The following is a 57,671-nucleotide window of genomic DNA, read 5'->3' as shown; positions in this document are numbered from 1 at the left end:
ACAGGAGGAATTTAGTTATGAGTAAAGTAATAGGTATTGACTTAGGTACAACAAATTCATGTGTAGCAATTTTAGAAGGTGACGAACCAAAAGTTGTTCAAAATCCAGAAGGTGCTAGAACAACACCATCTGTTGTTGCATTTAAAAATGGTGAAACTCAAGTAGGTGAAGTTGCTAAGCGTCAAGCAATTACTAACCCTAATACGATTCAATCTATCAAACGTCATATGGGTACTGAACATAAAGTAGATGTAGAAGGTAAATCATATACACCACAAGAAATATCTGCGATGGTATTACAAAACCTTAAAAGTACAGCAGAAGATTATTTAGGTGAAAAAGTAGAAAAAGCAGTTATCACTGTTCCTGCATACTTTAATGACAGTGAACGTCAAGCTACAAAAGATGCTGGTAAAATAGCTGGCTTAGAAGTTGAACGTATCATTAACGAACCAACAGCAGCAGCATTAGCTTATGGTTTAGATAAAACTGAACAAGACCAAAAAGTCCTAGTATTTGACTTAGGTGGCGGTACATTCGACGTATCTATTCTTGAATTAGGTGACGGTGTATTTGAAGTACTTTCTACTGCAGGTGATAATAAACTAGGTGGAGATGACTTTGACCAAGTTATTATCGATTATTTAGTAGCAGAATTTAAAAAAGAAAATGGCGTAGATTTATCACAAGACAAAATGGCATTACAACGTCTAAAAGATGCAGCTGAAAAAGCTAAAAAAGATTTATCAGGTGTTTCTCAAACACAAATCTCATTACCATTTATTTCTGCAGGTGAAAATGGTCCATTGCACTTAGAATTAAGTTTAACACGTTCAAAATTTGAAGAATTAGCTGATTCATTAATCAGAAGAACAATGGAACCAACGCGTCAAGCTATGAAAGATGCTGGTATTAGTAGTTCTGATATCGATGAAGTTATTTTAGTTGGTGGTTCAACAAGAATCCCTGCTGTTCAAGAAGCTGTGAAAAAAGAAGTGGGTAAAGATCCTCACAAAGGTGTTAACCCAGACGAAGTAGTAGCAATGGGTGCTGCTATCCAAGGTGGCGTTATCACTGGTGACGTTAAGGATGTAGTATTATTAGACGTAACACCTCTATCATTAGGTATTGAGATTATGGGTGGACGTATGAATACATTGATTGAAAGAAATACTACTATTCCGACATCTAAATCACAAGTGTATTCAACAGCAGCAGATAATCAACCAGCAGTTGATATTCACGTATTACAAGGTGAACGCCCAATGGCTTCTGACAACAAAACACTTGGCAGATTCCAATTGACTGATATTCCACCAGCTCCACGTGGCGTACCACAAATCGAAGTAACTTTTGATATCGATAAAAATGGTATCGTTAATGTTACTGCAAAAGATTTAGGTACTAATAAAGAGCAAAATATCACTATTCAATCAAGCTCTTCACTTTCTGACGAAGAAATCGATCGTATGGTTAAAGATGCTGAGGAAAATGCTGAAGCAGATAAACAACGTCGTGAAGAAAGTGATTTAAGAAACGAAGCAGATAGCTTAGTATTCCAAGTTGAAAAAACAATTACTGATTTAGGTGAAAACATCAGTGAAGATGATAAAAATAATGCAGAAGAGAAAAAAGAAGCTTTAAAATCTGCGCTTGAAGGCGAAGATATTGATGATATTAAAGCTAAAAAAGAAGAATTAGAAAAAGTAGTTCAAGACTTATCTGCTAAAGTTTACGAACAAGCTGCTCAAGCACAACAACAAGCACAAGGTGAACAAGCAAATGGTTCAGATGATAGCAATGTTGAAGATGCTGATTTCACAGAAGTGAACGAAGACGATAACAAAGACGATAAAAAATAAGTTTAGTTATTAATTGCTATTAAAAGCAAAATATGACACAATTGCTTAGCCAAATTAAGTCAAAGTCAATTGAACATTGGCTTTGACTTTTTCCTTTTTAATAAGTAATTTAATCCATCGTAAAAGGAGAGATAAAAGTGGCCAAAAGAGATTATTATGATATCTTAGGTGTCAGTAAAGACGCTTCTAAAGATGAAATAAAAAAGGCTTACCGTAAATTATCAAAAAAATATCATCCTGACATCAATAAAGAAGAAGGCGCAGACGAAAAATTTAAAGAAATCTCAGAAGCATATGAAACATTGAGTGATGAAAACAAACGTGCAAATTATGATCAATTTGGTCATGATGGACCACAAGGTGGTTTTGGCGGCCAAGGATTTGGTGGTCAAGACTTTAGCGGTTTCGGTGGTGGCTTCGAAGATATATTCAGTTCATTCTTTGGTGGTGGACGTCAAAGAGACCCAAATGCACCTAGAAAAGGTGATGACCTACAATATACAATGACTGTTAACTTTGAAGAAGCCGTATTCGGTACAAACAAAGAAATTTCAATTCGCAAAGATGTAACTTGTCATACCTGTGATGGCGAAGGTGCTAAACCGGGTACTAAGAAAAAAACGTGTCATTACTGTAATGGTTCAGGACATGTTGCAGTAGAACAAAATACGATTTTAGGTAGAGTTAGAACTGAAAAAGTTTGTCCAGTATGTAGTGGTTCTGGTCAAGAATTTGAAGAACCTTGTCCAACATGTCATGGTAAAGGTACTGAAAATAAAACAGTTAAAATTGATGTGACAGTACCTGAAGGTGTAGATAATGAACAACAAATAAGATTAGCAGGTGAAGGTGCACCAGGAGAAAACGGTGGACCACAAGGTGATTTATACGTTGTATTTAGAGTTAAACCATCTGAAACTTTTGAAAGAGACGGCGACGATATTTACTTTTCACAAGATATTAGTATTGCGCAAGCAACGCTTGGTGATGAAGTCAAGGTTCCAACCTTAAAAGGTCATGTAATGTTAACAATTCCTGGCGGAACACAATCAGGTAAACAATTCCGTCTTAAAGAAAAAGGCGTCAAAAATGTTCATGGATATGGTTATGGTGACTTGTTTATCAATGTAAAAGTTGTTACACCTACTAAGATAAATGAACGTCAAAAAGAATTGTTAAGAGAATTTGCTGATATTGATGGTGAATCATTAACTGAACAACCATCAAATTTTAAGGACAAAGCAAAAAGATTCTTTAAAGGAGAATAAAAAAATGAACTGGACTGAAATATCAATCACTGCAAATCATGATACGATACCTATTATTTCTAATATTTTAGAAGAATTCGGGTCAAACGGGGTTGTTATCGAAGATTCATTAGATCTTCAAAATGGTTTTGCTGATAAGTTTGGTGAAATTTATGAGTTAAACCCTGATGATTACCCAGTTAACGGCGTAAGGGTTAAAGCTTATTTTAATGAAATGAAATATACTCAAGACTTTAAAAAAGATCTGATTCATGAAATTAAAAGCATTGAATCTTTGGATGCAAACATATTTGAATATCAACAACAAACGATTCAAGAACATGACTGGGAAAATGAATGGAAAAATTATTTTCATCCTTTTAGAGCTTCTGAAAAATTTACGATTGTTCCAAGTTGGGAAACCTATCAAAAAGAAGACGAAGCAGAAATGTGTATTGAATTGGATCCGGGAATGGCTTTTGGTACAGGAGACCACCCAACCACTAGCATGTGTTTGAAAGCGATTGAACACTTTGTAAAGCCAGATGATTCAGTGATTGATGTTGGTACAGGTTCAGGTATACTTAGCATTGCATCATATTTATTAGGAGTAGAACGCATAAAAGCGATTGATGTAGATGAAATGGCTATTAAAGTTGCGAAGGAAAACTTCGAAAAAAATAATTGTGTTAAAGCAATTGAAGCTGTGCCAGGTAATTTACTAACAGAAGAAACTGAAAAATTTGATGTCGTTATTGCGAATATTTTAGCTCATATTATTGAAGAAATGATTGAAGATGCTTATAATACTTTAAATAAAGATGGTTATTTTATAACTTCTGGTATTATAACAGAAAAGCATGAAACAATTTTAGCACAGATGAAGCGTGTTGGGTTTAAAATCATTTCTATTAATCATGAAAACGGTTGGGTATGTATCGTTGGACAGAAAGTGAGCGATTAAGCAATGCAGAGATATTTTATTGACCAAAACGCTGATGTAAATCAGCGTTTTTTTATTACTGATCAAAGTGATATACATCACATTACAAATGTAATGCGATATCAAAATGACGATCAAATTATTATTACTTTTTCAGATCAAAAAGTCTATAAATGTAAAATTGAAAATATAACTATGGATCAAATCGAAATTGTATTAATAGAAAAAATGGATATCAATACAGAGTTACCACAACATGTAACAATTTGCAGTGGTTTAATTAAAGCAGATAAGTATGAATGGATGATACAAAAATCAACAGAGTTAGGCGCAAGCCAATTTATTGCTGTTGGTATGCAAAGGTCAGTTGTAAAACTTAATGAAAATAAAGTAACTAAAAAATTAGAACGTTGGCAAAAGATTATAAAAGAAGCTGCTGAACAAAGTTATAGGCTAATTATTCCAGAGATAGAGTATAAGTCGAATTTAAAGGAAATCTATGATATTATTGATGAATATGATTATGTATTGATTGCTTATGAAGAATCTGCTAAGTGTGGGGAAAAAAGTACTTTTAAAGCAGTTGTTCAAAAATTTGAACCTGGTGATCGTGTGTTAATCATTTTTGGACCAGAAGGTGGTTTGTCTGAATCAGAAATTAAGTTATTTGGAAGTTCAGCATATCAAGTCGGTCTAGGTCCTAGGATATTAAGAGCTGAAACTGCACCTTTATACACATTAAGTGCTGTAAGCTTTCAAAAAGATTTATTGGGGTGATATTTATGTCAACGGTTGCATTTCATACATTAGGATGTAAAGTGAATCATTATGAAACCGAAGCAATTTGGCAATTATTTAAAGAAGCAGAATACGAGCGTGTTGACTTTGAAACAAATGCTGATGTATTTGTTATCAATACATGTACGGTTACGAATACAGGTGATAAAAAAAGTAGACAAGTTATCAGACGTGCTATAAGACAAAATCCAGACGCAGTTGTATGTGTTACAGGTTGTTATGCACAAACATCTCCTGCTGAAATTATGGAAATACCTGGTGTAGATATAGTGGTCGGCACACAAGATCGAACGAAGTTAATCGGTTATATCAATGAATTTAAAAAAGAAAGACAACCAATCAATGGTGTAGGAAACATCATGAAAAATCGTACATATGAAGAATTAGAGGTTCCATACTTTACAGACAGAACAAGAGCTTCATTGAAGATACAAGAAGGATGTAATAATTTTTGTACTTTCTGTATTATTCCTTGGGCACGTGGATTAATGCGTTCCAGAGATCCTGAAAAAGTGATAGAACAAGCAACAACACTTGTAAATTCAGGATATAAAGAAATTGTTTTAACTGGTATCCATACAGGTGGATATGGCCAGGATTTAAAGAATTATAATTTAGCACAATTACTACGTGATTTAGAAACGATAGATGGATTAGAACGTATCAGAATTTCATCAATTGAAGCCAGTCAATTAACGGATGAAGTCATTAGTGTAATTGAACAGTCAAACAAAGTTGTGCGTCATCTGCATATTCCTTTACAATCTGGATCTGATTCAGTATTGAAGAGAATGAGAAGAAAATATACTATGGCTCATTTTTCAGAGCGATTGACGCGTTTACATGAAGCGCTACCTGGATTGGCAGTTACAAGTGATGTCATTGTTGGCTTCCCAGGTGAAACAGAAGAAGAATTCCAAGAAACATATGATTTTATTGTTGAACATCAATTTTCAGAACTACATGTATTTCCGTATTCTTCTAGAATTGGTACACCAGCTGCAAGAATGGATGACCAAGTGGACGAAAATATTAAAAATGAACGTGTACATCGTTTAATTCATTTAAGTGATCAACTGGCTAAATCATATGCATCTAAATTTGACCAAGAGGTACTTGAAGTCATTCCAGAAGAAGTTGGCAGTGAGCAAGGGACTTTAATAGGTTTTGCGGATAATTATATGAAAGTTCAATTTGAAGGTGATGAATCACTGATTGGCGAGCTTGTAAAAATTAAAATTACTCAACCTGATTACCCAATCAATCATGGGGAGTTACTAAGAGTAGTGGATCATGCTACCAATACAACAGAACATTCAATTACTGTTTAAATTTTAATGAACAATGATTTAACTGCAAACATCTTTTGATGGTGTAAAATGAATCATGAAATTAAAATTTTACTAATTGACCACATTAATCAGATATATTATACTAATTAATACATGGTAATTACCGTGTAATGATTATAAAGTTTCGTTGATATTTGGAGGGAGGGAAATACACATGTCTAAAACAGTAGTCAAAAAGAACGAATCACTTGAAGATGCGTTACGTCGTTTCAAACGTACAGTTTCTAAAAGCGGTACAATTCAAGAAGTACGTAAACGTGAATTTTACGAAAAACCTAGCGTTAAACGTAAAAAGAAATCAGAAGCTGCACGTAAACGTAAATTCAAATAATTAATTGTTTCGTTGACTCCCTCAACACCAACATTAATTATAAACCATAATAGCCTTAGTTGTTTATTCAGCTAAGGCTATTATTTTTATATGTTAAGAAAGTGACTATCTATAATCCTTCTCCCTATACAATGATGTCATAAACATTGAAATAACATGATACATATTTAAGAAAACAACCACATTTACATTATGAACAAATATTAATGTTTACTTCTTTTACAGTAGATTGAAAAAGACTATATTTGTATTTCTAGCATTTAATTAAAAATGAATAACATTATGAATTTTATTGTGTAAACGGTATAATCATATATTTATTTCATGTATAATTAAATTGAGAGTGAGGTGATATAGTGATTCCTTCGATAAGCAATATACATACAATCTTTTCAACTAGACTTGTTGAAAACGGAAACTGGATAGACAACGTTTCTAACTTTATTGTTAGTCCAATAGGTGCTTTGATATTAACTTGTATTATCTTCTTAGGCTTTTTGTATCAGTTATATTCAAATAGGATAAATATTATCGGAATTATATCAACATTAGCGTTATTCATCTTCTTTTTAGGATTTTTTATAAAAGGCGATGTTAACTTTTATTCAGTTGTCTTATTTGCTATTGGTGTGATATTCGTCATTATTGAATTATTTGTAGTAGGTGCAATCATAGGCATTATAGGTATGGCATTAATCGTTTTTAGTATTGTTACTTTAGGTGACAATTTAGTGTACATGATTGCTAATGTTGTCGTTGCCTTAATATTATCAATCATAGAGTGGGTGATACTTGTGAAATTTTTCAAACGTAAAATACCGTTTTTAGATAAAGTTGTATTGAAGGATTCTACAAATGCAGAAGCAGGTTATACATCACATGAAGATCGCTCTCATTTAGTTGGAGAAGTTGCAGTTACATCTACAGATTTAAGACCAGCAGGAATTATTATTTATAACGATGAACGTATCGATGCAGTTTCAGACGGTTCTTTTATATTACGCAATAAAAAAGTAACTATTCTTGAAGTTGAAGGTACCCGAGTTGTTGTGAGAGAAATAGAAACATAAAGGAGAATGAGTATGATTGGAATTTTAATTATAGCAGTTATAGTCGTAATTGCATTATTGTTATTATTTTCATTTGTACCTGTTGGATTGTGGATTTCAGCAATCGCAGCGGGTGTAAAAGTAGGCATTGGTACCCTAGTAGGAATGAGATTACGTAGAGTTTCTCCACGTAAAGTAATATCACCTTTAATTAAAGCGCATAAAGCAGGATTAAACTTGACAACAAATCAACTTGAATCACATTATTTAGCAGGTGGTAATGTTGATCGTGTTGTTGATGCAAATATCGCTGCACAAAGAGCAGATATTAATTTACCTTTTGAGCGTGGTGCAGCTATAGACTTAGCTGGCCGTGATGTGCTAGAAGCTGTTCAAATGTCTGTAAACCCTAAAGTAATTGAGACACCATTTATCGCTGGTGTAGCTATGAATGGTATCGAAGTTAAAGCAAAAGCAAGAATTACAGTACGCGCAAATATTGCAAGATTGGTCGGTGGTGCTGGAGAAGAAACAATTATTGCACGTGTTGGTGAAGGTATTGTATCTACAATTGGTTCTAGTGAACATCACACACAAGTGCTTGAAAACCCTGATAATATTTCTAAAACAGTTTTAAGTAAAGGTTTAGATTCAGGCACAGCTTTCGAAATCCTATCGATTGATATTGCAGACGTAGACATTAGCAAAAACATCGGTGCAGATTTACAAACTGAGCAAGCGCTTGCTGATAAAAATATCGCACAAGCAAAAGCCGAAGAACGTCGTGCAATGGCAGTAGCACAAGAACAAGAAATGAAAGCAAAAGTACAAGAAATGCGCTCTAAAGTTGTTGAAGCGGAAGCAGAAGTTCCACTAGCTATGGCCGAAGCATTGCGTTCAGGAAATCTTGGTGTGAAAGATTATTATAATCTGAAAAATGTTGAAGCAGATACTGGTATGAGAAATTCTATTAACCAACGTACAAAAAAAGAAGATGATGAATCACCGGAATAATAAATAGGGGTGATTAAATGAATATAGGTATTATTATCTTTGTAGTATCTGTCATTTTTACAATAATTGGAGCTATTAACGATGATAGTCATAAAAAACGAAAAAAACAACAACCGCCATCTAACAAACAGCCAAATCAATCTGAAGCACCACCACAAAAACGTGGTTTCCTTGAAGAAATCGGTAAAACATTTTCTGAGTTAGAAAAACAATTTAATGATGGTCCTTTTTCTCAAGAAGAACATACACCAAAGCAGAATAAACCTGCTGAGACACGAGCTGAAAAGATGGAAACTGAGACACCTCAACAAGAATCATCATCAGCTCCTAAACATAATGAAACAGAAGCTGAAAAAGTAAAACGTGAGCAAAAGCAACAAGATGATAAACTTCAAAAAGAGCTTGAAGCTGATTTAATGGGTCAAATAGAAGACGTGCGTAATGAGATTGATCGTGAAACTGAGAAAAAAATACAAAGAACTGAGAAAAAAGCACGAGATATTATTTCTGATAAATATTTATCAGAGAGAACTAAGCGTTATCGTTTAAAACAGTTAATGAATGCGCATTCTGTTCAAAGCTCTGGCACAAATGCTCAATATAGATTTGCAGATGATGAAGTTGTTAATGGCATTATTTGGTCTGAAGTTTTAGAACGACCAAAACAATTATAAATTTATTTAAACTCAACTTATAAAGTTAGAATCTTGACTTTGTGAGTTGAGTTATTTTTAATTTCAAAGTACTTATTGCTTGATAAATTTCACGCAGTCTATCACAATGCTTTGCTTTACATAAAAATAACAATTAATGTCAATTTTTAATTCACTTTGAAATAATATGAGATTATTTCATGATATAATAATATTGAAGTTGCAGTATGATTTATTCAAATTATTATTTTTATAATAATGCTTATTTCATATCATGCATCATAATTATTTTTTGTAACTTAAAATCTAATAGGATAAAATAATAGAAACGAATATATTTGTAAAGGAGCAACTATATGCCTGGAATTATTCAAATAGATGACATCAATGAAGCACAAGCACTCATTGGTAACAATGATGAAAATCTAAAATCAATAGAAGAGGGATTTGATGTCATAATACATGCTCGAGGACAAGAAATAGCCGTTAAAGGTGAAAAAGTTGAGCATGTAGAACAAGCAGAATCAGTACTAATTAATTTATTGAAAGTCATACAGCAAGGCGTTACAATATCGCTCAAAGATGTAGAAGCTGCTGTTAAAATGGCAAAAAATGGTACGATTCATTACTTATTAGATTTATATGAGGACGAAATTACTAAAGATGCGTTTGGTAAAACAATAAGGGCTAAAACTATGGGGCAAAGACTTTACGTCAATGCTATGTATCATAATGACTTGGTATTTGGTGTTGGACCAGCAGGTACTGGGAAAACATTTTTAGCTGTTGTTTATGCTGCCAAGCAATTACGAAAGGGTAATGTTAAACGCATCGTCTTGACTAGACCTGCAGTAGAAGCTGGGGAATCATTAGGATTCTTACCTGGTGATTTGAAGGAGAAAGTTGATCCTTATTTACGTCCATTATATGATGGTTTAAATACCGTTTTAGGAAGAGAACAAACTGCTAGATTTATCGAGCGTGGTGTTATAGAAATAGCACCGTTAGCATATATGCGAGGGAGAACGCTTGATGATGCATTTGTTATTTTAGATGAAGCACAAAACACTACACATGCTCAAATGAAAATGTTCTTAACAAGGTTAGGTTTTGGATCGAAAATGGTTGTTACCGGTGATAAGACACAGATTGATTTACCTAAAGGTGTTAAAAGTGGTCTTAAAGAAGCAATAGCAAAGTTACACAATGTAAAAGGTCTAAGTATCCATCATTTAGACCAAAACGATGTTGTGCGTCATCCACTTGTAAGTAAAATAATTGATCGCTATGAGGGAGAAGAATAAATGTTCACAATAGATTTTAATGATCATACTGAATTAGTCGATAAAAAATGGTTTAAGCAAATAGACGACCTTCTTTCTTTTGCAAAAGAACAAGAAGGCATAGAAAATGATGCCGAATTATCTGTGACATTTGTAGATAAAGTGGAAATTCAACAAATTAATAAAATGTATCGAGATAAAGATAAGGCGACAGATGTAATATCCTTTGCATTAGAGGAAGATGAACCTGAAATCAGTGGGTTAGATATACCAAGAGTACTCGGAGATATTATCATATGCACTGAAGTTGCTCAATCACAAGCAGATGCATATGGGCACTCTTTTGAAAGAGAACTTGGTTTTCTCGCGCTTCATGGCTTTTTACATTTATTGGGTTATGATCATATAAATGAAGCTGATGAAAAGGTAATGTTTGGTCGACAAGATGAAATTTTAAATGCTTATGGATTGCCAAGAGATTAGAGATAGTTATGAAACGTTTTAAGTACGCTTTTCAAGGTTTACTGGTCCTCTTTAACAAAGATAAAAAGTTTTTAATCCACATTATTTTTGCATGTTTTGCAATTTTACTGAGTTTTTATTTAAAAATAAATATAGTTGAATGGTTTTTAATCATCATCGCTATAGGATTTGTGTTAACTTTTGAAGCCATGAATACAGCACTAGAATATGTAGTGGATTTGATTACAGATGAATATCATGAACTTGCAAAGAAAGCTAAAGACACTGCAGCTGCTAGTGTTATGCTTGCTTCGATAATTGCGTTGGTAATAGGACTTATTGTTTTTTTACCATATTTTATAAAATAGAAAATACGATTTTTAATCTATCTATATATTAAGCAACATTTAGTTTGGAAAAATACTATAATAATTAAAAATTGAATAGGAGTGTTAAATTATGGCTTACCAACCCGATTATTTCAAGGAAGTAAGAACAGCACAAAGCAAAGCTTATGCGCCATACAGTAATTTTAAAGTAGGTGCGTACTTAATTACGAAAGATGGTAAAACTTATCACGGCGCAAATGTAGAAAATGCCGCTTATCCATTAGGTATATGTGCAGAAAGATCAAGTCTGGTTGCAGCTATTGCTGATGGATATCGACCTGGCGATTTTGAATCAATCACTGTAACCGTTGATGCAGAAACACCTTCTTCGCCATGTGGTTCTTGTAGACAGGTTTTAAAAGAACTTTGTGATGACGAAATGCCTGTATATATGACTAATCACAAAGGTGACATGATTCAATCTACAGTTAGTGATTTATTACCTCTAGGATTTTCTGGAAAGGATTTAAAATAATGACAGCACATAAATCAGGATTTGTAACAATAATTGGTAGACCTAATGTAGGTAAATCTACCTTTGTTAATCGCGTCATCGGACATAAAATTGCTATTATGTCTGATAAAGCACAAACGACAAGAAATAAAATTCAAGGTGTCATGACTCAAGAAGATGCACAAATTATTTTTTTAGATACACCGGGTATACACAAACCTAAACATAAATTAGGCGACTATATGATGCGTGTTGCAACAAACACACTATCTGAAATTGATGCCATTATGTTTATGGTTAATGTTAATGAAGATATTGGTCGAGGCGATGAATACATAATGGAAATGTTGAAATCAGTCAAGACACCAGTGTTTTTAGTGTTAAATAAGATTGACCTCGTCCATCCGGATGAGCTCATGCCAAGAATAGAAAAATATAAAAAATATATGAATTTCACCGAAATAGTCCCTATATCTGCTTTAGAAGGATTAAATGTTGAGCATTTTATCAATGTTATTAAATCATATTTACCTGAAGGGCCAAAATACTATCCGGATAATCAAATTTCTGATCACCCAGAACAGTTTGTAGTGAGCGAACTCATTCGTGAAAAAATATTACACCTAACGAATGAAGAAATTCCACATGCGATAGGCGTCAATGTTGATCGTATGATTAAAGAAGATGAAGAACGTGTGAGGATTGAAGCAACGATTTTTGTAGAACGTGATTCACAAAAAGGAATAGTGATTGGTAAAGGTGGTAAAAAACTTAAAGAAGTAGGGAAAAGAGCACGTCAAGATATTGAAGGCTTGTTGGGGTCTAAAGTGTACTTAGAACTATGGGTAAAAGTTCAAAAAGATTGGCGAAATAAAGTAAACTTTATTCGTCAAATGGGCTATTTAGAAGATCAAGATTAAGTTGAGAGTCGGTGAGCTAAAATGTTAATCAAACAAAAAGGTATCATTATTAAAACGGTTGATTATGGCGAATCCGATAAAATTATTACAATTTTAAATGAATACGGTGCAAAAATTCCACTTATGGTTCGCCGTGCCAAAAAGATCAAGAGTGGTTTGCAAGCTAATACGCAATTATTTGTTTATGGCTTGTTTATTTATTCTAAATGGAAAGGCATGGGAACTTTAAGTTCAGTAGATGTCATCGATCAAAATTATCATCTTCGATTAGATATTTATGAGAGTAGTTATGCTAGTTTATGTACTGAAACGATAGATCGATCTATTGATAATGATGAACTGTCACAGTTTAGCTACGAATTATTACATTTTGTATTAGATAAAATTAAAAGTGGTGTATCCGCACAGTTGATGTCGGTAATTGTACTAATTAAATCAATGTCAAAGTTTGGGTTTAGCGCAATTTTCAATCATTGTGTAGTCACTGGTGATGATGACCAAGCTAAACTCATTGGCTATAGTTTTAAATTTGATGGTGCAATTTCAAATCATGCAAAATCTCAAGATCCAAATGCTTTACTACTATCCAATAAAACACTTTACTTATTAGATGTGCTACAAAATTTACCTATAAGTAAAATGAACGCCTTGAGTATACATCAAGATATTATTAATGAAATGTCGCAATTAATGATAATGTTATATAGTGAATATGCAGGTATGTATTTCAAAAGTCAAAAGCTTATTAATCAATTACAAAGATTAGATCATTCAAATTAATATAGTCAAAGTTAATGAGAAATAAAATTTTATAAGTAAAAAACGTCAATTTCTATAAATTATATAGAAATTGACGTTTTCATTTTGTACTATTATTTTCAAAGTATAACTTGAAAAAGTAAAATTAAAATTTCACTTTTTCAGTTAAGAAACTTTCTAATTCAGCAATCGGCATACGTACTTGTTCCATCGTATCTCTGTCACGTACAGTTACTTGTTGATCTTCTAGTGAATCAAAGTCAAATGTTATACAGTATGGTGTACCGATTTCATCTTGACGGCGGTATCGTTTACCAATTGATTGTGATTCATCAAAATCAATTGCAAAGTTAGCACTTAATTGTTCAAATATTTTAATTGCATCACCAGATAATTTTTTACTTAATGGTAAAACAGCAGCTTTATAAGGTGCTAATGCAGGGTGGAAGTGTAATACAGTTCTTGAATCCTTACTACCTTCAACACCTTCTTCAGCATAAGCATCACAAAGGAATGCTAATGTAACACGGTCTGCACCAAGTGATGGTTCAATACAATATGGAAGGTATTTTTCACCAGTTTCTTGATCATGATATTGGAAATCTTCACCAGAATGTTCACTGTGTTGTTTTAAATCATAATCTGTTCTACTTGCAATACCCCATAATTCTCCCCAACCGAATGGGAAACGATATTCTATATCAGTTGTTGCATTTGAGTAGTGGGATAATTCATCTGCATCATGGTCACGTAAACGTGTTGCCGATTCACTTAAATTTAAGTCTTTTAACCATTGGCTAGCAAAAGTTTTCCAATAATTTTGCCATTCTATTTCTTCACCAGGTTTACAGAAGAATTCTAATTCCATCTGTTCAAATTCACGTGTTCTAAAGATGAAGTTACCAGGTGTAATTTCATTACGGAATGATTTACCGATTTGACCAATCCCGAATGGCAATTTTTTACGCATTGTACGTTGAACATTTTTGTAATTGACAAAAATACCTTGCGCAGTTTCAGGACGTAGGAAAATTTCATTTGTAGAATCTTCCGTCACACCTTGGAAAGTTTTGAACATTAAGTTAAATTGACGAATATCTGTCCAATTAGCAGTTCCACTTACAGGACAAACAATACCTTCTTCATCAATAATACGTTTCATTTCATCGAAACTTAAACCATCGGCTACGAAATTTTCGTCTCCTTTTTCATTCGCCATGTAGTCTTCTATTATTTTATCTGCACGATAACGAATTTTACTATCTTTATTGTCTATCATTGGATCGTTAAAGTTTCCTAAATGACCAGATGCTTCCCAAGTTTTTGGATTCATTAAAATTGCTGCATCAATCCCTACATTATATGGAGATTGCGTGATAAATTTTTGCCACCATGCTTTTTTAATATTATTTTTTAATTCTACACCTAATGGGCCATAGTCCCACGTATTTGATAAACCACCATAAATATCACTGCCAGGGAATACAAATCCTCTGTGTTTTGCTAACTGAACAATTGTTTCCATATCTTTTGCCAAAAAAAACACTCCTTTTAACATAAAAACGCCCCAAGACAAAGAAAAAGAAAAAAACTTAATCATTGCCTTGGGACGAGTTAATTATTTTTAATCACATATAATTATGTGTTTTTAATAAAATATTATTAACCCGCGGTTCCACCCAATTTAGTGAGTACACTCGCCTTTGAAACTTCTTTTTAAATTTTTAGCCAATTGTTATGTTAAGCTTTCACCACCCTTAACTCGCTTTAAATATAATTTTAATGTATTGGTTGATTATTAGCAAGTAAATATATGTATTTGTAGCAATTTATAATTCAATGTATAATTAAATGTAATGAGTAAAGGGGTGAAGTCTTATAGAACTGAATAAAAGACAACAACAAATTGTTGATATTGTCAAAAATAATGGACCTATTACTGGTGAACATATAGCAGAACATCTTAGTCTTACAAGAGCGACCTTGAGACCAGATTTAGCAATACTTACAATGTCTGGTATTTTAGAAGCACGCCCACGCGTAGGCTACTACTATTCTGGAAAACCCAAAAATAAATTAATTGCTGATCAATTAAAACAATATATTGTTAAAGATTATGCGTCACACCCTGTAGTAGTGAAAAGTGAAATGTCAGTTTACGATGCGATTTGTACTATATTTCTAGAGGATGTTAGTACGTTATTTGTTATAAATAATGAAGGAGATTTTATAGGCGTTTGTTCTCGGAAGGATTTATTACGTGCTTCGATGATAGGTAAGGATATACATACTATGCCTGTTAATATTATAATGACTCGTATGCCTAATTTAAGCTTTGTATTGGAAGACGAACGTGTCATATTTGCTGCAAACCTAATGATTGAAAAGGAAATTGATTCTTTACCAATTGTGAATAAAAAAGAAAATGGAAAATATGAAGTGAAGGGCCGTATTTCTAAAACAACAATTACTAAAATTTTTGTCTCTTTACTAAATGAATAGGTGGTATGTATTAAATGGAAAATATTAAAATTATTGTTGCTTCTGACTCAGTAGGTGAAACTGCTGAACTTGTAGCAAGAGCATGTATTTCACAATTTAACCCAAATCAATGTGAAAGTGAAATTAGTAGGTATCCGTATATAGAAGCTTTAGAAAACGTAGATGAGGTAATCTCAGTTGCTAAAGATACTGAAGCGATAGTTGTTTATACATTAGTTAAACCAGAAATAAGAAAGTATATGGAAGCAAAAATTAAAGAATTTCAAATTAAATCTGTAGATATTATGGGCCCATTGATGAATATATTATTAGATAAAATAGATGAGCAACCATATTTTGAACCCGGACTCGTGCACCAATTAGATGAAGCATATTTTAAAAAAATTGACGCTATAGAATTTGCAGTAAAATACGATGACGGTAAAGACCCAAAAGGTTTAGATAAAGCTGATATCGTTCTATTGGGCATATCTAGAACTTCAAAAACGCCTCTTTCACAGTATCTTGCACATAAAAGTTATAAGGTGATGAATATTCCTATTGTGCCAGAAGTCACACCCCCAGATAATTTATTTAATGTTGATACTTCAAAATGCATTGCCTTAAAGATAAGTGAGGATAAATTAAATCGCATCAGAAAAGAAAGATTAAAGCAATTAGGCTTAGGTGATAGTGCAAGATATGCTACCGAGCAACGTATTGAAGAAGAATTAAATTATTTCAATGAATTAGTTGAAAAAATTGGATGTCCTGTTATAGACGTAACTGATAAAGCGATTGAAGAAACTGCAAATGACATCATTAGTATTATTGAGCAAAACAGTTTCTTAAAATAAGAATTTCTATTATAATATTATAACTACTGTCTAATAGGTGATAATTTTGCGAATTGAACAAGCAACCATTAATGAAATAAAAGAGAAAACAGATATTCTCGATTTAGTAAGTGAATACGTTAAATTAGAAAAAAGAGGGCGCAATTACATTGGGTTGTGTCCTTTTCATGATGAAAAAACACCGTCATTTACTGTTTCTGAAGATAAACAAATTTGCCATTGCTTTGGTTGTAAAAAAGGAGGAAACGTCTTTCAATTCACTCAAGAAATTAAAGACGTTTCTTTTACTGAAGCTGTAAAGTTATTAGGTGAACGTGTAAATATTGAAGTGGAAACACCTCAAGCAACGTCAGAACAGCATACTAATCATCAAATTGCTTCTGAAGATTTGCAAATGATTGAGATGCATGAATTAATGCAAGATTACTATCATTATGCATTAAAAAAAACCGTTGAAGGAGAAGCAGCGTTAAACTATTTAAAAGAACGTGGGTTTACAGATGAACTCATAGATCGTCGGAAAATAGGTTATTCACCTAAAAATGCACATTTTTGCCATGACTTTTTACAGAAAAAAGGTTATGATATTCAATTAGCATATGAAGCGGGTTTATTGTCTAGGAATGAAGAGAATTTCAGCTATTATGATCGTTTCAGGGATCGAATTATGTTTCCATTATCAAATGCACAAGGTCGAACAGTTGGTTATTCAGGAAGAACATATACAAATCAAGAGCCTAAATATCTCAATAGTCCTGAAACACCGATATTTCAAAAAAGAAGATTGTTATACAACGTTGATCAAGCTAGAAAAGCAATTCGTAAAAATGATGAAATTATACTACTTGAAGGTTTTATGGATGTGATAAAAGCTGATTACGCAGGTTTGCATCAAGTTGTGGCAAGTATGGGAACTCAGATTTCACAAGAACATATCGCATTTATGAAAAAACTCACTTCAAATGTGACATTAATGTTTGATGGTGATTTTGCGGGTAGTGAGGCCACTTTAAAATCTGGGCAAATATTATTGCAACAAGGATTTAATGTTTTTGTAGTTCAACTACCAAAAAACATGGACCCGGATGAGTATATTGGAAAACACGGTGCAGATGCGTTTAATTATTTTGTGGAACATGAAAAAAAAGCATTTATTCTTTATAAAGTCCATATGCATCAAGAAGAAATAGAAAATAATGATTTAGCATATGAAAGGTATTTAAAAGAAATCACAAATGATATTTCATTAATGAAGTCATCGATTTTACGCAAAAAGATATTGCAAGACGTGTCAGAATTGTTTAAAGTAAGCATGGATAGTTTAAATAATGAAGTAGGACTACGTGAAGATTATTATCAACCACAGTCATATCAAATGCCTAGTGTGCCACAATTCACTCATTTAAATAAGCAAGAAAAAGCAGAACGTGCTTTATTAAAACATTTTATGAATGATAAGGATATTTTTTTAAATTATCATAAATTACTTCAAACAGAAGACTTTACAAATCAGTATTTTAAGCGTATATTTAATGTTTTACATGAGTTTTATTCTGAGAATGATACGTTTAATATTAGTGATGTTTTACAATATATCGATACAAATGACATTAAAGAAGCATTTATATCATTGGATAACTATTTGATAAATGAAGAACCATATGAACATGAAATCGATGATTATTTAGACACACTTTTAACAAATAGAAATGAAGAAACGATTGAATCGCTTAATCAAAAGTTACGGGAGGCTTCTAGATTAGGTGATTTAGAGTTGCAGAAATATTACCTAGAAAAAATTGTAAACTTCAATAAAAATAGAATGAATTAAATTAAAAATGAATATATCTGTAGATTATTGGGTTTAACAACTTGAATAAACCGTATGATTTATGGGTAGATAGTATTAAGATTATCTATCAAATGATATCATGGTTTCAAGTTGATATTATATTCGGGAGGCCTTTTCATGTCTGGAAATAAAGTTACACTTAAAAAGCAAACAATAGACCCATCTCTAACTTTAGAAGATGTAAAAAAACACTTAATTGAAAAAGGTAAAAAAGAAGGGCATCTTAGCCATGAAGAAATTGCAGAGAAATTGCAAAACTTCGAGATGGATTCTGATCAAATGGATGAACTATTTGATCAATTAACAGATAACGATATCAGTTTGGTAAACGAAAAAGATAGTTCTGACAAAGATGCAAAATTAAATCCTAATGATTTAAGTGCTCCTCCAGGTGTTAAAATTAATGACCCTGTTCGTATGTATCTTAAAGAAATCGGACGTGTCGATTTATTAAATGCGCAAGAAGAAATAGAATTGGCGAAAAGAATTGAACAAGGTGACGAAGTTGCTAAGTCAAGATTAGCTGAAGCAAACTTGCGTTTAGTAGTCAGTATAGCCAAAAGATATGTTGGCCGTGGCATGCTTTTCTTAGATTTAATTCAAGAAGGTAATATGGGCTTAATAAAAGCAGTTGAAAAGTTCGATTTTAATAAAGGATTTAAATTTTCAACATATGCGACATGGTGGATACGTCAAGCAATAACACGTGCTATTGCAGACCAAGCTCGTACAATACGTATTCCAGTGCATATGGTAGAAACAATTAATAAATTAATCCGTGTACAAAGACAATTATTACAAGATTTAGGTCGTGATCCAGCACCAGAAGAAATTGGTGAGGAAATGGATTTACCACCAGAAAAAGTAAGAGAAATATTAAAAATAGCTCAAGAGCCAGTTTCATTAGAAACACCAATTGGTGAAGAAGATGACAGTCACTTAGGTGATTTTATTGAAGACCAAGAAGCCCAAAGTCCATCTGATCATGCAGCTTATGAATTATTAAAAGAACAACTGGAAGATGTATTAGATACATTAACAGATAGAGAAGAAAATGTACTGCGCTTACGTTTTGGACTTGATGATGGAAGAACACGTACACTAGAAGAAGTAGGCAAAGTCTTCGGCGTTACGAGAGAACGTATTCGTCAAATTGAAGCTAAAGCATTGAGAAAATTAAGACATCCGAGTAGAAGTAAACGTCTTAAAGACTTTATGGACTAATTTTTCAGCTCTTTTGTACCTAGTCGTACAAAAGAGCTTTTTACATTTACATAGAGGAGCGCTTTTATGGTTATATTAAATCAAAGATTAAAAAAAGTAAGTACATATATAATAGGGGATTGTTTAGCGGATATTGGTTCAGACCATGCATACCTTCCGATTTATGCGATTGAAAACAATTTAGTCAAAAATGCAATTGCTGGAGAAGTTATCCAAGGACCGTTTGAAGCTTCGAAAAAAAATGTTGTGGAACATGAGTTAAGTAATCATGTCGATGTTAGACTAGGTGATGGATTGTCGATATTACAGTCAAATGATCAAGTTAATTCCATCACTATATGTGGTATGGGTGGACCGTTAATAGCTAAAATCCTTGAAGAAGGTAAAGAGAAATTAACTGCCCATCCGAGGCTTATTTTACAAAGTAATATACAATCTAGTGCGATTAGAAATTTGTTAGATTCCATGCATTACAAGATTATTGAAGAAGTTATTTTAGAAGAAAAAGGGCATATATATGAAATAATAGTGGCAGATTATTTTGAACAACAAACACAAACACTTACTAAATCAGAAATAAAGTTTGGACCGATTTTATTAAAAAAGAAACATGAATTATTTTTTAAAAAATGGGAAAGAGAACGACAGGCATTGCAAAAAATCAAAGATCAATTGAACACTGAAAAACATCGTGAACGGCTAAATGAAATTAACAACGAAATCAATTTAATTAATGAGGTGTTGTAAATGAAAATTAAAACGTTACTCCAAGTAATAAATCAGCATGTACCATTTGAAACTGCAGAGTCATGGGATAATGTTGGCTTGTTAATCGGAGATGAATCTGCTGAAATTTCAGGTGTTTTAACCGCGCTAGATTGTACTAATGAAATTGTTGATGAAGCAATAAACCAAGGTTTCAATACAATTATTTGTCATCATCCACTCATATTTAAAGGTGTTAATAATATCATTCAACAAGAAGGCTATGGTGCTATCTTACGAAAATTAATTAAAAATGATATTAATTTAATTGCTTTACATACAAATTTGGATGTTTATCCAAAAGGTGTTAATGCAATGTTAGCAGAAAAGCTTCAATTGAAGAACCAACATATTTTAAATCCAGAAACTTTAAAATACTATAAGGTACAAGTGTTTATACCTGAAGAGAATCTTAAAACATTTAAAGATGCATTGAGTGATGCAGGTTTAGCTGAAGAAGGAAATTATAAATATTGTTTCTTTGAAAGTTCAGGGAATGGACAATTCAAGCCTACTGGTAGTGCCAACCCACATATTGGCTCAATAGATAAAATTGAAGAAGTAAAAGAATTTAAATTAGAATTTATGATTGAAGCATATCAAAAAGATTTAGCAGAACAATTAATTAAAAATAATCATCCATACGAAACACCAGTTTTTGATTTTATAAAAATGGAAAAAGAAGCGAATTATGGTTTAGGTATGATTGGTGATTTAGAATCCGAGATGGATATATCTACATTTGTGAAGCATGTCAAAGCGAATTTGGCAATGCCAAGTGTAAGATATGTTGGTAATTTAGATCAAATTATTAAGAAGGTTGCGATTATTGGTGGTTCCGGTATTGGATTTGAGACTCAAGCCGCTCAACAAGGTGCAGATATCTTTATCACTGGTGATATTAAACATCATGATGCATTAGATGCAAAAACTGCTGGTATTAACTTATTAGATATTAACCATTATAGTGAATATGTAATGAAAGATGGTTTGTGTAATTTATTAATAGATTGGTTTAACCCAGATGATATTACTTTTGAAATTAAGTCATCTAACCTCAACACAGATCCATTTAATTATTTATAATTGCCATGCATGTTTACTATCAAGAAATAAAATTTATTTTAGTGAATGACTAGTAATCTTTTCTAGGCTGTGCATCCTTATGTTCCAGCTACACTTACATTTAAATTATATTTGATGACTGCCAATTTAGTATAAAATAATTAGTTCAAAATCGTTTGCGAATGCTTTATAATAGAAAAGATGAAGATTTAAGGAGGCCAAATCATGGCAAATCACCCATTCGATAAGTTTAATTTAGACCCAAGTTTAATTGACGCGGTACGAAATTTGAACTTTAATCAACCTACAGAAGTACAAAATAGAGTTATTCCAAAAATATTAAAACAAGTAAACTTAATTGGACAATCTCAGACAGGCACTGGAAAATCCCATGCCTTTTTATTACCACTGATACATTTAATAAATGTCGATATTAAAGAACCACAGGCAATCATCGTTGCTCCAACAAGGGAATTAGCGCAACAGCTATTTGATGTCGCTAGTCATTTAGCTGATTACAAAGGTGATTTATCTGTTAAACTTTTTATTGGTGGCACAGATATAGAAAAAGATAGACAACGCGCTAAGAATCAACCGCAACTTATTATAGGAACACCAACTCGGATAAACGATTTAGCTAAACATGGAGATTTGCATGTGCATTTGGCTTCTTATTTAGTTGTGGACGAAGCTGATTTAATGATTGATTTAGGATTAATAGAAGAGGTAGACCACATTGCTACACGTTTAGATGAATACTCCCATATAGCTGTGTTTAGCGCTACTATTCCTAAATCATTACATCCATTTTTAAATAAATATTTAGAAAATCCTGAATACGTCGAAATTGAAAATGTTCAAAAAAATAAAAAAAATATTGAATTCTATTTAATTCCGACAAAGGGTGAAGCAAAGATAGAAAAAACAATAAAACTCATTGATATTTTAAATCCATATCTATGTATTATATTTTGTAATAGTCGTGATAATGCAAACGAACTTGCAGACCAGTTAAATACTGCCGGTTTAAAATTAGGTATGATACATGGTGGTTTAACGCCAAGAGAGCGTAAACAACAAATGAAGCGTATTCGTAACTTAGAATTTCAATATGTTATTGCAAGTGACTTAGCATCGCGTGGAATAGATATTGAAGGCGTAAGCCATGTGATTAACTTTGATGTACCAAATGATATCGATTTCTTCACGCATCGTGTTGGCCGTACAGGTAGAGGGCAATACAAGGGCGTGGCGATTACCTTATATAGCCCTGAAGAAGAAGAAAACATAGCGTTAATAGAACAACGAGGTTATCAATTTGAAAATGTTGATATAAAAAATGATGAGTTATCGCCAATTAAAGCACACAATACACGTCAATCACGTAAGAATAAAGATGATCATTTAACAAATGAATTAAAAAATAAAGTGAAGAGAAATAAGAAAAAAGTAAAACCTGGCTATAAGAAAAAATTCCAACGTGATCTTGAACATTTAAAACGTCAAGAGCGTAAAAAATACAGTAAGAAACAAAATCGTCAAGCCAGAAAAAATAAATAAAGGATTGGTGACTACTATGTTATTAGGATCTCATGTATCTATGAATGGTAAAAAAATGTTGGCAGGTTCAGCTGAAGAAGCACATAAATTCGGTGAATCTACTTTTATGATTTATACAGGTGCACCACAAAATACAAGAAGAAAGCCAATAGAAGAGCTAAATATTGATCAAGGACAAGAATTAATGCAAACGTACGGTCTTTCAAATATTGTAGTACATGCACCTTATATAATAAATATTGCAAACACTGTCAAACCACATGTGTTTAATCTAGGCGTAGAATTTCTACAAAGTGAAATTGAAAGAACGCAAGCCATTGGTGCTAAAGACATAGTATTGCACCCTGGCTCACATGTGGGAGAAGGTGCGGACGCTGGTATTAATAAAATCATAGAAGGTCTAAATGAAGTGCTGACGAATGACAATAATGTACGCATTGCACTTGAAACAATGGCTGGCAAAGGTTCAGAAATTGGGAGGGATTTTGAAGAAATCGCTCGAATTATAGATGGTGTCAATCATAATGAACGTTTATCTGTGTGTTTCGATACATGTCATACTCATGATGCAGGCTATAATGTAAAAGAAGATTTTGATGGTGTGTTGAATGAATTTGATAAGATTATAGGCATAGATAGAATACAAGTTGTTCATGTAAATGATAGTAAAAATGATATTGGTGCTCATAAAGATAGACACGAAAATATAGGTTTTGGTTATATCGGATTTGATGCCTTAAATTATATCGTTCATCATGATACGTTTAAAAACATTCCCAAAATACTTGAAACACCCTATGTTGGTGAAGATAAAAAGAATAAAAAACCACCTTATAAATTTGAAATTGAAATGCTTAAACAACAACAATTTGATCCAAGTTTAAAGGATAAAATTTTAATGCAATAATACTAAAAAAAATGAATTATAATCAAAAATGTGAAAAAATAGATAAATGTATTTAAAGGATGACATAGCGAACTCAATTCAAAATGAGTTTCTAGATCATCCTTTTTTTGTTAATTCGTAAACATTACTATTTACATAATTGTTTGCAAGTTGTATAGTATAGAACGAGGTGAAAAGATGACTACTCCAGTGTTCGAATTAAAAAACATCGATTATTATTTTGAAAACAAAAAAGTATTAGAAAATATTAATATTAAAATTAATAAAGGACAATTTTTGGCTATAGTTGGACCTAATGGTGCCGGTAAATCAACTTTGCTAAAAATTATTTTAGGATTGTTACCGTTGCAAAAAGGTGAAATACTTGTAGATGGTAATGTATATAATGGAAAACAATCTTTATACAAGATTAGTTATGTTTCACAAAAAGCTCAAGCTTTTAAAGCAGGTTTTCCTGCAAGTGTTAAAGAAGTCGTGATGAGTGGGCTGACGAAACGTAAAAAGTTATTTCAGTGGTTTAATAAAAAGGATGAAAATAAAGTGGAAGCCGTATTAAATCGATTGAATATAGGCCATTTAATTAATAAAAATATTGCCGAATTATCTGGTGGGCAACAACAACGTGTATTAATTGCACGAGCGTTGATCAGTAACCCTTCAGTCCTTATATTAGATGAACCAACTAACGGTATAGATGCAAAACACGTTAGTGAATTCTATGAAACACTAGAAACTTTAAAAAATGAAGGCGTAACTATCATTTTGGTTACGCATGATATAGGTGTCGTGGCTGATACTGCTACAGAAGTAGCATGTTTAAACAAGCATCTGCATTTTCATGGCACGACAGAGGATTTTAAATCGTTAGATGAGGTAGAAATATCTAAAATATACGGTCATCCTATACAATTTGTAGATCACCAACATAATAGGGAGTGTTGTTCATCATGATTGAGGCATTATTAAATTTTGATTTTATGAGATACTCTCTATTAAGTGGTATTTTGATTGGTTTTATTGCCCCATTAATTGGTGCATTTATTGTTGTACGAAGGCTATCATTAATTGCAGATGCTTTAAGTCACGTTACACTTGGTGGTATCTCATTCGGGATGTTTTTCGTGACTATTGCACCCGCACTAACTTTTATTAATCCAATGTGGTTTGGGATATTGTTCGCAGTCATTGGTGCGTTATTGATTGAAAAACTTAGAACATCGTATAGTAATTATCAAGAAATTGCGATCCCTATTATAATGAGTGCAGGAATAGCATTAAGTGCCATTTTTATTTCACTTGCAGATGGTTTTAATCAAGAAATTGTTGGATTATTATTTGGATCAATCAGTGCTGTAACTATCAGTGATTTATCAACTATTATCGCAATCGTTATTATTGTATTAGCATTTATATTGTTATTTTATAAGGAATTATTCATTCTTTCATTCGATGAAGAATATAGTAAAGTGATAGGTATTCCGAAATGGATACAATTTTTATTTATTATTATCGTCGCGATGGTCATATCTGCTTCTATGAGAGTCGTAGGTATTTTATTGGTAAGTGCATTAATTACATTACCGATAGCTATAGCAATGCGTATGACAAAAGGATTCAAACAACTTATTATATTAAGCGTGTTAATTGGTGAATTTTCAGTTATAGCAGGGCTAGTATTAGCATTTTATATGAATATTTCCCCTGGAGGCGTAATTGTCGTATTACTTGTACTTTTATTAGCAATGATGATGTCATATCAAAAGTTTAAATTTAAAACTGTGAAAGGGGCTATTAATAATGAAAACAGATGAAGCAATTAATATTCTAAAAGCAGAAGGACACAAGTATACAAATAAAAGAAGAGATATGATAAATGTTTTTATAGAAGAAGATAAATACATTAACGCAAAACATATACAGCAAAAGTTAGACAAAGATTATCCAGGTATCTCATTTGATACAATATATCGAAATTTACATTTATTTAAAGATTTAGGCATCGTTGAGGGTACCGAACTCGACGGTGAAATGAAGTTTAGAATAGCATGTACAGATCACCACCATCATCACTTTATTTGTGAATCATGTGGTGATACAAAAATTATTGATTTCTGTCCAATTGAACAGATAAAGGCTTTTTTACCAAAAGTCGATATTCACACACACAAATTAGAAGTATATGGCATATGTGAAGCTTGTCAGCATGCTTAAAATTTTTAGCGTGTATCTAATGTAAAATAGCACCTATCGACGCTTATTACTAAAAAGTTCCCTTCTAAATATAGGTCATTAGTCTGAATTTTATTGAATTTTTAAAATACTTTGTCCTTTATGTTTAAAATCCACTATTTTGAGATATAATAGTAAAGGAACTAAAGATAACAAATATAATTTTATGACTTTTGAATAAGTTTGTAAGCATATTCATTGTTGTAATCATTTTTAGTTGTTATGCTTTATTTACAGATTAATTAGGAGGATGATTATTTATGGCTTTTGAATTACCAAATTTACCTTATGGTTCTGACGCATTAGAACCACATATTGATCAACAAACAATGGAAATCCACCATGACAAACATCATAACACTTATGTTACTAAATTAAATGCAGCAATTGAAGGTACTGATTTAGAATCTAAATCAATTGAAGAAATTGTAGCAAATTTAGACAGTGTACCAGAAAATATTCAAACAGCTGTTAGAAATAATGGTGGTGGACACTTAAACCATTCATTATTCTGGGAATTATTAACTCCAAACTCTGAAGAAAAAGGAACTGTAGTTGATAAAATTAAAGAACAATGGGGTTCTTTAGATGCATTTAAAGAAGAATTTGCAGATAAAGCTGCAGCTCGTTTTGGTTCAGGTTGGGCTTGGCTAGTTGTTAATAATGGCAATTTAGAAATTGTTACAACTCCAAACCAAGATAACCCATTAACTGAAGGTAAAACACCTATCTTAGGCTTAGACGTTTGGGAACATGCTTATTATCTTAAATACCAAAACAAACGTCCAGAATATATTAGTGCTTTCTGGAACGTTGTAAATTGGGAAAAAGTTGATGAATTATATAACGCTGCTAAATAATTAAGCTTCTATTTTTGACGGCCTTACACAGGTCGTCATTTTTTTATTTAAAATAATAGAAATCTGTATCAATTTCATATATCATTTAAAGTGATCACTTTTGAATAGAGGTATGTTGTTTTGCTAAAAAGATTAAAGGAAAAATCAAACGATGAGAAAATAAGAAATACGATGAATAAAAGAATAAGCTTTGTGTTTGGTCTAATTGTATTTATTTTTGCAATAATTGTCTTACGATTAGGCTATTTGCAAATTGCACAAGGCTCTCATTATAAACAATTAATTAAAAATAGTGAGAATTTAACTGTTAATGAAGCTGTTCCGAGAGGAAGAATTCTCGATAGAAATGGTAAAGTTCTAGTAGATAATGCATCAAAAAAAGCCATCACTTTTTCTCGGGGAAGAAAAACTTCTCAATCAGAAGTTTTAAAAATAGCTACTGATTTATCGAAACTTATAAAAATGGATACCGATAAAATCACAGATCGAGATAAACAAGATTTTTGGATTTTGAAACACCCTAATCAAGCTGACAAATTAATGAAAAAAGAACAAGCATTGTTAGATGATGGGAGTATTTCTCAAGAACAATATGATGAAACGTTACATAAAAAAATTGGAAAGCAACAATTTGATTCATTTTCAGACAAAGATTTACAAGTATTAGCGATATTTAGAGAGATGATGTCAGGTTCTGCATTAGATCCTCAAATGATTAAAAATGAAGATGTTACTGATGAAGAATATGCTGCAGTGTCACAAAAACTTTCTGATTTACCAGGGGTTAATACAACAATGGACTGGGATCGAAAGTATCCATATGATGATACATTACGTGGTATTTTTGGTGATGTCTCTACGACACAAGAAGGTATTCCAAAAGAATTAACAGAACAATATTTGTCAAAAGGTTATTCAAGAAATGATCGTGTAGGAAAATCTTATTTGGAATATCAGTATGATGATATTCTCAAAGGTAAAAAGAAAGAAATGAAATATACAACAGATAAATCGGGAGAAGTTATTGACTCACAAGTGATTCATAAGGGGTCACGCGGAGATGATCTTGTTTTAAGTATTGATATTGATTTGCAAAAGAAAACTGAAGAATATTTAGAAAAACAAATAAGCAAATTACGTAGTGAAGGTGCTAAAGATATGGACAATGCTTTAGTGGTTGTTCAAAATCCGAATAATGGCGATATTTTAGCAATGGCTGGTAAACAAATTGATAAAAATGGTGATTTAACCGATTATGATATCGGAACTTTCACATCACAATACGCTGTTGGATCGTCTGTCAAAGGCGGAACATTACTTGCTGGTTATCAAAACAATGCAATTAATGTGGGCGAAAAAATGGTTGATGAACCATTGAAATTTTCTGGTGGTCTTTCTAAACGTTCATACTTTAACCAAGACGGTAAAGTAACTATAGATGATAAAGAAGCTTTAATGCATTCATCAAACGTATATATGTTTAAAACAGCATTAAAAATTGCAGGTTCACCATACGCGCCAAACATGTCACTACCAACTGATATCTCAGAAGCAGGTCAAAAATTACGAAAAGGACTAAATCAAGTTGGTTTAGGTGTTAAAACAGGTATCGATTTACCAAATGAGACTGGCGGACAAATAGAACCGCTAACAGATAATCCAGGTAATTATTTAGATTTGGCAATTGGACAATATGACACTTATTCACCGTTACAGTTATCACAATATGCTTCTACGATTGCGAACAGTGGTTATAGAATTCAACCACATATTGGTTTAGAAATCAGAAAAGCAACAAATAAAGATTCATTAGGACCCGTGAAACAAAAAGTAAAAGGCGACGTATTAAATAAAGTTAACAATACATCAGATCAAGTTAAGCAAGTACAAGAAGGTTTCAAAATGGCATATAATGAAAAAGAAGGTACAGGTTATCAAAGTTTCAATGATACTGTTGTGCCTTCAGCTGGTAAAACTGGTACAGCAGAAGTATTCCAGGACGGTAAACCAAAAGTAAATTCAACTTATGTAGGTTATGCACCAAGTAATAATCCGAAATTAGCATTTTCAATTGTATATACAAATCAACCTGTTCCAGAACCTTGGCTTAATGGTGGTGACTTAGGTAGAGACATCATTAACTATTATTTTAAGGAAAAAGATAAAAAATAAAATTCATATAACTCATTTTTAAGTTAAAAACCTATGGGTATGGTATATATGAAAAATAATACTTTTCAATTTTATAACTAAATGGTATGATAAATAAGTCGTATTTTGAAAAGGTAAGGAGGAATTAGCATGCGCGTAAACGTAACACTAGCTTGCACAGAATGTGGGGAAAGAAACTACATCACAACAAAAAATAAACGTACTAATCCTGAACGTATCGAAATGAAAAAACACTGTGCTCGTGATAACAAACATACATTGCACCGTGAAACAAAATAATTAAATTTTTAACCAGATTCTAATTTTAGAATCTGGTTATTTTTTTATTAAAAATATTGAAATGACAGTTTGATGACATAATATATTATTATCGTTATAATAAAAGAGGATATAAAATGGGAAGGTGTCATATATGAGTAAACATAAGTTAAGAAAAGAAACCATAAATAAAATGAAACAATTTTCGGATCAAGATCAAAAATTATCTGCTGATCAATACTTAACACAACAATTAATGAATACATCTGAATATAAATCGGCATATCGTATTGGAGTTGTCCTCTCAATGCAACATGAAGTAGATACTTATCCCATCATTTCGAAAACATTAAATGATGATAAAAAAGTATTTGTACCAGAAACTAATTATAAAAATAAAACAATGTCATTTAAGGAGTTAGATAATTTATCAAATATTGCACCTGACGATAAAGGAATTAATTATGTTACAAGTGACACAGAAATAACAAATGATTTAGACCTATTAATCGTGCCTGGTGTAGTATTTAATAATAAAGGTTATAGAATCGGCTATGGTGGCGGCTATTTTGATAAATTTTTATCACAACATCTGCAGCCAACAATAAGTTTAATTTATGACTTTCAAATAAATGATTTTGAAATAGAAGCACATGATCAACCAGTGCAAAAACTAATTATAGCGACTACAAATTAATGGAGGGAAAAATGATTACAGAAAAGCATTTTTGGAAGTCAATTTATACTTGGATAAAATATTTAAATTATCAAGTTGTGCATCGTAATCAAGATGATACTGAAGTTTGGCTTGCAAATAAAAGAAAGCAATCCGTTGCAATATTTAAATTTGGTGCTAATTCTACACAAGAAGTAAGATTTGATAAAAGTAGAATCCAAGACCATGAAGAAGATATAATTACATTTTTAGGTTTTAAACCCCATAATTATAATTTATATATATATACCGATAAAACATTTACAAATGAAAATTTAGATGAGCTAAAATCAGTTAAATTCAAAGTAAAAATTTTACGTCAAAAAGAGCATATAGATCAAATAATGCCCAACTTTTTTGTGAAGTTTGTGTTTAATCGCGATGCGAACCATACAAAAGGTTTTTATAAACAAAGAGCATTAAATAATAATCCTATTGAAAAACATATGCTAAAATTTGCCCCAGTTACATATTTATTAATAATAATTAATATTATTATCTGGCTTTCGATGGTATTATTGTTAAATCGATTTTCTGATTTAAAACTTTTAGATGTTGGGGGTCTTGTACATTTTAATGTCGTCCACGGTGAATGGTACAGACTCATTACATCCATATTTTTACATTATAACTTTGAACATATATTAATGAATATGTTAAGTTTATTTATTTTTGGAAAAATAGTAGAATCTATCGTTGGGCATTGGAGATTTTTAATTATTTATTTTGTTTCTGGTTTGTTTGGTAATTTTGCTTCATTATCTTTTAATACAGACACCGTCTCCGTTGGCGCAAGCGGTGCTATATTTGGTCTGATAGGTGCCATTTTTGCTTTTATGTATATTGGTAAACAATTTAACCAAAAGTTGATTGGTCAATTGCTAATTGTTCTTTTCGTCCTAATTGGCGTTTCATTACTAATGCAAAATGTAAATATTGTAGCACATGTTGGTGGATTTATTGGTGGTTTATTGATAACACTTATAGGATATTATTTTAGAATTAATCAAAATAAATTCTGGTTTTTTCTAATTGTAATGATTATTTTATTTATTGCAGCACAAATTAGGATTTTTACGATTCAAGAAGATAATATTTATAATACAATCATTGAAAAAGAAATGAAAAATGGCAATTATAAAAGTGCTGAAGATATGGTACAACATACGGTGAATAAAAGTTATGCTGATGATGAAACATACTACCTAAAAGGACTAATTAATGCGACAACTGATTCAAAATCAGAGGGTATGGCAACATGGGAAAGAGGTTTAAGAAACTTCCCAGATTCTGCATTATTAAATTACCAACTAGCGGTTGCAAATAGATCCATTGATAACAAAGATAAAGCAAGAAAATACATTAAGTCCGCTTTGAAATTAGATCCAACAAATAATGATTATATAAATTTAAATAAAGAATTGAGCGATGACAGTGATTCATAAGATTAATACTTTTTATGATGTTCAACAACTTTTAAAAAAATTTGGTTTTATTATATATTTTAAGGATAAAAATGATGTTTATGAAATGATGGAACAAGAGCTTCATTCACTATATTCCTATAATTTAATTTCTAAAGATGATTATATTAAGTCCAAATTAGTGATTAGTCAAAGAAAAAATGAACACTGATTTTACGAAAGTTTTATGAAAATGTAGTTACTGACATTATAGATATCTACCAAAATAAAGTGATAAAATATTGAAACTAAATAACAGCAATCATGCAAGTGCTGATATAATGTATCTTTATATTCATTATCATTGCATTTATGAAATGAAAAATATTAATATAGATATATATGTTTTATACAGAGAAAAATATATTTTAAGGAAAAAGACTACTATGTTGACACGTTAATCGTTAAAATCGTCTATTGACGAAACAAGGATTCAATTTAGCATTCCTTAAAAATAAGAGAAGGATGAATAAAATACATGAAAAAAATTATCTTAGCAGCAGATATTGGTGGTACAACTTGTAAGCTAGGTATATTCGACGAACAATTAGAACGAATTGAAAAATGGTCTATAAAAACTGATACGTCAGATGTTACAGGTTATGCACTTTTGAAAAATGTTTATGAATCTTTCGTTGAACATGTTGATAATTCAGAATTTGTTTTTTCAGATGTTTTAGGTGTTGGTATAGGTATACCAGGACCAGTGAATTTTGAAACAGGTGAAGTGAATGGTGCCGTTAACTTATATTGGAAAGAAACAGTTAATGTCAGAGAAATTTTCCAACAATTTGTAGACTGTCCAGTTTATGTTGATAATGATGCCAATGTTGCAGCATTAGGTGAAAAGCATAAAGGGGCAGGACATGGCGCAGACGATGTGGTTGCAATTACATTAGGCACTGGCCTTGGAGGCGGTATTATTTCTAATGGAGAAATTGTACATGGTCATAATGGCTCTGGTGCTGAAATTGGTCATTTTAGAGTTGACCATGACCAACGCTTTAAATGTAATTGCGGAAAATCAGGTTGTATTGAAACTGTTGCTTCTGCGACTGGCGTTGTCAATTTAGTGAATTTTTATTACCCTAAATTAACGTTTAAATCTTCGATACTTCAATTAATAAAAGATAATGAAGTTACCGCGAAAGCAGTATTTGATGCGGCAAAAGCTGGAGATCAATTCTGTATCTTTATTACCGAACGCGTGGCTAATTATATTGCATATTTGTGCAGTATTATCAGCGTAACAAGTAATCCTAAATATATTGTTTTAGGCGGAGGAATGTCAACTGCTGGTTTAATATTAATAGAAAATATAAAAACAGAGTACCATAATCTAACTTTTACACCAGCACAACAAGGTACAGAAATCGTTCAAGCTAAACTAGGCAATGATGCGGGCATTACTGGTGCTGCTGGTTTAATTTATACTTATATAATTGAAAAGGAAGGTGTGAAATAATGGCTATAGTAGATGTAGTAGTTATACCTGTGGGTACGGAAGGACCAAGTGTTAGTAAGTATATTGCTGAGATACAAACAAAATTAAAAGAATTTAAAGCACAAGGTAAAATTGATTATCAATTGACACCAATGAATACTTTGATTGAGGGAGATTTAAAAGATTTATTTGAAGTCGTTCAAGCAATCCATGAATTACCATTTGATAAAGGTATTGATAGAGTTTGTACTAATATAAGAATTGACGATCGAAGAGACAAATCTCGAAAAATGAATGACAAACTAAAATCTGTTGAAAATCATTTAGATAGTGGAGGTCACTAACAATGCAAATATCTAGTTTAGCATTGGGCTTAGTTAAAACGAATACTTATTTTATTGAAAATGATAAGAATGTGATTTTAGTAGATCCAGCGGCTGATTATGAATTAATTATAAAAAAATTAAATCAAATTAATAAACCTGTCATTGCAGTATTATTAACACATGCACATTTTGACCATATCGGGGCTTTAGATCAAATCGTTGATAAATTTAATGTGCCTGTTTATATGCATCCTAGTGAGTTCGATTTTTTAACTAATACAGAAAAAAATGGTTCACAAAAGTTTAAACAATATGGATTAACACCTGTCATTAGTCATGTATCACCACAAAAAATTGATGAAGGCTCTATGGAAATTGAGGGCTTTAAATTTAAAGTACTTCATACACCTGGACATTCCCCTGGTAGTTTATCTTTTATATTTGATGATTTTGCTGTAGTTGGAGATACTTTGTTTTATCAAGGTATAGGAAGAACTGACTTATATAAAGGCGATTATGAAACTTTGGTTGACTCTATATTAGATAAATTGTTCAAATTAGAGGATGACTTACCATTATTCCCAGGACATGGGCCATATACAACGATAGAAGACGAACAACTTAATCCATATTTGCATGGTTAGTTTTATTTCATAAAGTAATATTAACACCTCCTACGTGTATTATTGTAGGAGGTGTTTTTTTGAAGTTACTCTTTAAAAATATCATTGATAAAGCGATTAAGGAAAATGTATCAGATGTACACTTTATTCCAAACCACAAAAAGGTATACATTAAATTTAGAAAAAAAGAATATTTAAACACTATAGAAACGATAGAAGTCAATATTTATAGGAAGTTGCTCACATATATGAAATATCAAGCAGGTTTAGATGTATCAACACACAGCACCGCACAAAGTGGAAGATACGCTTACAAACTTAAACAATTATACTATTTAAGAGTTTCAACTTTACCTTTATCTCTTGGATTTGAAAGTTGCGTAGTGAGAATTATACCTCAATATTTTCAAAGTTCAGCAAAAGCACTTAGTATAAATCAATTATTTAAACTAGTCCATAAAAAACAAGGTTTAATACTGTTTAGTGGACCTACTGGGTCTGGCAAAAGTACGTTAATGTATCAACTGATAGTGCACGCAAAGGAAAAATTAAATGTTAATATAATTACTGTAGAAGACCCTGTAGAACGTTTGGTTGAAGGTATAACACAAGTTTCTATTAATGAAAAAGCAGGGATTAATTATGCTAATTCATTCAAGGCGATTTTAAGATGTGATCCAGATATTATACTTATTGGTGAAATCAGGGATGCTATGATTGCTAAACAAGTTATTCATGCAAGTTTAAGTGGTCACTTAGTACTTTCAACGATACATTCAAATAATTGTAAGGGCGCATTGAGTAGATTATTAGAAATGGGTATAAGTATTCAAGAACTACGACAGACGGTATTAAGTATTATCAATCAGAGATTAGTAAACACCTCAAAAGATGAACGTTCTTTAATTTATGAACAATTAACTCGAGAAGATATAGCATTTTATTTTGAAAATCAACTTACACTTCCAAACACATTCAAAAATTTGTCGTATAAATTGCATGAAATGGCAAAAGAAGGGGAAATTTGTGAAGAAACACTTAATAGATATCTTTAGTTTACCACGATTTATGATTATCAGTGAAAAAAACCAAATTGAATTACTTCAAAGATTACATGATTTACTTCAGCATGGATTCACATTATCAGCATCATTTAAATTTTTACTACAACACTTAACAATAAAAGCACCAAAAATAGTGACTCAGATTAATACTCGTCTAGATCAAGGCGCACAATGTTACGAAATATTATTGTTACTAAAATATCCCAAAATTATTATCATGCTAATATATTTTTCAGAGTTATTCAGTGAACTCACATCAACATTACCACATGCCCAAGACTATTTAATTCGAAATAACAAAGCAAAGCTACAACTACTAAAAACACTTCAATACCCTTTGCTCTTAATTACAATTTTTATAGGTATGTTAATCATTTTAAATCATACTATTATACCTGAATTTCAATCTCTCTACAATAGCTTTGATGTTGAAATTTCAAAAACACAATTAATTTTATCATCTTTATTAATATATTTACCTAGATCACTTCTTATTATTTTATTTATCTGCTTAATTTTTTCTTACTTATTTTATATATCTACAAAAAAACTACCCATTAAATTAAAGTACAAAATTATATTAAAAATCCCAATTTTACGTACTTTTTTCAAATTTTATAAAACTTATAGACTTTCTACTGAATTTGCATTGTTTTATAAGAATGGTGTGAACTTACAATCAATCGTTGATATTTATTCTAAACAAAAAAATGACTCATATTTAATTTATCTTGCTAGAAAATTGGCAACAGGTACACAAAATGGCTATAAGTTAAGTGAAATATTAAAAAAGATTTCCTGTTTTGAAGAAGGCTTGATTAACTTTATTGAGGAAGGCGAAAAGATAGGAAAGCTAGACATAGAATTAAAATTATATAGTGAAATTATATTTACAAAAATTGAACGTTATCTGCAACGATTAATTAATTTTATACAACCAGCTATATTTTTAATGCTAGGCATCTTAATCATTGCGCTATATTTAGTGATTATGTTACCTATGTTTGATCTAATGCAAACGATCAAATAATAAGATTTGGAGGCTTTTAATGAATAAAATAAAACAATTTTTTAATAAACGTGCTTTTACTTTAATTGAGATGCTCCTCGTACTTTTAATTATCAGTTTATTACTGATATTGATTATACCCAATATTGCAAAACAATCTTCACATATTCAAAGTACAGGTTGTGATGCCCAAATAAAAATGATTGAAAGTCAAGTTGAAGCATATACTTTAAAACATAATAAAAAACCACAATCTATAGATGAATTGATTGCGGATGGCTATATTAAAGAAAACCAAAAAAATTGTAAATCAGGTGCTACTATCACAATTAACAATGGTGAAGTAATTGCAAACTAGTAAAGCATTTACATATATCGAGATGTTAATGGTTATGGTTATTATTAGTATCTTATTAATTGTTCAAGTCAATCATATACCTATTAATGATAAAAAAAATAATGCGAACAATAATTTTATGAATAATTTAATCACTCAACTCAATTATTTAAAATCTAAAGCAATAAAAGATGATAAGTCTATAACACTTATATTTAACGACTATTCAAATAAAATTATAGTTAGAGAACAGTCAATTGAAAACAAAGATATACTATTTCCACCAAATACATTTGTACATCCTAAAAGTAATATAAAATATTTAACATTTAACAATAAAGGTAATATAAATAAATTTGGTAGTGTCTTACTTTCAGTTGATAATGAAATTTTCAAACTAATATTTCATATTGAAAAAGGAAGATTAAGATATGAAAAAATTAAACATTAACGGTAGTATACTTATGGATGCTTATATCGCTTTTACTTGCATGCTTATAATGTGTAGTGTATTTTTGCCTATGCTTTTACAATTAAATCATACTTTTAATGATAAAATTGAAAACATAAGTATGAAAAGAATCATATTATTAGCTTTGAAATATAATGATAGTGAGCGTTTAATAAACGGCGTAAATATTGACGGTTATAAAATAAAATTAACTAATTCTAATTTATGCATAAAAACAAAGGATAATAATAATGAAAAATGTTTTCACAAGTAAATATTCCAGCTTTACTTACATCGAAGTATTATTTACATTATTTATAACTATATTAATATTTACTATGCTACCTCTATTATATACATCAATCGTTCCAACAAAGAATCAATCTAATTTAGAATCATCAATTGATATAGAATTTTTTTCAAGAGACATAACTGAAGCAATGTTACAAAACAATTCAAAAGCACTTGAAATTGATAAAAGCGGCCGTATTTTAAAAATTAGCATAAGGAAAAATATTATAAGGTACGAGTTTAAAAATAATAAGATTATTAAAACTGTAAATAACACAGGAAACATTACCTTATTAAACAATGTAAAAAATGCGCAATTTATATTACTAAAAAATAAGCATTTAAAATTAAAATTGAAAATGTATTATACAGGGGGTTCCTTTGAAAAGGCAGTTCGATTCTAATATGAAAGGGTATATATACCCTTTTGTGATGGTTATTTATATGCTATATTTATCACTAATAGCAATATATACTTCTCGATTTAATCTTCAACTAAAAACGCTTGATAACATTGAATCATATTATGATAAACAAATTAAATTACAATTACAAAAGGAAGATATTTTTGAAAAATAAAATTAACACACCACTTATTTTAATAGGTTTTATGGGGACAGGAAAAACAACATTAGGAAAATATATTGCACAAAACAATCAATTAAGTTTTGTAGATTTAGATGAATTTATAGTGCAACAAGAAGGAAAAACAATACCAGAAATTTTTGAACAATTAGGTGAAAAAGGATTTCGCAATTTAGAGTTTAAGTATTTAAAAAAATGTGCGAACCAATTTGACGTCATTGCTACAGGCGGGGGTATCATCGAAGGCAATGATGCATTTAACTTATTAAAAGAACAAAAACATGTTATATGGTTAGATTGCGACATAGAAATTCTATACGATAGAATTAAAAATGATAGTAATAGACCCAATGCGAATAATAAACCGTTTTTTAAATTAAAAAGCTTGTATTCAACTAGAGTTTCAAGATATAATGAAATCGCATTCATCAAAGTGAATAGTAATAAGTCGCTTCCAGTTACATATAAAAAAATATTGGAAACGATGAAAGCGAATGACCAGTATTAGAGAGAATGGTTAATCATTTATATAACCATCGCCGAAGGTGCAAGTTTAACGAAACTCTCAGGCAAAAGGATAATACTGAGACGCATTCCTGGATTTATTGACAGGGTAGGCTTAGTCTACTCTGTCTTTTTTAATATATTAATAGGGGGTTTAGCAATGGTAAATGAATTAAAACGCACACCACTTTATCAAAACTTTGTGGATCTCGGTGCAAAAATTGTTGAATTTGGTGGTTGGGCTATGCCAGTTCAATTTTCAAGTATTAAAGAAGAACATAATGCTGTAAGAACTAATATGGGCTTATTTGATGTAAGTCACATGGGTGAAATTTTAATAAAAGGTTCTGAAGCAGATCAATTAGTACAATACTTGCTTTCAAATGACACTGACAATTTAGACACAACAAAGGCGCAATATACAGCATTGTGTAACGAGCAAGGCGGTATCATCGATGATTTAATCACCTATAAACTCAGTGAAAAAGCATATTTATTAGTCGTAAATGCTGGAAACACAGATAAAGACTTTGAATGGATGAAAAAACAATCTGAAAATTTTGATGCTGAAGTCTTAAATGTATCAACAGATTATGGTCAATTAGCTATACAAGGTCCAAATGCACGTGATTTTGTTCAAAAGCATGTAAAACAGAATATATCAGAAATGTCTCCTTTTGAATTCTTACAAGATGTTGAATTCTTTGGTAAAAACGTAATATTATCCCAATCTGGTTACACAGGTGAAGATGGATTTGAAATTTATTGTAAATCAGATGATACACCATTTTTATGGGATTCAATATTAGAATTTGACGTAGAACCTTGTGGTCTTGGTGCAAGAGATACATTAAGATTAGAAGCTGGTTTACCACTTCATGGACAAGACTTAAGTGAATCAATTACACCATATGAAGGTGGAATTGCATTTGCTGCTAAACCATTAATTGATGCCGATTTTATAGGTAAAAAAGTGTTGAAAGATCAAAAAGAAAACGGTTCTAAAAGAAGAACAGTTGGCATAGAAATGATTGATAAAGGAATTCCAAGAACGGGTTACACTGTTTATGATATCGATGGAAATGAAATTGGAGAAGTTACTTCAGGCACACAATCTCCATTAACTGGTAAATCAATTGGTTTAGCTATAATTGATAGAGATGCATTTGAAATGGGCAAAGAGATTATTATTCAAATTAGAAAAAGACAAGCAAAAGCAAAAATTGTGAAGAAAAATCAAATCAGTAAATAATTTAAAGGGGTGTTACCGTGAGTCATCGTTATATTCCATTAACAGATCAAGATAAAAATGAAATGCTAGAGACAATTGGTGCTGAATCAATCAGCGAATTATTTGGAGATGTTCCAAAAGATATTTTATTAAATAGAGAGTTAGCTATTCCCGATGCTGAATCTGAAACCACATTAACAAAAAGACTTAATAAAATTGCTAGTAAAAACATTACTAAAGAAACACATACTTCGTTTTTAGGAGCAGGCGTTTATGATCATTATGCCCCAGCAGTAGTAGATGCAATGATTTCGCGTTCTGAATTTTATACTGCATATACACCTTATCAACCTGAAATTTCACAAGGTGAATTACAAGCTATCTTTGAATTTCAAACTTTAATTTGTGAATTAACAGATATGGATATTGCAAACTCATCTATGTACGATGGTATGACAAGTTTTGCAGAAGCTTGCATTTTAGCATTTAATCAAACGCGTAAAAATAAAATTGTCGTTTCAAAAGGCATGCATTATCAAGCATTACAAGTCTTACACACATATGTAAAAACACGTGAAGAATTTGAAGTTGTTGAAGTTGATTTAGATGGTACAATTACAGATTTAGAAAAACTTGAAAATGCTATTGATGATGATACTGCTGCAGTTGCAGTCCAATATCCAAACTTTTATGGTTCAATTGAAGATTTAGAGAAAATACAGTCATATATCGAAGATAAAAAAGCATTATTTATTGTTTATACAAACCCAATCGCACTAGGGTTATTGACACCACCAGGTAGTTTTGGTGCAGATATTGTAGTTGGAGATACGCAACCATTTGGTATTCCAACACAGTTTGGCGGTCCACATTGTGGCTTCTTTGCTACTACTAAAAAACTCATGAGAAAAACACCTGGTAGACTTGTTGGACAAACCGAAGACCAAGATGGAAACCGTGGTTTTGTGTTGACACTTCAAGCACGTGAACAACATATTAGACGTGATAAAGCAACATCAAATATATGTTCAAACCAAGCATTAAATGCATTGGCTTCATCAATTTGTATGTCTGCTTTAGGAAAACAAGGTATTTACGACATTGCAGTTCAAAATTTTGAGAATGCAAACTATGCTAAAGAACAATTTAAGCAACAAGGATTTGAAGTTAGCAATGGCACATCATTTAATGAATTTGTAGTAAAATTCGATAAACCAGTTAAAGATGTAAACGATGCTTTAATTCAAGAAGACATAATAGGCGGATTTGATTTAAGTGAAATAGGAGAAAACTTCGACAATCATATGTTAATTGCAGTTACAGAATTACGAACTAAAGATGAAATTGATACATTTGTTAAGAAAGCAGGTGAAATAAATGGCAGTAAGTAAATCTAGTCCATTAATTTTTGAACGTTCTAAAGAAGGTCGTTACGCGTATTCTTTACCTAAAAAAGAAATTGATAATGGAGCAGTTAACAAGCTATTAGATGACAAATTTATTAGAAAAAACAAAGCTGAATTTCCCGAAGTGGCAGAACTAGATTTAGTGCGTCATTATACAGAATTATCAAATAAAAACTTTGGTGTTGATTCAGGATTTTATCCATTAGGTTCATGTACCATGAAATATAATCCAAAAGTAAATGAAAAAATAGCTAGAATACCTGGTTTTGCTGAATCACATCCACTACAAGATGAATCTCAAGTACAAGGTTCGCTAGAAATTATTCATAGCTTACAAGAAGAACTCAAAGAGATAACTGGTATGGATGAAGTCACTTTACAACCAGCAGCTGGTGCACATGGAGAATGGACAGCACTGATGATTTTTAAAGCTTATCATGAAAAAAATGGTGAAGGACATCGTAACGAAGTCATCGTTCCTGATTCTGCACATGGTACAAACCCTGCTTCAGCGGCATTTGCTGGATTTAAAGCTGTTACAGTGAAGTCAAATGAACGTGGAGAAGTTGATATAGAAGATTTAAAACGCCTTGTCAACGAAAACACAGCTGCAATTATGCTTACGAATCCAAATACACTAGGTATTTTTGAACAAAACATCATGGATATTCGCAATATTGTACACGAAGCTGGTGGATTATTGTATTATGATGGTGCCAACTTAAATGCAATCATGGACAAAGTTAGACCTGGAGACATGGGCTTTGATGCTGTTCATTTAAATTTACACAAGACATTTACTGGACCGCATGGTGGTGGCGGACCTGGTTCAGGACCAGTTGGTGTTAAAAAAGAACTTGCAAGTTTCTTACCAAAACCAATGGTAATTAAAGAAAATGATGTGTATAAATACGATAATAATATCGAGCATTCAATCGGACGTGTCAAACCATTTTATGGTAACTTCGGTATTTATTTAAGAGCATACACATATATTAGAACTATGGGTAATAAAGGACTTGAAGAAGTTTCAGAAGCAGCAGTACTAAATGCAAACTATATTAAAGCAAGATTAAAAGAACATTTTGAAATTCCTTATGAACAATATTGTAAACATGAATTTGTTTTAAGTGGCTCAAAACAAAAAGAATATGGTGTACGAACACTAGATATGGCTAAACGTTTACTTGACTTTGGTGTACACCCACCTACTATCTATTTCCCATTAAATGTAGAAGAGGGTATGATGATTGAACCTACTGAAACAGAATCTAAAGAAACATTAGATTATTTCTGTGACACAATGATCGAAATTGCGAATGAAGCAAAAGAAAATCCCGATAAAGTTTTAGAAGCACCTCATACAACGATTATTGATCGATTAGACGAAACAAAAGCTGCTCGTCAACCAGTATTAAAATTTGATCATTTAAGATCAGAAAAATAATTTTTAAAATGACATATTAAAGGATTTTTTGAATTGATAATCAAATTATGTATGAAGCATTCAATTCAATTAAAAATTATTAACTTGATATAAACCTCATATAGAGAACAAAGGGCTAATCCGTATTAAAATGGATTGGCCCTTTGTTCTCTATAAATCTAATGAAGTTAATTGTGTGAAGTTACTTGGAAATATAATAAAATCATAGCCTTTCACCATATATTTAAATTGATTCAAAACAGGTTATTTATAATATTTAGCAAATTATAAATTTAAATTTTTTAATTATATAAAAAATTGAGCTACTAGTTATTTAACTAACAGCCCAATTTTAAAATGTTAACATATTCATTTATTTTTTTGATTTGATTTTACCAGTCCATTTTTTATATCCGCCTTTAAGCATGAATATATCTTTATAACCATTCTTTTTTAAGATTCTAGCGGCACGATAACTGGCAATACCATTCGCATCACAAAGATAGATAGGTTGATCTGTTCTCAAGCCTTGATATCTTTGCTTAAACATTGTGATTGGGATGTTACGGGCACCATTAATATGACCATAATCATAATCTACTTTTTCTCTTACATCAATCACTTGAGCTTTTCGCAAACCATTATGGAATTCATTTTGGTTTAATTCTGTTACCGCTTTTTTGTTCAAATATCTATTGAACAACATATATGCGATGATTATTATTAAAATTGCTAAAGCTATAAACCAAAAATTACTCATCTTGCATCCTCCCTAATTAACCGATATTATATATTATAAGACTGTTAGCACAAATTATCAAAATATTTTTATCATGATAATTACGTAAACTGACATTTTTGTACAATTATTGAAAACGATAACACAAATTAGATGTTATCACAATTTAATTTTAATGAATGGAGTTTTGATTGTGACTGAAACATGGCATTTTATCAATACAGGTAGTAATGATCCATTTTATAATATGGCAATGGATGAAGCGTTATTAAATTTTGTATCCAGAGGTGAAATTGATCCAGTAATAAGATTTTATACATGGGATCCAGCTACACTTTCAGTTGGTTACTTTCAAAGATTAACGAAAGAAATTGATATAGACAAGGTGAAAGACAAAGGTTACGGCCTTGTTAGAAGACAAACAGGCGGCAGAGGTGTCTTGCATGACAAAGAATTAACTTATAGTGTTATTGTACCGGAATCACATCCAAATATGCCCAAAACAGTTACAGAAGCATATAGGGTCATTTCTGAAGGGTTACTTGAAGGATTCAAAACATTAGGTTTTAATGCTTCATTTGCTATCCCACGAACTAAAGAAGAACGGTCTAAATTAAAACAACCAAGAAGTGCGGTTTGTTTTGATGCTTCCAGTTGGTATGAATTAGTCGTAGAAGGACGCAAAATTGCAGGAAGTGCCCAAATGCGACAAAAGGGTGTGATTCTGCAGCATGGTTCATTGTTACAAGATATAGATATTGATGATTTATTTGATATGTTTATATTTAAAAATGACCGTTTGAAAGAGAAAATGAAGCAAGCGTTTGTCGATAAAGCAGTAGCAATTAATGATATATCTGATCGCTACATCACTTTAGATGAAATGGAACAAGCATTCGAAAGTGGATTCAAAAAAGGATTAAATATCAATTTAAAACCTTTAGAATTGACTGCTCAGCAAAACGCAGAAGTTGACGCATTAATTAATAAGTACCAATCATCAGAATGGACTTATAGAAAATAATTAAATTCGCTATAAAAAAAGCATTTACCCAACAATTTTTGAATTTAATTGTTGGGTAAATGTTTTAATTTATTCAATAATGTTAAATATTCAGAACCTAATTTTTATTATTTTTTATGCCTTTTTCTATATTTTCTTTGGGCACGTTTATACTTTCTTTGATCTTCTGTTAAAAAGAAAAAATAATAAATTAAATAAATGATACCTGCAAAAATTGCTAAACTGATAGCCATTCTTACAAAACTAAATAAGAACGCATCTAAGTTAAGTATTAAACCAACTAATGCAATTGCGATTACGATATAAAATATTGCTTGTTTCAAAATACACACTCCTATTTATATGTCACATTACTCATTGCTTATGCTCACTTTTGATAAAGTAGTTTGCCCTTTATTAAGTTTTTTCTTATCTTTCTCGTTATAACCATCCCTTATATCACTCATGGCAGAATCTAATGACTTGTTTAATTTAGTAATATTTTTATGTTTCTTCTTATCTTCGTCATTCATTTTATCTTTATCAATTTTACTTTTATATGTAGTAAATGCACTATCAATTTTATTAGTAATATCGGTTAATTTATTTTGAACTTTTTCGCTCTGCTTATTTTTTGAGACTTCGTCTTCAATATCATTATAATCACCAATTGCTTTTGCGACATCTTGATAATATTCAGAAGACGCCTTAATATGATTTAATTTCTTTTTATTACTTTTCGCATTCTTGATATTATTTTTATCTTTTTCTAATGCAGTAATATTTGTTTTTTCTTCTTTTATTTCAAGTTTTAAGTCTTGTATATCACTTTTTAATTTATGATTTTCGTCACGTAATTTTGTTGTTTTCTCTTCTAATGGGCCTAAATTTTGGCTTCCACATCCGGCGAGTAAACACGAAGCGCATAAAATAGCGAATAATTTTTTCTTCATAACTCTCTCCTAATTCAAAAACTATAAATTTGTACACTAATTATGCTATCATTTTAATGTATATATTGGAAATGTACAAATTTATTGAATAGGGTGATTACTGATGAATAGAATTGAAAAGTTAAAATCTGCTCTAAAGACAAAACATTTGGAAGCAATTATCGTTTTATCTGATTATAATAGAAGATACTTATCTGGATTTACTGGAACCAGTGGTGCATTGATTATTACAAATAGCGAAAAACTATTGCTTACTGATTTTAGATACATAGAGCAAGCAACTGATCAAGCTGCTGGTTTTAAAGTGATTAAGCAACAGGGACAACTGATAGAATCTATAAAATCCACACTAGAAGACTTAAATGTGCAAAATGTTGGCTTTGAAGGTAATTTAGTAAGCTATGATACTTATTTACAATTAAGTAAATCATATATCAGTTTAATAAGTATTTCTGGTTTAATTGAGAGAATAAGAGAAGTCAAGGATGAACAAGAAATAGCAAATATTCAAAAAGCTGCTCAAATTGTTGATGATGCTTATGAGTATATTTTAACAGTTGCTAAAGCTGGAATGACAGAACTTGAGTTAAAAGCAAAATTAGAAAGTAAAATGCTCGAATTAGGTTCAGAAGGACCATCTTTTAATACTATTGTTGCTTCTGGAGTGAGAGGAGCACTTCCACATGGTGTAGCAAGTGATAAAGTCATCAATCAAGGAGAATTAATTACCTTGGATTATGGAGCTTATTACAATGGATATGCCTCAGATATTACCCGTACTTTTGCTATTGGCGAACCAGATGCTCAATTAAAAGAAATATATAACATTGTATTACAAGCAAATTTAAAAGGAATTGAAGCAGCTAAACAAGGAATGACTGGTAGAGAACTTGATGCAGTAGCAAGAGATTATATTACCGAAAAAGGATACGGTGAGGCTTTTGGCCATTCATTAGGGCATGGTATAGGATTAGACGTACATGAAGGTCCAAATTTATCTAAAAAATCTGAATCTCCATTAGAATTAAATAATTGTGTTACAATTGAACCCGGTATATATTTAGATGGAATTGGTGGCGTACGTATTGAAGATGATATATTAATTACCGAAAATGGTTGCGAACGCTTTACTAAATCGTCTAAAGACCTTATTATTTTATAGAAGACCTTATATTAAGGAGGAAACTGAATGATTTCGGTTAATGATTTTAAAACAGGTTTAACAATTTCTGTAGATAATGGTATTTGGAAAGTTTTAGATTTCCAACACGTAAAACCAGGAAAAGGTGCTGCATTTGTACGTTCAAAATTACGTAACTTAAGAACAGGTGCGATCCAAGAGAAGACATTTAGAGGCGGAGAAAAAGTTGAAACTGCTATGATTGAAAATCGTCGCATGCAATATTTATACGCCGATGGTGATACACACGTTTTCATGGATAACCAAACATTTGATCAAATTGAATTACCTGCTGATTACTTAGAACATGAATTAAATTTCTTAAAAGCAAATATGGAAGTTCAAATTCAAAGTTATGAAAATGAAACTTTAGGTATTGAATTGCCAAAAAACGTTGAGCTTACAGTAACAGAAACAGAACCAGGTATTAAAGGTGATACTGCTACTGGTGCAACAAAATCTGCGACTGTTGAAACAGGTTATACACTAAATGTACCATTATTTGTTAATGAAGGAGATACTTTAGTAATTAACACAAGCGATGGAAGTTACGTGTCAAGAGCTTAATTCATCAGTGACACTCACCACTTGATGACAGCATTTGCAAATTATTTTAGAAGCCTTTCCACTTACTTTAAATGGAAGGGCTTTTATTATTTGCGTAAGGACGGAAAATTATTTTGACACAAAACTATAGTTAATTATTGATTAACTATAAAAGTTAATGAGTTATAATAGAAAATATGTATATGCTTGAATTGAACATTTCACTAAAGTAAAATAAACTAGGTAAATGAAAACAATCTGAAGGAGTCAGTATTTATGAATTTTAAAGAAATTAAAGAATTAATTGAAATTCTTGATCAATCTAGCTTGACTGAAATAAATATAGAAGATAAAGGGAATATAGTTAACTTAAAAAAAGAAAAAGAAACTGAGATTATCACACCTCAAGTTTCACAACAACCGATGCAACAGATTGCACCACAACAATCAGCTGTTTCAAATCAACTTGATACACAAAGTTCTGATGATACAAGTTCTTCCCAAGAAAATGACAATTTAAAAACAATCAATGCACCAATGGTTGGCACATTTTATAAATCACCTTCACCAGAGGAAAGTCCATATGTTCAAATAGGAGATTCTGTTTCAAACGAATCAACAGTATGTATTTTGGAAGCTATGAAACTATTTAATGAAATACAAGCAGAAGTCACAGGGGAAATTACTGAAATACTAGTAGAAGACGGTCAAATGGTAGAGTATGGCCAACCGTTATTTAAGGTGAAATAATGAATAAAATTTTAATTGCAAATAGAGGGGAAATTGCTGTAAGAATTATTCGAGCCTGTCACGATTTAGGTTTACAAACTGTGGCAATATATTCTGAAGGAGACAAAGACGCATTACATACTCAAATTGCTGATGAAGCATATTGTGTCGGTCCCACTCAATCTAAAGATTCTTACCTAAATATCCCTAATATTTTATCTATCGCGACTTCAACAGGATGTGATGGGGTTCACCCTGGATATGGTTTTCTAGCAGAAAACGGTGATTTTGCTGAACTTTGTGAAGCATGTCAACTTAAATTTATTGGCCCAAGTTATGAGTCCATACAAAAAATGGGTATCAAAGATGTCGCTAAAGAAGAAATGAAACGCGCTGAGGTTCCTGTAGTTCCTGGAAGTGAAGGGTTAGTTAAAGATATTAAAGAAGCGAAGAAAATTGCAAAAGATATAGGATATCCAGTCATTATCAAAGCTACTGCAGGCGGTGGTGGCAAAGGTATACGTGTTGCACGTGATGAAAAAGAATTGGAAACTGGCTTCAAAATGACTCAACAAGAAGCAGAAACTGCTTTTGGTAACAATGGATTATATCTTGAAAAATTTATTGAAAACTTTAGACATATCGAAATACAAGTAATTGGAGACAGTTATGGTAATGTCATCCATCTAGGTGAGCGTGATTGTACCATACAAAGACGTATGCAAAAACTTGTAGAAGAAGCACCGTCACCAATCTTAAACGATGCTAAACGGCAAGAAATGGGTAATGCAGCAGTAAGAGCAGCAAAAGCTGTAAATTATGAAAACGCTGGAACAATTGAATTTATTTATGATTTGAACACGCATGAATTTTATTTTATGGAAATGAATACACGTATTCAGGTAGAACATCCAGTTACAGAAATGGTAACTGGTATTGATTTAGTAAAACTACAACTTAAAGTAGCGATGGGTGAAAAGTTACCATTCACACAAAAAGATATTGAAATCAAAGGACATGCAATTGAATTTAGAATTAACGCTGAAAATCCTTATAAAAACTTTATGCCTTCACCAGGTAAAATCACACAATATCTAGCACCGGGTGGTTTTGGCGTAAGAATTGAATCAGCATGTTATACTAATTATACAATCCCTCCATACTATGATTCTATGGTAGCAAAATTAATTGTTCATGAACCATCAAGAGATGAAGCGATTATGACAGGATTGAGAGCGTTAGGTGAATATTTAGTATTAGGCATTGACACTACAATTCCATTTCATATTCGCCTACTAAATAACGATATATTTAGAAGTGGTGAATTTAATACTAATTTCTTAGAAACTTATAACATAATGGATGAATAAACTAAATAGGAGGTTTGTGAAATGGTCAAAGTAACAGAATCATCACATTCCAATTTAGGAAAAATAGAAATTGCACCTGAGGTTTTGACTGTTATTGCAAGTATAGCAACCTCAGAAGTAAAAGGCTTAGAAGGTCACTTTAAAGAAATAAAGGACTTAAGTGTTGAGAAAGTTACAAAAAAACAATTGGCACGTGGTATTAAAGTAGATACTAAAGATGATGGTATTCATATTGATGTATATTGCTCATTTTCATATGATATTAATATCTCAGAAACAGCAAGAAAAATACAAAATGCCATATACAATTCAATATCTACGATGACAACGATCATACCAAGTCAAATTAATGTTCACATTACACATATCGTATCTACAAATTAAATATAGCACTTTGACTTTAATGCGGTCATAAAACTGAGTTCTATAATCAAGAGATTAACAAAATTCTATTTTATATTAGTCATAAAGCGTACAATGCTAAAAGGAGTTTATAATGAGTCGAAAAGAATCAAGAACACAAGCCTTTCAAACACTATTTCAATTAGAAATGAAAAATAGTGATTTAACGATTGATGAAGCAATTAGTTTTATTAAAGATGATAATCCTGATTTAGAGTTTGATTTTATTAATTGGCTAGTTACAGGCGTAAAAGATCATGAATCTGTATTAGATAATAAAATTGCACCACATTTAAAAGATTGGACAATAGATAGATTATTGAAATCTGACCGAATTATTTTAAGAATGTCAACTTATGAATTACTAAATAGCGAAACGCCACAAAAAGTAATTATCAATGAAGCGGTTGAATTAGCAAAACAATTCAGTGATGATGAACATTATAAGTTTATCAATGGTGTGTTGAGTAATATTGAGTAAAAGAGTGATATAATATGTCAGATTATTTAAGCGTTTCAGCTTTAACTAAATATATTAAATATAAATTTGATCAAGATCCGCACTTACAGACTGTATTGCTTAAAGGTGAACTTTCTAACTTTAAAAAACATAGTAGCGGTCATCTCTATTTTAATGTTAAAGATAAAAATAGTGTCATCAGTGCAATGATGTTTAAAGGAAATGCTTCGAAAATTGACTTCGAACCTAAAGAGGGAGATGAAGTGTTGTTAGAAGCACGTGTTTCTGTATATGAAAGACGTGGTAATTATCAAATTTATGTTAATAAAATGCATATAGATGGCATTGGTAATTTATATCAAAAATTAGAACAGTTAAAAAAGAAATTAACTAAAGATGGTTATTTTGATCAAAACCATAAAAAGATTATTCCTAAGTTTCCTAAAAAAATCGCTGTGCTGACTGCAGGCACGGGTGCAGCGATTAGAGATATCCATACTACTATTAATAGTCGATATCCTTTAGTTGAACAAATACAAATCAACACTTTAGTACAAGGTGAGCAGGCTAAGTATGATATCATTGAAAAAATAAAACAAGCTGATGATTTAAATGTAGATACTATAATCATTGGTCGTGGTGGTGGTTCTATAGAAGATTTATGGAACTTCAACGAAGAAGATGTTGTCAAAGCGATTTATGCGTGTGAAACGCCAATCATATCAGCAGTAGGCCACGAAACAGACTTTACGCTTAGTGATTTTGTAGCAGATGCACGTGCTGCTACACCTACACAAGCAGCAGTGATGGCAACACCTGATCAATATGAATTGAGGCAATATATTCAACAACAAAAACTTTCTTTAACCAGGTTTATGAAACAACAGATTCAACATCAAAAGCAGTATTTAGAACAGGTTGCTTCATATTACAAATTTAAAACACCAACCTTGTTATATGATCAACAGATTCAAAAACGGGATGACTTAGAGAAACAGCTTAATTTAGCTATTACTTTTAAAGTTAATCAACATAAGCAAAAGCTAGAGTTAATAAAACAAAGTTTCAACTTAAAACATTTCAAACAAAATATTCAAAGAGAACAAACAACTATCAATCAAAAACAAACGAATCTTGTAAAATTAATGAATCATCTTATTGTAAAACAAAGAAATAATTTAACTAATAAAATAGAGAATTTGAATAATCTTAGTCCAACCAATACAATGTTACGTGGTTATACAATTGTGAACAAGCAAGATAAAATAGTTACTAGTACTAGCGATTTAGCTGAAAATGATAATATTGTATTAACGATGAAAGACGGTTCTGTTGATGCACAAGTTATGAAAGTAAGGTGTAATGATGACGAATAAATCACAAAGTTTTGAAGAAATGATGAAAGAATTAGAAAGTATAGTTCAAAAACTAGATAATGAAAATGTTTCTTTAGAAGAATCTTTAAACTTATACCAAAGAGGTATGACATTATCAGCAAATTGTGATGAAACATTGAAAAATGCTGAAAAAAAAGTGAACGAATTGATGTCTGAAGAAAATGTTGAAGGCGATGAAGAAACTGAAAAGGAAGAAAATCATGATGAATCATAAAATAGACAATTTAACTGACGAAATTAATGAATTATTACAAAATTCAATTCCGAATTCATCACTGAATACAGATTTAGAACATAGCATGAGATATTCGTTAGAAGCAGGCGGCAAACGAATTAGACCTGTTTTACTTTTATTAACATTGGAAATGCTAGCATCAGATTATAAACTTGGTTACGCTTCAGCACTTGGATTAGAAATGGTACATACGTATTCTCTTATTCATGATGATTTGCCTGCAATGGATGATGATGATTATCGAAGAGGTAAATTGACAAATCATAAAGTCTACGGTGAATGGAAAGCAATACTAGCAGGTGATGCATTACTCACTAAAGCATTTGATATCATTGTTAACGACGACAAACTGAAAGATAATGTCAAAATAAAACTGATTAAACGCTTATCATCTGCAAGTGGACATTTAGGTATGGTAGGTGGTCAAACACTCGATATGCAAAGTGAAGGTGAAGGATCTTCGGTAGACCTAAATACTTTAGAACATATCCATCAAGCTAAGACAGGTGCGCTATTAAAATTTGCAGTAATGGCAGCTGTTGATATTGCCGAGGCTGAACCAAGTGTAGCTAATTTATTAGAAAAATTTAGTGAACATTTAGGATTAATGTTCCAAATAAAAGATGATTTATTAGATATTTATGGAGACGAAGCGAAACTAGGTAAATCTACAGGTAGTGATCTTGAAAGTGATAAAAGTACTTACGTCTCATTATTAGGTCAAAACGGGGCAGAAGATAAGCTGAAATCACATACTGAATCTGCATATGCGTGTTTAGCTCGTTTACCTGAACAATATGACACAAGTAATCTAAAATATATCGTAGAATTATTCAATTATAGAGAATCATAATCAGACGTAGATTCTGTTTTTACAGATTTTATAAAATTTCTACCATTAAATTATGCTAAATCATGCTACTTTTCGTAGCGTGATTTTTTATTTATAAAAATTTATAATTTTATAAATAAATATTCATTTGTTACTAAAATAGTATCGGTATAAGTGATTCAAAATTTAATTATGGCTTATTTTTAATTCACTTCGAAAATAGACAGGCAGTATACACAACAGTCAATAAAAGTATTTCTGTTAAATTAACTTTAGTAGTAGTATCATTGTCCATGTGTTAAAATCATTGTATAAATATTCGTTTACAGAGGTGCTATACATGGCAAAAAAATCAGTAAGACATATTAAAATAAGAGAAATTATATCTAATGAAAAAATTGAAACCCAAGATGAACTGGTAAAGCGTTTAAATGAATATGAGTTAAATGTTACCCAAGCAACTGTTTCTCGCGACATTAAAGAATTACAGTTAATAAAGGTCCCTACACCTTCTGGTCAATATGTTTATAGTTTACCTAATGACAGAAAATATCATCCTTTAGAAAAACTTGGTCGTTATTTAATGGATTCATTTGTAAATATTGATGGTACTGGAAACCTTTTAGTACTTAAGACCTTACCTGGTAACGCTCAATCAATTGGGGCAATTTTAGATCAAATAGACTGGGATGAAGTGTTGGGCACAATTTGTGGTGATGATACATGTTTAATTATATGCAGAGATGAATCAGCCAGCGAAAAAATCAAAACACGTATCTTTAATCTATTATAAGTATAAGGAAGTGATTATAAATGCTACAAACCTTATCAATTAAACAATTCGCAATTATAGATGAATTAGAAGTAAACTTTGGTGATGGCTTAACTGTTTTGAGTGGCGAAACTGGTGCTGGTAAATCAATTATTATAGACGCGATTGGTCAATTAATTGGTATGCGTGCTTCATCAAACTATGTTAGACATGGCGAAAAAAAAGCTGTTATTGAAGGAATTTTTGATATAGATAATAGTAAAGAAGCCATTTCGATACTTCATGATTTATCTATCGATATCGATGAAGACTTTTTATTAGTAAAAAGAGAAATATTTAGCTCAGGTAAGAGTATTTGTAGAGTTAATAATCAAACAGTTACTTTACAAGATTTGAGAAAAATAATGCAAGAATTATTAGATATACATGGGCAACATGAAACACAAACATTATTAAAGCAAAAATATCATTTACATTTATTAGATAATTATGCCGAAAATACATATAAATCACTGCTTGAATCGTATGTTGATACTTTTGATAAATACAGCGCTAAGAAAAAAGAATTAGCAGATTTAGAGTCAGCCGATCAAGCGTTATTACAACGGTTAGACTTGTTAAAATTTCAATATGAAGAATTACAAGAAGCGAATCTTATTGAAAACGAAGTCCCTCAACTTGAGAGCGATATCAAACGTATTCAAAATTCAGAAAGTCTCAGTTTAGCCTTAAACAATGCACACGTCACGTTGACAGATGAGCATGCCATTACAGATCGTTTATACGAATTGAGTAATCAGTTACAATCAATTAGTGAAATTTTACCTGATAAATATGATGAACTAAAAGAAGATGTCGACCAATTTTATTACACGCTTGAGGATGCTAAACATCAATTGTACGATGATTTAACGAATACAGAATTTGATGAACAATATTTAAATGAATTAGAATCTAGAATGAATTTATTAAATAGTTTGAAACGTAAATATGGTAAAGATGTTAATGAACTAATTATGTATCAAGATAAAATGGCTGACGAAATTAATAAGATTGAAAATTATGAAGAAAGTACTGCTCAATTACGTCAAGAAATCGATGATTTATATAAAAATGTTATGGAATTAGGAGAAAAGTTATCGCAAGAAAGAAGAAATGTTGCACAAACTTTGCGTAATCATATTGTAGATGAAATTCAAAACCTTCAGATGAATGATGCTAATTTAGAAATTTCATTTAAACCTTTAGATAAACCGAACCGAGAAGGAATAGAATTTGTGGAATTTTTAATCAGTCCAAATAAAGGCGAACCCTTAAAGAGCTTAAATAAAATTGCTTCTGGAGGAGAATTATCAAGAATTATGTTGGCGCTAAAAACTATCTTTGTAAAAACAAGAGGCCAGACAGCAATTTTATTTGATGAAGTAGATTCTGGTGTATCTGGTAAAGCTGCTCAAAAGATGGCAGAGAAAATGAAAGGATTGGCTGAACACATACAAGTGATATGTATATCACATCTACCACAAGTTGCGTCCATGAGTGACCACCATTTATTTATTAGTAAAAATTCTAATGATGAACGAACAACAACACAAGTTAAAGAATTGACTGGAGAAGAACGTATTGATGAAGTAGCAAGAATGATTTCTGGTGCTACTGTGACAGAATTAACCAGACAAAATGCGAAAGAAATGATAGAGCAGAACCACAATTTAAAATAAAAATCTATATTCACTATTGTTAATACAAGTGCTAGCTGGGTTAGATAAATAATCAGTGAAGGATGTTGATTTTATGCGATTCCAACATTTAGTTGAACCATGTGAAACAATGAATGGAAATGTAGCCGTTTTATATGCAAATGACGAAAAAATGATATCAGTACTAGTTAAAGCTTTAAAATTAACTAACATAGACATTTTTATTTATGATACCCAAGACACTACGGAAATCATTCGTTCTTTTGATTTAGAACCTCAAATCCTAAATAGGATTCATGTGCTAACATTTTCAAGTGATTATCAATTACTTAAGCAATGCGCAGAAGATTTATCGCAGGGCAAAGTGACTGTTTTAATGAAAGGAAAAATGAAAGCCACATCAATGATTTCTTTTATTTTAAGCAATAAAAATTTTATAGACCAATATGGGTTTTTAAACCATGTTGCGTGTTTTAGTATACCTAATTACCATAAAACTTTAATGATTAGTGATGTAGCATATAATGTGGCACCTACGATAGAAGAAAAAAAGCAAATCATTAAAAATCTAACTACATTTAGTAATACATTAGGTTACGATAAATTTAATATTGGATTATTATCTGCAGTCGAATATGCGTCTAAAAAGATACCATCATCTATTGATGCTGAAAAATTAAAAAATATTTTCAATCGAACTTCGGATGTATATGTAAAAGTAGATGGACCAATTCTATTTGATTATGCAATCAGTAAAAAAAGAGCGATTGAAAAAAATTACACATCTAGTATTGCTGGTGATGTTGATGCACTTATCGTTTCAAATATAGATGTTGGGAGTGCATTATTAAAATCTTTAACTCATTTTGGAAATGCTTCTGTTTCCAGTTTGTTACTCGGCGCAAAATTCCCAATTGTTTTCACGTCAAGGGCAGAAAGTAAGCAAAATAAGTTAAACTCCTTATTACTTGCTTTGAAAACACAAAATAAATTTAACCACTAAATAAATTTGAATTTTTACACTATTATTTAGGTTATTAATTTTATAATACTGAATTTTGATGTAAGATAGTAAAGGATATCAATTAATAGAAAATTTAAATGCTGTTGCACTTGTTTATGTAAAGTAAGTAACGATTTTCTATATAAGACTTATTGTAATAATAGTATCTATTCATATTTCATTATTTAAACATTTTACTGAAAGTATTCGTTTTTAAAAATTAATGAAATGAAGTTATTTTAGTAAATTTCAAAAATTTGTATTGAAATCACTTTTAAAATTCAAAGGTGATTTTATTCGTATGTTTAAATTAATTAACATTAAACAATTCAGTTTGTTAAATACTTTAAACTTGCTATACAATTCTTTTATCAATGTTCTTTCAAATAAATATTAAACTGTAAACTATAGATTGAATTTTAAATACTATACGAATTTAATGTTTAAATATGATTTTTGACATAATACTAAGATTGCAGTTAGGAGCAAAAATATGGCAGATGAAAAATATGATCTAGTAATTTTAGGTGGAGGAACAGCTGGGTATGTATCAGCAATAAGAGCATCTCAATTAGGTAAAAAAGTTGCGCTTGTAGAAAAGTCACTTTTAGGAGGTACTTGCCTACATAAAGGATGTATACCAACAAAAGCGCTCTTAAAATCCGCTGAAGTATTAAGAACAGTTACAAATTCAAGTGAATTTGGTGTAGATATTGATGCATTTAAGTTAAATTTTTCAAGAATGCAAACGCGTAAAAATGAAGTAGTCCAACAAATGTTTAACGGTGTTGAACAACTTATGAAACATAATAAAATAGATGTGTTTAATGGTATCGGACGAATATTAGGTCCATCTATTTTCTCACCTCAAAGTGGCACTATTTCAGTAGAATATGATGATGGTGAATCAGAATTAATTCCAAATAATAATGTATTAATTTGTACAGGATCATCTCCAATGCCCTTGCCTTTTTTATCTTTTGATGGCAACACTGTGTTATCTAGTGATGATATTTTGAAGTTAGATAAATTACCGCAAACACTTGCTATCATAGGAGGCGGAGTAATTGGTTTAGAATTTGCATCTTTAATGGTGGACTTAGGTGTAGAAGTTTCTGTTATCGAAGCAGGACCACGTATTTTGCCTACTGAAAGTAAATCAATAGCAAAAGCGTTGCAAAATGATTTAGAACAACGTGGCGTTAATTTTTATGTAGATGTCCAACTATCTGAAGAACATGTTTCTACTAAAGATAACAGTATTGAAATTCAAATCGAGGAAGAATTATTCGTTTTTGATAAATTATTAGTAGCCATAGGTCGTAAACCAAATACAACAGATATTGGATTAAACAACACAAAAATAAAACTGACGGATAAAGACCATATAGTCGTAAATGAATATCAACAAACAGAAGACAAACATATCTATGCTGCTGGAGATTGTATAGGTAAATTACAACTCGCACATGTTGGATCTAAAGAAGGCATAACAGCCATTGAGCATATGTTTGATGCTACACCAATCTCAGTAGACTATAATAAAATGCCAAAATGTGTCTATACACAACCAGAAGTTGCAAGTATTGGTCAAAATAAAGAATTAGCGAATGAGGAAGGATTCAAAACAAAAACATTTAAAGTTCCATTTAAGGCAATTGGAAAAGCTGTCATTGAAAATACAAAAAATTTGAATGGTTTTTGTGAAATTGTAATTGATCAAGAAAAC

General features: G+C 31.2%; 63 protein-coding genes and 1 riboswitch (1 of these 64 only partly in view). Of the genes, 59 read left to right on the top strand and 4 right to left on the bottom strand.

The window, feature by feature from the left end:
- Nucleotides 1-17: 17 nt before the first annotated feature.
- The 15 genes from dnaK (at nt 18) to recO (ending at nt 13,537) form a co-directional block, all read left to right on the top strand.
- Entirely contained in the window at nt 18-1,862 is a 1,845-nt protein-coding gene (gene dnaK, locus HMPREF2586_RS10605) for a molecular chaperone DnaK (RefSeq protein ID WP_046208137.1), read from the top strand.
- Nucleotides 1,863-1,999: 137 nt separating this feature from the next.
- On the top strand, nt 2,000-3,130 hold the full coding sequence (gene dnaJ, locus HMPREF2586_RS10600; protein WP_070658643.1) for a molecular chaperone DnaJ: 1,131 nt from the start codon (nt 2,000-2,002) through the stop codon (nt 3,128-3,130).
- 4 nt (nt 3,131-3,134) lie between these two features.
- Nucleotides 3,135-4,073 (top strand): 50S ribosomal protein L11 methyltransferase, encoded by a 939-nt coding sequence (gene prmA, locus HMPREF2586_RS10595; protein ID WP_070039389.1) that lies wholly within the window; start codon nt 3,135-3,137, stop codon nt 4,071-4,073.
- A 3-nt stretch (nt 4,074-4,076) separates the two neighbouring features.
- Complete coding sequence (locus tag HMPREF2586_RS10590) at nt 4,077-4,829, top strand: 16S rRNA (uracil(1498)-N(3))-methyltransferase (RefSeq protein ID WP_070039387.1); 753 nt, start codon at nt 4,077-4,079, stop codon at nt 4,827-4,829.
- 5 nt (nt 4,830-4,834) lie between these two features.
- The gene (mtaB, locus tag HMPREF2586_RS10585; RefSeq protein ID WP_046208141.1) at nt 4,835-6,181 is read left to right on the top strand and encodes a tRNA (N(6)-L-threonylcarbamoyladenosine(37)-C(2))-methylthiotransferase MtaB; all 1,347 of its coding nucleotides are present in this window, start codon (nt 4,835-4,837) and stop codon (nt 6,179-6,181) included.
- 175 nt (nt 6,182-6,356) lie between these two features.
- Nucleotides 6,357-6,533 (top strand): 30S ribosomal protein S21, encoded by a 177-nt coding sequence (gene rpsU, locus HMPREF2586_RS10580; RefSeq protein WP_002483157.1) that lies wholly within the window; start codon nt 6,357-6,359, stop codon nt 6,531-6,533.
- Nucleotides 6,534-6,910: 377 nt separating this feature from the next.
- Entirely contained in the window at nt 6,911-7,603 is a 693-nt protein-coding gene (locus tag HMPREF2586_RS10575) for an NfeD family protein (RefSeq protein ID WP_371090943.1), read from the top strand.
- Nucleotides 7,604-7,609: 6 nt separating this feature from the next.
- Nucleotides 7,610-8,596 (top strand): flotillin-like protein FloA, encoded by a 987-nt coding sequence (gene floA, locus HMPREF2586_RS10570; protein ID WP_026034799.1) that lies wholly within the window; start codon nt 7,610-7,612, stop codon nt 8,594-8,596.
- Between the two features lie 17 nt (nt 8,597-8,613).
- The gene (locus tag HMPREF2586_RS10565; RefSeq protein WP_064208894.1) at nt 8,614-9,270 is read left to right on the top strand and encodes a hypothetical protein; all 657 of its coding nucleotides are present in this window, start codon (nt 8,614-8,616) and stop codon (nt 9,268-9,270) included.
- A gap of 335 nt (nt 9,271-9,605) precedes the next feature.
- Nucleotides 9,606-10,553: a PhoH family protein gene (locus HMPREF2586_RS10560; RefSeq protein ID WP_046208145.1), complete on the top strand. Its 948-nt coding sequence runs from the start codon at nt 9,606-9,608 to the stop codon at nt 10,551-10,553.
- Entirely contained in the window at nt 10,554-11,015 is a 462-nt protein-coding gene (gene ybeY, locus HMPREF2586_RS10555) for an rRNA maturation RNase YbeY (protein WP_070039383.1), read from the top strand. It begins immediately after the preceding gene.
- 8 nt (nt 11,016-11,023) lie between these two features.
- A complete protein-coding gene (locus tag HMPREF2586_RS10550) occupies nt 11,024-11,362 on the top strand; it encodes a diacylglycerol kinase family protein (RefSeq protein WP_070039382.1) in 339 nt (112 codons plus the stop codon).
- Between the two features lie 91 nt (nt 11,363-11,453).
- Nucleotides 11,454-11,858, top strand: coding sequence for a cytidine deaminase (gene cdd / locus HMPREF2586_RS10545; RefSeq protein ID WP_046208148.1), 405 nt, complete (start codon nt 11,454-11,456; stop codon nt 11,856-11,858).
- Nucleotides 11,858-12,757, top strand: coding sequence for a GTPase Era (gene era, locus HMPREF2586_RS10540; protein WP_046208149.1), 900 nt, complete (start codon nt 11,858-11,860; stop codon nt 12,755-12,757). The genes cdd and era overlap by 1 nt, the downstream gene beginning before the upstream one ends.
- 21 nt (nt 12,758-12,778) lie before the next feature.
- Nucleotides 12,779-13,537 carry a DNA repair protein RecO gene (recO, locus tag HMPREF2586_RS10535; RefSeq protein WP_070658638.1) on the top strand — a complete coding sequence of 253 codons (759 nt, stop codon included), beginning with the start codon at nt 12,779-12,781 and terminating at the stop codon, nt 13,535-13,537.
- Between the two features lie 124 nt (nt 13,538-13,661).
- Here recO and HMPREF2586_RS10530 read toward each other — a convergent pair whose 3' ends face one another.
- Nucleotides 13,662-15,053, bottom strand: coding sequence for a glycine--tRNA ligase (locus tag HMPREF2586_RS10530; RefSeq protein ID WP_040030033.1), 1,392 nt, complete (start codon nt 15,051-15,053; stop codon nt 13,662-13,664).
- 341 nt (nt 15,054-15,394) lie between these two features.
- On the opposite strand from HMPREF2586_RS10530, the gene HMPREF2586_RS10525 reads away from it, so the two are divergent.
- The 30 genes from HMPREF2586_RS10525 (at nt 15,395) to gcvPB (ending at nt 42,642) form a co-directional block, all read left to right on the top strand.
- Complete coding sequence (locus HMPREF2586_RS10525) at nt 15,395-16,018, top strand: transcriptional regulator CcpN (protein ID WP_075100076.1); 624 nt, start codon at nt 15,395-15,397, stop codon at nt 16,016-16,018.
- 14 nt (nt 16,019-16,032) lie between these two features.
- Entirely contained in the window at nt 16,033-16,854 is an 822-nt protein-coding gene (locus HMPREF2586_RS10520; RefSeq protein WP_046208151.1) for a pyruvate, water dikinase regulatory protein, read from the top strand.
- 46 nt (nt 16,855-16,900) lie between these two features.
- The gene (dnaG, locus tag HMPREF2586_RS10515) at nt 16,901-18,685 is read left to right on the top strand and encodes a DNA primase (protein WP_046208152.1); all 1,785 of its coding nucleotides are present in this window, start codon (nt 16,901-16,903) and stop codon (nt 18,683-18,685) included.
- Nucleotides 18,686-18,823: 138 nt separating this feature from the next.
- Entirely contained in the window at nt 18,824-19,930 is a 1,107-nt protein-coding gene (rpoD, locus tag HMPREF2586_RS10510; RefSeq protein WP_046208153.1) for an RNA polymerase sigma factor RpoD, read from the top strand.
- 66 nt (nt 19,931-19,996) lie between these two features.
- Complete coding sequence (locus HMPREF2586_RS10505; RefSeq protein ID WP_070039379.1) at nt 19,997-20,677, top strand: tRNA (adenine(22)-N(1))-methyltransferase; 681 nt, start codon at nt 19,997-19,999, stop codon at nt 20,675-20,677.
- Nucleotides 20,678-21,781 (top strand): Nif3-like dinuclear metal center hexameric protein, encoded by a 1,104-nt coding sequence (locus HMPREF2586_RS10500; protein WP_046208155.1) that lies wholly within the window; start codon nt 20,678-20,680, stop codon nt 21,779-21,781.
- Between the two features lie 204 nt (nt 21,782-21,985).
- Nucleotides 21,986-23,320, top strand: coding sequence for a DEAD/DEAH box helicase (locus HMPREF2586_RS10495; protein ID WP_070039375.1), 1,335 nt, complete (start codon nt 21,986-21,988; stop codon nt 23,318-23,320).
- Nucleotides 23,321-23,336: 16 nt separating this feature from the next.
- Nucleotides 23,337-24,227 carry a deoxyribonuclease IV gene (locus HMPREF2586_RS10490; RefSeq protein ID WP_046208157.1) on the top strand — a complete coding sequence of 297 codons (891 nt, stop codon included), beginning with the start codon at nt 23,337-23,339 and terminating at the stop codon, nt 24,225-24,227.
- Between the two features lie 177 nt (nt 24,228-24,404).
- The gene (locus HMPREF2586_RS10485; protein WP_064208902.1) at nt 24,405-25,178 is read left to right on the top strand and encodes a metal ABC transporter ATP-binding protein; all 774 of its coding nucleotides are present in this window, start codon (nt 24,405-24,407) and stop codon (nt 25,176-25,178) included.
- Entirely contained in the window at nt 25,175-26,038 is an 864-nt protein-coding gene (locus tag HMPREF2586_RS10480; protein ID WP_046208159.1) for a metal ABC transporter permease, read from the top strand. Before HMPREF2586_RS10485 ends, HMPREF2586_RS10480 begins: the two co-directional genes overlap by 4 nt.
- Nucleotides 26,025-26,438: a Fur family transcriptional regulator gene (locus tag HMPREF2586_RS10475; protein WP_046208160.1), complete on the top strand. Its 414-nt coding sequence runs from the start codon at nt 26,025-26,027 to the stop codon at nt 26,436-26,438. Before HMPREF2586_RS10480 ends, HMPREF2586_RS10475 begins: the two co-directional genes overlap by 14 nt.
- Before the next feature lie 278 nt (nt 26,439-26,716).
- Nucleotides 26,717-27,316: a superoxide dismutase gene (locus HMPREF2586_RS10470; protein WP_046208161.1), complete on the top strand. Its 600-nt coding sequence runs from the start codon at nt 26,717-26,719 to the stop codon at nt 27,314-27,316.
- 120 nt (nt 27,317-27,436) lie between these two features.
- Nucleotides 27,437-29,488, top strand: coding sequence for a peptidoglycan D,D-transpeptidase FtsI family protein (locus tag HMPREF2586_RS10465; RefSeq protein WP_070812736.1), 2,052 nt, complete (start codon nt 27,437-27,439; stop codon nt 29,486-29,488).
- 129 nt (nt 29,489-29,617) lie between these two features.
- On the top strand, nt 29,618-29,767 hold the full coding sequence (gene rpmG / locus HMPREF2586_RS10460) for a 50S ribosomal protein L33 (protein ID WP_019469354.1): 150 nt from the start codon (nt 29,618-29,620) through the stop codon (nt 29,765-29,767).
- A 133-nt stretch (nt 29,768-29,900) separates the two neighbouring features.
- The gene (locus HMPREF2586_RS10455; protein WP_070658629.1) at nt 29,901-30,443 is read left to right on the top strand and encodes a 5-formyltetrahydrofolate cyclo-ligase; all 543 of its coding nucleotides are present in this window, start codon (nt 29,901-29,903) and stop codon (nt 30,441-30,443) included.
- Between the two features lie 11 nt (nt 30,444-30,454).
- The gene (locus HMPREF2586_RS10450) at nt 30,455-31,906 is read left to right on the top strand and encodes a rhomboid family intramembrane serine protease (protein WP_064208906.1); all 1,452 of its coding nucleotides are present in this window, start codon (nt 30,455-30,457) and stop codon (nt 31,904-31,906) included.
- A complete protein-coding gene (locus HMPREF2586_RS10445) occupies nt 31,890-32,096 on the top strand; it encodes a YqgQ family protein (RefSeq protein WP_070658627.1) in 207 nt (68 codons plus the stop codon). Before HMPREF2586_RS10450 ends, HMPREF2586_RS10445 begins: the two co-directional genes overlap by 17 nt.
- Before the next feature lie 306 nt (nt 32,097-32,402).
- Nucleotides 32,403-33,389, top strand: a complete 987-nt coding sequence (locus HMPREF2586_RS10440) for a glucokinase (RefSeq protein WP_070039362.1) — start codon at nt 32,403-32,405, stop codon at nt 33,387-33,389.
- Nucleotides 33,389-33,712 carry an MTH1187 family thiamine-binding protein gene (locus tag HMPREF2586_RS10435; protein ID WP_064208909.1) on the top strand — a complete coding sequence of 108 codons (324 nt, stop codon included), beginning with the start codon at nt 33,389-33,391 and terminating at the stop codon, nt 33,710-33,712. The genes HMPREF2586_RS10440 and HMPREF2586_RS10435 overlap by 1 nt, the downstream gene beginning before the upstream one ends.
- 2 nt (nt 33,713-33,714) lie before the next feature.
- Nucleotides 33,715-34,338 carry an MBL fold metallo-hydrolase gene (locus HMPREF2586_RS10430; RefSeq protein WP_046208168.1) on the top strand — a complete coding sequence of 208 codons (624 nt, stop codon included), beginning with the start codon at nt 33,715-33,717 and terminating at the stop codon, nt 34,336-34,338.
- A gap of 59 nt (nt 34,339-34,397) precedes the next feature.
- Nucleotides 34,398-35,372, top strand: coding sequence for a competence type IV pilus ATPase ComGA (gene comGA, locus HMPREF2586_RS10425; RefSeq protein WP_064208910.1), 975 nt, complete (start codon nt 34,398-34,400; stop codon nt 35,370-35,372).
- Nucleotides 35,344-36,411, top strand: a complete 1,068-nt coding sequence (comGB, locus tag HMPREF2586_RS10420; RefSeq protein WP_070658625.1) for a competence type IV pilus assembly protein ComGB — start codon at nt 35,344-35,346, stop codon at nt 36,409-36,411. The genes comGA and comGB overlap by 29 nt, the downstream gene beginning before the upstream one ends.
- 19 nt (nt 36,412-36,430) lie before the next feature.
- Nucleotides 36,431-36,748 (top strand): competence type IV pilus major pilin ComGC, encoded by a 318-nt coding sequence (gene comGC, locus HMPREF2586_RS10415; protein ID WP_046208171.1) that lies wholly within the window; start codon nt 36,431-36,433, stop codon nt 36,746-36,748.
- Nucleotides 36,738-37,178: a competence type IV pilus minor pilin ComGD gene (gene comGD / locus HMPREF2586_RS10410; RefSeq protein ID WP_083310409.1), complete on the top strand. Its 441-nt coding sequence runs from the start codon at nt 36,738-36,740 to the stop codon at nt 37,176-37,178. Before comGC ends, comGD begins: the two co-directional genes overlap by 11 nt.
- Nucleotides 37,159-37,452, top strand: coding sequence for a hypothetical protein (locus tag HMPREF2586_RS10405; RefSeq protein WP_064208912.1), 294 nt, complete (start codon nt 37,159-37,161; stop codon nt 37,450-37,452). The genes comGD and HMPREF2586_RS10405 overlap by 20 nt, the downstream gene beginning before the upstream one ends.
- Nucleotides 37,430-37,873, top strand: coding sequence for a ComGF family competence protein (locus tag HMPREF2586_RS10400; RefSeq protein WP_070658623.1), 444 nt, complete (start codon nt 37,430-37,432; stop codon nt 37,871-37,873). The genes HMPREF2586_RS10405 and HMPREF2586_RS10400 overlap by 23 nt, the downstream gene beginning before the upstream one ends.
- A gap of 164 nt (nt 37,874-38,037) precedes the next feature.
- On the top strand, nt 38,038-38,562 hold the full coding sequence (locus HMPREF2586_RS10390) for a shikimate kinase (protein ID WP_046208175.1): 525 nt from the start codon (nt 38,038-38,040) through the stop codon (nt 38,560-38,562).
- Nucleotides 38,549-38,645: riboswitch (glycine riboswitch) on the top strand. Its footprint overlaps the gene before it by 14 nt.
- 73 nt (nt 38,646-38,718) lie before the next feature.
- Complete coding sequence (gene gcvT / locus HMPREF2586_RS10385) at nt 38,719-39,810, top strand: glycine cleavage system aminomethyltransferase GcvT (protein WP_064208915.1); 1,092 nt, start codon at nt 38,719-38,721, stop codon at nt 39,808-39,810.
- A 17-nt stretch (nt 39,811-39,827) separates the two neighbouring features.
- Nucleotides 39,828-41,180 carry an aminomethyl-transferring glycine dehydrogenase subunit GcvPA gene (gene gcvPA / locus HMPREF2586_RS10380; RefSeq protein ID WP_046208177.1) on the top strand — a complete coding sequence of 451 codons (1,353 nt, stop codon included), beginning with the start codon at nt 39,828-39,830 and terminating at the stop codon, nt 41,178-41,180.
- Entirely contained in the window at nt 41,167-42,642 is a 1,476-nt protein-coding gene (gcvPB, locus tag HMPREF2586_RS10375) for an aminomethyl-transferring glycine dehydrogenase subunit GcvPB (protein WP_070658619.1), read from the top strand. The genes gcvPA and gcvPB overlap by 14 nt, the downstream gene beginning before the upstream one ends.
- Before the next feature lie 352 nt (nt 42,643-42,994).
- Here gcvPB and HMPREF2586_RS10370 read toward each other — a convergent pair whose 3' ends face one another.
- Complete coding sequence (locus tag HMPREF2586_RS10370) at nt 42,995-43,381, bottom strand: rhodanese-like domain-containing protein (protein ID WP_046208179.1); 387 nt, start codon at nt 43,379-43,381, stop codon at nt 42,995-42,997.
- 172 nt (nt 43,382-43,553) lie between these two features.
- On the opposite strand from HMPREF2586_RS10370, the gene HMPREF2586_RS10365 reads away from it, so the two are divergent.
- Nucleotides 43,554-44,384, top strand: coding sequence for a lipoate--protein ligase family protein (locus tag HMPREF2586_RS10365; protein WP_046208180.1), 831 nt, complete (start codon nt 43,554-43,556; stop codon nt 44,382-44,384).
- Between the two features lie 107 nt (nt 44,385-44,491).
- Here the strand turns inward: HMPREF2586_RS10365 and HMPREF2586_RS10360 are convergent, their stop codons facing one another.
- The gene (locus HMPREF2586_RS10360) at nt 44,492-44,707 is read right to left on the bottom strand and encodes an SA1362 family protein (protein WP_046208181.1); all 216 of its coding nucleotides are present in this window, start codon (nt 44,705-44,707) and stop codon (nt 44,492-44,494) included.
- Nucleotides 44,708-44,734: 27 nt separating this feature from the next.
- The gene (locus HMPREF2586_RS10355; RefSeq protein WP_046208182.1) at nt 44,735-45,316 is read right to left on the bottom strand and encodes a hypothetical protein; all 582 of its coding nucleotides are present in this window, start codon (nt 45,314-45,316) and stop codon (nt 44,735-44,737) included.
- Nucleotides 45,317-45,419: 103 nt separating this feature from the next.
- Between HMPREF2586_RS10355 and HMPREF2586_RS10350 the strand changes: the two genes are divergently transcribed.
- From HMPREF2586_RS10350 to lpdA, 13 genes are all read left to right on the top strand, one after another.
- Complete coding sequence (locus tag HMPREF2586_RS10350; RefSeq protein ID WP_046208183.1) at nt 45,420-46,478, top strand: M24 family metallopeptidase; 1,059 nt, start codon at nt 45,420-45,422, stop codon at nt 46,476-46,478.
- 27 nt (nt 46,479-46,505) lie between these two features.
- Entirely contained in the window at nt 46,506-47,063 is a 558-nt protein-coding gene (gene efp, locus HMPREF2586_RS10345) for an elongation factor P (protein ID WP_046208184.1), read from the top strand.
- 255 nt (nt 47,064-47,318) lie between these two features.
- Nucleotides 47,319-47,792 carry an acetyl-CoA carboxylase biotin carboxyl carrier protein gene (gene accB, locus HMPREF2586_RS10340; RefSeq protein WP_070038266.1) on the top strand — a complete coding sequence of 158 codons (474 nt, stop codon included), beginning with the start codon at nt 47,319-47,321 and terminating at the stop codon, nt 47,790-47,792.
- Entirely contained in the window at nt 47,792-49,141 is a 1,350-nt protein-coding gene (accC, locus tag HMPREF2586_RS10335) for an acetyl-CoA carboxylase biotin carboxylase subunit (protein ID WP_046208186.1), read from the top strand. Before accB ends, accC begins: the two co-directional genes overlap by 1 nt.
- 21 nt (nt 49,142-49,162) lie before the next feature.
- Nucleotides 49,163-49,525 (top strand): Asp23/Gls24 family envelope stress response protein, encoded by a 363-nt coding sequence (locus HMPREF2586_RS10330; RefSeq protein ID WP_070658616.1) that lies wholly within the window; start codon nt 49,163-49,165, stop codon nt 49,523-49,525.
- 112 nt (nt 49,526-49,637) lie between these two features.
- Nucleotides 49,638-50,024 carry a transcription antitermination factor NusB gene (nusB, locus tag HMPREF2586_RS10325; protein WP_046208188.1) on the top strand — a complete coding sequence of 129 codons (387 nt, stop codon included), beginning with the start codon at nt 49,638-49,640 and terminating at the stop codon, nt 50,022-50,024.
- A gap of 14 nt (nt 50,025-50,038) precedes the next feature.
- A complete protein-coding gene (gene xseA / locus HMPREF2586_RS10320) occupies nt 50,039-51,379 on the top strand; it encodes an exodeoxyribonuclease VII large subunit (protein ID WP_070658615.1) in 1,341 nt (446 codons plus the stop codon).
- The gene (locus HMPREF2586_RS10315; protein WP_103161483.1) at nt 51,369-51,614 is read left to right on the top strand and encodes an exodeoxyribonuclease VII small subunit; all 246 of its coding nucleotides are present in this window, start codon (nt 51,369-51,371) and stop codon (nt 51,612-51,614) included. The genes xseA and HMPREF2586_RS10315 overlap by 11 nt, the downstream gene beginning before the upstream one ends.
- On the top strand, nt 51,601-52,488 hold the full coding sequence (locus tag HMPREF2586_RS10310) for a polyprenyl synthetase family protein (protein ID WP_064208920.1): 888 nt from the start codon (nt 51,601-51,603) through the stop codon (nt 52,486-52,488). Before HMPREF2586_RS10315 ends, HMPREF2586_RS10310 begins: the two co-directional genes overlap by 14 nt.
- Before the next feature lie 319 nt (nt 52,489-52,807).
- A complete protein-coding gene (ahrC, locus tag HMPREF2586_RS10305; protein ID WP_019468379.1) occupies nt 52,808-53,260 on the top strand; it encodes a transcriptional regulator AhrC/ArgR in 453 nt (150 codons plus the stop codon).
- Nucleotides 53,261-53,280: 20 nt separating this feature from the next.
- On the top strand, nt 53,281-54,960 hold the full coding sequence (gene recN / locus HMPREF2586_RS10300) for a DNA repair protein RecN (protein WP_064208921.1): 1,680 nt from the start codon (nt 53,281-53,283) through the stop codon (nt 54,958-54,960).
- A gap of 73 nt (nt 54,961-55,033) precedes the next feature.
- Nucleotides 55,034-55,942: a phosphate acyltransferase gene (locus tag HMPREF2586_RS10295; RefSeq protein ID WP_070038254.1), complete on the top strand. Its 909-nt coding sequence runs from the start codon at nt 55,034-55,036 to the stop codon at nt 55,940-55,942.
- A 493-nt stretch (nt 55,943-56,435) separates the two neighbouring features.
- Nucleotides 56,436-57,671, top strand: the 5' portion of a protein-coding gene (lpdA, locus tag HMPREF2586_RS10290; protein WP_070658613.1) for a dihydrolipoyl dehydrogenase. 186 nt of this gene lie beyond the right edge of the window; 1,236 of the gene's 1,422 nt are visible here — the first part of the coding sequence; the start codon lies at nt 56,436-56,438; the stop codon falls past the right edge of the window.

The organism is Staphylococcus sp. HMSC034G07 (assembly GCF_001835975.1).
Taxonomy (GTDB): domain Bacteria; phylum Bacillota; class Bacilli; order Staphylococcales; family Staphylococcaceae; genus Staphylococcus; species Staphylococcus ureilyticus.
The sequence above is the reverse complement of the archived record's forward strand: the minus strand, read 5'-3'. Positions and strand labels throughout refer to the sequence as shown.

Coding starts and splice junctions, on each gene's coding strand:
- HMPREF2586_RS10315 (WP_103161483.1), top strand. CDS start 51,369: ATGACGAATAAATCACAAAGTTTTGAAGAAATGATGAAAGAATTAGAA.
- HMPREF2586_RS10470 (WP_046208161.1), top strand. CDS start 26,717: ATGGCTTTTGAATTACCAAATTTACCTTATGGTTCTGACGCATTAGAA.
- gcvPB (WP_070658619.1), top strand. CDS start 41,167: ATGGCAGTAAGTAAATCTAGTCCATTAATTTTTGAACGTTCTAAAGAA.
- xseA (WP_070658615.1), top strand. CDS start 50,039: ATGTCAGATTATTTAAGCGTTTCAGCTTTAACTAAATATATTAAATAT.
- HMPREF2586_RS10505 (WP_070039379.1), top strand. CDS start 19,997: ATGGTTATATTAAATCAAAGATTAAAAAAAGTAAGTACATATATAATA.
- accC (WP_046208186.1), top strand. CDS start 47,792: ATGAATAAAATTTTAATTGCAAATAGAGGGGAAATTGCTGTAAGAATT.
- HMPREF2586_RS10310 (WP_064208920.1), top strand. CDS start 51,601: ATGATGAATCATAAAATAGACAATTTAACTGACGAAATTAATGAATTA.
- HMPREF2586_RS10560 (WP_046208145.1), top strand. CDS start 9,606: ATGCCTGGAATTATTCAAATAGATGACATCAATGAAGCACAAGCACTC.
- HMPREF2586_RS10445 (WP_070658627.1), top strand. CDS start 31,890: ATGACAGTGATTCATAAGATTAATACTTTTTATGATGTTCAACAACTT.
- HMPREF2586_RS10455 (WP_070658629.1), top strand. CDS start 29,901: ATGAGTAAACATAAGTTAAGAAAAGAAACCATAAATAAAATGAAACAA.
- HMPREF2586_RS10520 (WP_046208151.1), top strand. CDS start 16,033: ATGGAAAATATTAAAATTATTGTTGCTTCTGACTCAGTAGGTGAAACT.
- HMPREF2586_RS10435 (WP_064208909.1), top strand. CDS start 33,389: ATGGCTATAGTAGATGTAGTAGTTATACCTGTGGGTACGGAAGGACCA.
- HMPREF2586_RS10330 (WP_070658616.1), top strand. CDS start 49,163: ATGGTCAAAGTAACAGAATCATCACATTCCAATTTAGGAAAAATAGAA.
- mtaB (WP_046208141.1), top strand. CDS start 4,835: ATGTCAACGGTTGCATTTCATACATTAGGATGTAAAGTGAATCATTAT.
- HMPREF2586_RS10450 (WP_064208906.1), top strand. CDS start 30,455: ATGATTACAGAAAAGCATTTTTGGAAGTCAATTTATACTTGGATAAAA.
- recN (WP_064208921.1), top strand. CDS start 53,281: ATGCTACAAACCTTATCAATTAAACAATTCGCAATTATAGATGAATTA.
- ybeY (WP_070039383.1), top strand. CDS start 10,554: ATGTTCACAATAGATTTTAATGATCATACTGAATTAGTCGATAAAAAA.
- rpsU (WP_002483157.1), top strand. CDS start 6,357: ATGTCTAAAACAGTAGTCAAAAAGAACGAATCACTTGAAGATGCGTTA.
- prmA (WP_070039389.1), top strand. CDS start 3,135: ATGAACTGGACTGAAATATCAATCACTGCAAATCATGATACGATACCT.
- HMPREF2586_RS10480 (WP_046208159.1), top strand. CDS start 25,175: ATGATTGAGGCATTATTAAATTTTGATTTTATGAGATACTCTCTATTA.
- efp (WP_046208184.1), top strand. CDS start 46,506: ATGATTTCGGTTAATGATTTTAAAACAGGTTTAACAATTTCTGTAGAT.
- HMPREF2586_RS10355 (WP_046208182.1), bottom strand. CDS start 45,316: ATGAAGAAAAAATTATTCGCTATTTTATGCGCTTCGTGTTTACTCGCC.
- nusB (WP_046208188.1), top strand. CDS start 49,638: ATGAGTCGAAAAGAATCAAGAACACAAGCCTTTCAAACACTATTTCAA.
- ahrC (WP_019468379.1), top strand. CDS start 52,808: ATGGCAAAAAAATCAGTAAGACATATTAAAATAAGAGAAATTATATCT.
- HMPREF2586_RS10485 (WP_064208902.1), top strand. CDS start 24,405: ATGACTACTCCAGTGTTCGAATTAAAAAACATCGATTATTATTTTGAA.
- HMPREF2586_RS10565 (WP_064208894.1), top strand. CDS start 8,614: ATGAATATAGGTATTATTATCTTTGTAGTATCTGTCATTTTTACAATA.
- comGC (WP_046208171.1), top strand. CDS start 36,431: ATGAATAAAATAAAACAATTTTTTAATAAACGTGCTTTTACTTTAATT.
- HMPREF2586_RS10495 (WP_070039375.1), top strand. CDS start 21,986: ATGGCAAATCACCCATTCGATAAGTTTAATTTAGACCCAAGTTTAATT.
- rpmG (WP_019469354.1), top strand. CDS start 29,618: ATGCGCGTAAACGTAACACTAGCTTGCACAGAATGTGGGGAAAGAAAC.
- HMPREF2586_RS10350 (WP_046208183.1), top strand. CDS start 45,420: ATGAATAGAATTGAAAAGTTAAAATCTGCTCTAAAGACAAAACATTTG.
- floA (WP_026034799.1), top strand. CDS start 7,610: ATGAGTATGATTGGAATTTTAATTATAGCAGTTATAGTCGTAATTGCA.
- HMPREF2586_RS10370 (WP_046208179.1), bottom strand. CDS start 43,381: ATGAGTAATTTTTGGTTTATAGCTTTAGCAATTTTAATAATAATCATC.
- HMPREF2586_RS10440 (WP_070039362.1), top strand. CDS start 32,403: ATGAAAAAAATTATCTTAGCAGCAGATATTGGTGGTACAACTTGTAAG.
- accB (WP_070038266.1), top strand. CDS start 47,319: ATGAATTTTAAAGAAATTAAAGAATTAATTGAAATTCTTGATCAATCT.
- HMPREF2586_RS10405 (WP_064208912.1), top strand. CDS start 37,159: ATGAAAAAATTAAACATTAACGGTAGTATACTTATGGATGCTTATATC.
- HMPREF2586_RS10430 (WP_046208168.1), top strand. CDS start 33,715: ATGCAAATATCTAGTTTAGCATTGGGCTTAGTTAAAACGAATACTTAT.
- recO (WP_070658638.1), top strand. CDS start 12,779: ATGTTAATCAAACAAAAAGGTATCATTATTAAAACGGTTGATTATGGC.
- HMPREF2586_RS10400 (WP_070658623.1), top strand. CDS start 37,430: ATGAAAAATGTTTTCACAAGTAAATATTCCAGCTTTACTTACATCGAA.
- HMPREF2586_RS10295 (WP_070038254.1), top strand. CDS start 55,034: ATGCGATTCCAACATTTAGTTGAACCATGTGAAACAATGAATGGAAAT.
- HMPREF2586_RS10490 (WP_046208157.1), top strand. CDS start 23,337: ATGTTATTAGGATCTCATGTATCTATGAATGGTAAAAAAATGTTGGCA.
- HMPREF2586_RS10475 (WP_046208160.1), top strand. CDS start 26,025: ATGAAAACAGATGAAGCAATTAATATTCTAAAAGCAGAAGGACACAAG.
- rpoD (WP_046208153.1), top strand. CDS start 18,824: ATGTCTGGAAATAAAGTTACACTTAAAAAGCAAACAATAGACCCATCT.
- HMPREF2586_RS10500 (WP_046208155.1), top strand. CDS start 20,678: ATGAAAATTAAAACGTTACTCCAAGTAATAAATCAGCATGTACCATTT.
- era (WP_046208149.1), top strand. CDS start 11,858: ATGACAGCACATAAATCAGGATTTGTAACAATAATTGGTAGACCTAAT.
- HMPREF2586_RS10590 (WP_070039387.1), top strand. CDS start 4,077: ATGCAGAGATATTTTATTGACCAAAACGCTGATGTAAATCAGCGTTTT.
- HMPREF2586_RS10550 (WP_070039382.1), top strand. CDS start 11,024: ATGAAACGTTTTAAGTACGCTTTTCAAGGTTTACTGGTCCTCTTTAAC.
- dnaK (WP_046208137.1), top strand. CDS start 18: ATGAGTAAAGTAATAGGTATTGACTTAGGTACAACAAATTCATGTGTA.
- gcvT (WP_064208915.1), top strand. CDS start 38,719: ATGGTAAATGAATTAAAACGCACACCACTTTATCAAAACTTTGTGGAT.
- cdd (WP_046208148.1), top strand. CDS start 11,454: ATGGCTTACCAACCCGATTATTTCAAGGAAGTAAGAACAGCACAAAGC.